This is a genomic window from Idiomarina sp. PL1-037 (assembly GCF_034422975.1).
Classification (GTDB): domain Bacteria; phylum Pseudomonadota; class Gammaproteobacteria; order Enterobacterales; family Alteromonadaceae; genus Idiomarina.
This window is the reverse complement of sequence record NZ_CP139873.1, coordinates 1950749-2007942: the sequence shown is the minus strand read 5'-3', so window position 1 is coordinate 2007942 and position 57194 is coordinate 1950749. Positions and strand designations below refer to the sequence as shown.

Genomic DNA, 57194 nt, shown 5'->3' with positions numbered 1-57194 from the left:
CGTTTGTGCGCATCTAGACCTTCAACGTCAGCCAAAGTCGTAATGGCTTCGGCTAACTGATGAAGTCCGTTCTGGCTGGCTTCCTGTACCGTATAACGACGGTAAAAGTCGACCAGCCCAAGGCTGCTGTAATTGCGGGCATAGCCGTAAGTTGGCAGCACGTGGTTGGTACCGGTGGCATAGTCACCGCCGGATTCCGGCGTGTAGTGACCGACAAAGACAGATCCAGCACGGGTCAACTGTGGCAGTAGATCACGCGCGTTGTCCGTCTGAATAGAAAGGTGCTCGGGCGCATAGGTTTCGCTAATGGCTATGGCTTCATTCATATCTGAAACCACCAGCAGACGACTTGCCTGCAAGGCCTGCTCAGCAATGTCGGCGCGACTTAGTTGAGCGCATTGTGCAATCAGCTCCTGCCGTACGTTTTCTGCAAACGTCATTGACGGCGTAAGCAAAATAACCTGAGAGTCCGGGCCGTGCTCGGCCTGCGAGAGTAAATCCGCCGCCACATAAGCCGGGTTTGCACTGTCATCAGCAATAACCAGAAGCTCTGAGGGGCCTGCCGGTAAATCCATAGCACAACCGCTGTCATTCTGGCTGACTTGTTGCTTGGCTTCGGTAACAAAGCTGTTTCCCGGACCAAAGACTTTACCTACAGCAGGCGATGACTCTATGCCGTACGCCAGCGCGCCAATTGCCTGAGCGCCGCCACACAGCAGAATATCGGTTACGTTGCAACGCTTAGCCGCGTAGAGCAGGGCGGCTGGTAATTCGCCTTGTTTATTAGGTGGGCTGACCATAACCACACGCTGACACCCGGCAATTTGCGCGGGCACACCCAGCATTAGGGCAGTAGAAGGCAGGGTGGCGCTGCCACCGGGAATATACAAACCAACCGAGTCTAAAGGTGCATAACGCAGTTCACATTGCACTCCAGGCGCGGTTTCAATGCTTAAATTCTGCGGGCGCTGCGCTTCGTGAAAGCGGTAAATGGTCTGGTACGCGGTATCTATAGCGCGCTTTACTTTGTCATCTAAACTCGCAATGGCGGCTTCTACCTGCTCATCGCTCATTCGCAGTGAGGTCGCATCCGGGTTATCGAACTGGCGGGTATAATTCAGTACCGCGCGCTCACCGTTATCACGTACGTCACTCAGAATAACTGCAACTTTCTCTCGCAGCGACTCTGCCTCAGCCCGTCCGGGGCGCGCTAAACGATGAGCTTGCTCCGCTGACGACAGGCTTTGCCATTGTTCAATGGGTATCCTTAATTCACTCATGATCACCCCATCATTTTTTCAATAGGCAATACAAGTATCGAACTGCAGCCCATAGATTTAAGGTCTTCCATGGTTTCCCAGAATAGCTTCTCGGTGCTGACCATGTGCACGGCAACTTGCTCGTCTGTGTGGCTTAGCGGCAGAATGGTCGGTGTTTCCGCGCCGGGTAATAGCTCAACCACTTGCTCTAATTTGTTCTTTGGCGCGTGCAGCATAATGTATTTGCTTTCTCGCGCCATTTGCACGCCGTCTATACGGGGCAGCAACTGATCTATCATGGCTTGCTTTTCTTTCGACAGGCTGTCAGCACGTTGTATTAACTGTGCCTGAGAACGGAATATCACGTCTTTTTCGACTAACCCATTTGCTTCCAGCGTAGCACCGGTGGAAACTAAGTCACATATCGCTTCGGCAAGGCCCGCACGGGGAGCAACTTCCACAGAACCGGTCAGCATAACCGTACGCGCATTCACGCCGTTGTCTTTCAGGTAACGCTTAAGCAACTGCGGGTAGGTGGTGGCAACTCTTAAGCCGTCTAAGTCTTGCAATGACTGGTATTGGCTTTCTCTTGGCACCGCCAGCGACAACCGGCACTGACCAAACTCAAGTCCGCGTAATGGCTGATACGCCGCGACGGAATCGGTTGCAATCCGTTCTAACCGGGCTTCTTCCAGCACGTTTTCGCCAACCAGACCTAAATCAACTACGCCGTCCATAACCAGACCCGGAATGTCATCATCACGTACGCGCAGTAAATCGATAGGATGACTCGTGCTGTGCGCAATTAAACGTGCTTCGTTAACACTAAATTTAACGCCGCAGGCATTCAGCAATGCCATAGATTCCTTACTCAGTCGTCCTGATTTCTGTATCGCAATGGTTAAACGGTCAGTCATAACAGCTCCTAAAATGAAAAACCCCCGAAGGTATATGCCTTTCGGGGGTTGTATAGTCAATCGAAAGGCTAGCGTTTATACGGCTAGCCCAAACATTAAGTTCACGGCTATGCCATACAGTTCCAATGATGATGGTGGTGGCTGTGAACAAAACGCATAATTAACACTCCAATAAAAATAGTTTTACTTCGTAAAGTTGTATAGCACTATAACAGCTGAGAAATGTAATGCAAGAGTAAACTTATTGGTTATTTAGTCGATATAGGCTTATTATTTAATCGGTGGTTGTATAGTCAAATAACAGAATTCATTCTCTGCGAGGCGAAAGACAACAACAATGGCTAACTTTGATGCAATGGTTCCGCTTATCCCCAAAGACACTCGCGTGCCTGTGGATTTCGCCCGTGAGCAGATGAAAATAAACCAGGTTGAAAAGATCCAGGAGCTTCGTGCAACTAGCGAAGAAGAAAATTCGACCATTAACGAAGATAAACAACGCGAAGACAATCAGCATCATCAACCACAACAGCAAGCGTCTCCACAAATCGAACCTGAAGAGGCTGCTGACGATGATGAAGCTCCGGTTTCAGGCCATATAGACACCTACGCCTGAGCAAACATCTATGTCATAATACGTGCCTATTTCTTCGGTGGTATAGGTTATGGCGACGGTTTTATCAGTATTTAAGCCAACAGGCGAGCTCGCACAGGCAATTACAAACTTTCAGCCACGTGCCGCTCAACAGCAAATGGCACAAGCGATTGCCGCTACCGTAAAGAAAAAAGGTGAGCTGGTCGTTGAAGCCGAAACCGGCACCGGCAAAACTTTTGCATATTTGGCTCCTGTACTACTGGGCAAAGGCAAAGCGATTGTTTCTACCGGTACCAAAAACCTGCAGGAACAGCTGTTCCACCGCGACTTACCCACATTAAGAAAAGTGCTGGCGCCGGAAAAAGTTGTCGCTTTATTAAAAGGCCGTTCAAATTATTTGTGTCTGCACCGCATGGAGCAGGCAACCCAACAGGCCGGACAATTCAGTAAAGACATTCAAAATCAGCTTATTACGGTAAAGCGCTGGGCGACATCCACACGCAGTGGTGATGTTGGCGAGCTGAACGCCTTAGCGGAAGACGCCTCGGTATTACCGCAAGTGACCAGCACTCAGGACAACTGCCTGGGGCGGGACTGTCCGGTGTACGAAGACTGCCACTTAGTTAAAGCCCGCAAAGAAGCCATGGAAGCCGATATTGTGGTGGTGAACCATCATCTGTTCTTTGCCGATATGGCGCTAAAAGACACCGGTTTTGGTGAGCTTATTCCGAGTGTCGACACCGTGGTTTTCGACGAAGCTCATCAAATTCCGGACATTGCCAGCCAGTACTTTGGCGAAACGGTTTCCAGTCGGCAACTGACAGAAATGTGCGAAGAACTGCAGCGTTTATGTATGACCGAGCTGAAGGACTTGTCGCAGGCCAGCGCAATGGCACGTACGCTATTGCAAGCTTTGAAAGACTGGCGATTATTATTTCCGCGGGATCCTATGCGCGGCAACTGGAGAGACTGGCGCAAAAAGCCCGACGTTGCCGAGGTTGCTGAACGGGTGCAGGAGCGGTTAACTCTGCTGACCGACGTGATGAAAACCGCTATAGGCCGTAATAAAGATTTTGATAATTTACATGAACGCGCTGAACAGCATCTCACTATTTGGCGCCAGTTAATGGACGTAGACCGCACCGGCTACAGTTTTTGGTTTGAAACCACGCCTCGGCACGTCAGTTTGCATCAAACACCGCTAAGCGTCGCCAAGACTTTCGGTGGCTATATTAAGCGCAACAAAATGAGCTGGGTATTTACCTCGGCTACTTTGGCAGTTAACGGTAAGTTTGACTACTTTACCAAGCGTTTAGGCATAGATGACGCCGATACCTTGTTGCTGGAAAGTCCGTTTGATTTTGCCAAGCAGGCCAAACTGTGTTTACCGCGTTATTTGCCCGAGGCAAACGATCCGAACCGACATCAAATGCTGACCGAAATTGCTGAGCAGTGTATTAAGGTGAACCGAGGCGGGACTTTTCTGCTTTTTACCAGCCACCGTATGTTGCAACAAATGGCGGCAATATTACGCGACCGGCTGGATCGCGACATTCTGGTGCAGGGTGAGTCCGGCAAAACAGAGTTACTGGAAACCTTCACCAAAAAAGGTAATGCCGTGCTGTTGGGTACTTCGTCTTTTTGGGAAGGGGTAGATGTACGGGGTGAAGCCTTGCGCTGCGTTATTATCGACAAACTGCCGTTTGCCTCGCCGGATGATCCTTTGCTGAATGCGCGTGTTGAAGATGCCCGTTTGCGTGGTGTCGACGCCTTCAGCACGATACAATTACCGCAGGCAATAATTGCGTTAAAACAGGGCGCAGGACGGTTAATTCGCGATAAAGATGACTCCGGTGTGTTAATTGTTTGCGACAGTCGCTTAGTGACGCGCCAATACGGTAAGCAGTTTTTGTCCAGCTTGCCTGCTATGTCGCGAACCCGGAATTTAAATGAAGCGCTGAGTTTTTTAGCGCAGGTTGCAGAGAAAGATGAAACCAATAATGACGAACTTATTAGCAGTTGATACGTCGACTGAAAATTGCTCAGTGGCTATTCGCTGGCAGGACAGTTTCTTTAGCGAAGCAATAGAAAGCCCGCGAGAGCACTCGCAGCGTTTACTGCCTTTTGTTGAACAAATGCTGCAGCAGGCTAAGACCGAATTAACTCAGTTGGACGGGCTGGTCGTTGGCGTAGGGCCAGGCAGTTTTACCGGCGTACGCATTGGTGTATCCATGGCGCAGGGCCTGGCTTTTAGTGCCGAGTTACCGGTATTTCCGGTCAGCAGCTTGCAGGCATTAGCCCAACAAGCTATTCGTAAACACAATGCAGAAGCTGTGGTCGCCTGTATTGATGCACGCATGGGTGAAATTTATTACGCCTTGTACCGTAATAATAATGGTCTTGCCGAACAAATAACGGAGCCTGCCGTTGCTGAACCCTCCGCAAGTTTATTTGCAGGACATAATGTTCAGGGCTTCCATACTGCGGGAACTGGCTGGGATAACTACGCTGTTACGCTGGACCCTAAGCAGGAATTAAAGCACAGCATGGATTGCCGGTTACCGCTGGCGGAAGACATGCTGACAATAGCAACTAAAGGTTGTGTTTCAGCGGTCGATGCAGAGAACCTAGAGCCTTTGTATGTTCGTAATGAAGTGACCTGGAAAAAATTGCCAGGCCGATAACTTGTAGAATGGCACTGAACTCGCCATAATAAAATCAGTCTTACTAACAGATGAGTCATCGTTGACGTGCGAATTAATCCGCAAGCGGTTCAGCCGCTAAATAGCCAGCAACAGGTGCCACAAAGGCCTGCGCCGGATGATCAGCAACGCCAGGAGCAGAACCCGGCGAAAGTTGCTGATACCCGGCAGGTAGTGCCTGATGCCCGGCAAAGTCAGCGGCGCGCAGAACGGTGGGAATCACTTAATACGTTTTACGATGAGCCACCACAACGTTCTCAAAAAGCACTTAATGCTTATCAAAACATAGCGTTAAGCGAGAAAAGAGAGCAAATTACGTCAATGTTTGGTGTTGATGTTTACGCCTGAGTGAGGTCTGTTATGAAAACGATATTTGCAGTGTTAACAACACTGGTACTGGTTGGTTGCTCTTCAGTTCCTGATGAGCTTGCCAGTGATAATGAAGAAGCTTTGGTGAGTTATAAAGTCGCCAAGCATCAGGGTAATGAGGTAGAAGGCGAGCCAGCCCGTTGGGGTGGTGTTATAGCTGACGTCCGCAACGCCGAAGATCATACCGTGCTTGAAGTTGTCAGCTTCCCGCTGAAACGCTGGGGGCGTCCTGAAGTTAGCGATAACAGCGATGGACGTTTCTTAGCTGTAATTAATGACTTTGTTGACCCCGATGTCTACCAGCAAGGCCGGGCAATTAGTTTTGTCGGTACTATTGGTCAAACCCAGCAGGGCAAAATTGACGAATACGTTTATACCTACCCTGTTATTGAAGCAACGGGGTATCACTTGTGGAAGGTTGAGAAACAGAAAAGCCATGTAGAAGTTGACTATTCACCACTGTGGTTCCGCCATAACTTCTATTCACCTTACTATCCTTACCGTTATCCGGTTCCGGTGCGTTTTCGCGTGCAGGACAACTCGGGTACTCCGGCTAAAAACGGCAACTAATCCGTCCCTTAATGGATTATCGAGAGGCTTTAGAGCAGGCTACCCCGGTCAGTTATCAGCTGGACTGGGGGACTGTTCGCGGGCTGTGCTGGGGCGACCCTAACGACATAAGAGTTGTTGCAACTCATGGTTGGTTAGACAACAGTCACAGCTTCTTACCTATAGCCCGCTACTGGTCACCTGACAAAGGTGGCCTTTTAGCGCTTGACTGGCCCGGTCATGGGCACAGTGATCACCGTCCGGTGGGAAACTATTATCATTTTATCGACTATGCTTATGACTTATGGCAGCTGATTCAGCAGCAGGGCTGGCAGAATTTAACCTTGCTGGGTCATTCTATGGGCGGGTTTGTCAGCAATGTTGTTGCGGCATTATGTCCGGAACGTATTCAGCAATTGCTATTAGTTGAAGCCTTTGGGTTACTGGTGTCTGACGGAACGAATGCACAGGAGCAATTGAAACAGGGCTTTTTAAGTCGCAAAAAACTACACACACCTCGCTGGCGAAGCTACGCAGACTTCGACTCGGCGGTGGAGGCTCGAGCCGCTCAGGCTGACTTTTCAGCCAATTTAGTCCGGTTAATGGTTGAGCGTGGCAGCGAGCGCGACGAAGATGGCCGCTGGCACTGGCGAGCCGATGCCAGAGTAAAAGCAACATCGGCCTACAGGTTACCAAGCTCGGCGGTGGATGACATACTTGAAAAACTCACCATGCCGGTGACCGTTGTACGTGGAAGCCGCGGTTACGATCAGTTAGATAGCGCGTTTAAACGGTGGCAGAATAAAGTTTCTGGCTTAAGTTGTAAGACATTGGAAGGTGGACATCACGTACATATGGAACAGCCTGAAAAAATAGCTGAACTGCTTAAATCGTACGTTTAGCAGCTGGTAACGACTAGGATTCACTGGTCGGATATGCGATGATTGCGCCACTGAAAATAACTATAAATAGTGAGAGGCGGAGCCTTTTATGGATAAAATTTGGTTGGAAAACTACCCAGCGGGAGTACCGGAAACAATTGATCCGGATCACTTTGCGTCGCTGGTTGACATACTTGAACAGTCCATTGAAAAGTACGGCGAGAAAACGGCTTTCGTGAACATGGACTCAGAAATGAGTTTTAAAGAACTGGGCCAGAAAACTCGCGACTTTGCCGCTTACTTGCACAGTACTGGTCTGAAAAAAGGCGACGCTGTTGCGGTTATGATGCCAAATTTACTGCAATATCCCGTGGCCTTGTTCGGCATTTTGCGAGCAGGCATGACTGTGGTTAACGTCAACCCACTTTATACTCCGCGCGAGTTAAAGCACCAGCTGGTAGATTCCCAGGCAAAGGCTCTGGTTATTCTGGAAAACTTTGCTCAAACTTATGAAAAAATAAAAGAAGAAGCTCCACTCGATTTAGTCATTACCACGCAAATTGGCGATCAGTTACCTTTGCTTAAGCGCTGCGTAGTGAACTTTGTGGTTAAGTATATCAAGCGTATGGTGCCTTCTCATAAGCTAAAAGGCACGGTGAGTTTTAACCAGGCACTGGCAAAAGGTACCGCGGCGGATTATAAACGTCCTGAAGTGAGCGGCGATGATATTGCTTTTTTACAGTACACAGGCGGCACAACGGGTGTGGCCAAAGGCGCTATGCTGTCGCACCGTAATATGGTTGCTAACCTGGAGCAAGTCTCCTCGGTTATTACTCCCATAATGAACGACGGCGAAGAAACCATTATTACCGCCTTGCCGCTGTATCATATCTTTGCGTTAACCGCGAACTGCCTTACCTTTATTAAGCATGGCGGCAAGAACGTTTTAATTACCAACCCGCGCGATATGCCTAATTTTGTGAAAGAGCTGAATAAGTACCCTTTCTCAATGCTTTCAGGTGTTAATACGTTATTTAATGGTCTACTAAATACCAAAGGTTTCAAAGACGTTAACTTCTCTAATTTAAAAATTGCCCTGGGTGGGGGTATGGCGGTTCAGCGAGCAGTGGCCGAAGAGTGGGAGCGGGTAACCAAGTCTCGTTTGCTGGAGGGGTACGGTTTAACCGAGTGCTCTCCTGTGGTTACTGTTAATCCATATGACATTGAGCATTATACGGGCAGTATTGGTTTACCTGTGCCAAGTACCGATATGCGCATTGTTGATCCTGAAACTCGCGAAGAAGTCGCTTTAGGTGAACCCGGCGAGCTGGAAGTGAAGGGCCCACAGGTTATGGTGGGTTACCTGAACCGTCCTGACGCGACAGCAGAATCAATTAAAGATGGTTGGTTTGCAACGGGTGATATGGCCACTGCTGATGAGCGTGGTTACTTCAAAATTGTGGACCGTAAAAAAGACATGATTTTGGTTTCGGGCTTTAATGTTTATCCAAACGAAATTGAGGACGTGTTAGCTGAGCATCCTAAGATTCTTGAGTCGGCAGCTATAGGTGTGCCACACGAGTCGTCTGGCGAAGCTGTAAAAGTATTCATTGTGGCAAAAGATAAGTCATTGACCGAACGTGAAGTTATCGATTTCTCCCGCGAAAATTTGACTGGTTACAAAGTGCCTAAACTGGTTGAGTTTCGTGACGAATTGCCTAAATCGAACGTCGGCAAAATAATTCGCCGTGAATTACGCGAAGAAGAGGACGACGCTTGACTCTACCGTTAGAATTACCCGAGTCGGTACGACAATACCGGCTCGTTACCACCACTCACGATCTCCAGGATCTCTGCCAGCAAGCGAAACAATGCGGTTGGTTTACCATCGACTCTGAGTTTGTGCGCGAACGCACTTACTATGCTCAGCTAGGCTTATTACAAATTCATGCAAATGGCATTACGGCTGTTATTGACCCGCTGGCGGATATTGATTTAGAGCCTTTATGGCAATTAATTTCCGGCGATGAAGTCGAAACGGTATTGCATGCCGGTGGCGAAGATATTGAACTGTTTTTCCAGCAAAGCAATGGTCGTCAACCCAAACAAATTTTTGATAGCCAGATAGCCGCCGGTTTTTGTGGCCTGGGTGACTCAATGGGTTACGCGCGTCTGGTCGACGCGTTGTTTGACGGCGTTGAGCTGGACAAGAGCTTGTCACGTACCAACTGGCTGAAACGGCCGTTAAGCGATGAACAGTTAGACTATGCGGCTGCCGATGCCAGTTATCTGGCGGTAATGTACCCATATCTTAAAGCTTTGTGTGAAGAAAAAGGTGTGCTGGATATTGTGTACGAAGAGTCGCAAATTCAGGTGCGTAAACGCACACAAAGCTGGCCGGATGATCTGCTCTATTTGGGCGTAGGCAATGCCTGGCAGCTGAACCCGAGGCAACTGGCGGCGCTGAAAATTCTGACGCCCTGGCGTTTACACAAAGCGCGTGAGCGCGACATTCCGCTGGGCTTTATTGCCAAAGACGGGGTCTTGCTTGAGCTAGCCCGAAGAATGCCAAAAAGCGATGACGAGCTAAGCCGAATTCCCGATTTAGCGCCTATGTCACGTAAGTATTCAGGGCGGGACATTATTCGCTGTATTCAGCAGGCTAAACAAGTGCCTGAAACGGAACTGCCGAAAACTCTTGAACGCCTGGACGATATGGACGGTTATAAACCAACCTTTAAGGCTATAAAAAAAGCGGTTACCGAACTTGCCGAAAGCCTGCAGGTTCCGGCGTCGTTAGTGGCTTCGCGTAAGCAAATTAACGACATGATTAACTTTCACTGGCAGTATTCAACGCAACAACAGCAACGTTTGCCGCAACCAGACTTACTGGTGGGTTGGCGCAAGCAGGCAATTGGGGCAGAATTACAGGCTATTGTTAGTCGGGCCTGAGCCCATATTCAGGAGAACAGCCATGCTGTGTGATGTTTATCGCAGCTCGAAGAAAACGGATACCTATTTGTACCTGCCTCACGGTGACGAATTTACCGAAGTACCTGACGTTTTGCGCGAGCAGTTTGGTCGCGCAGAAAAAGTTCTGACATTAAACCTGGCGGGCCGTGAACAGTTGGCTCGTTTAACGGTCGAAAAGTTACAGGAACATTTGCATAACGACGGCTACTACTTGCAGTTGCCGCCGAAACGAGAGGAACTTCAATTCAATGTTAACAAATAAAATAAAAGTGGCAGGGCTGGCTTTTTGTCTGGCCTCTTCATTTGCGCTCAGCGCGCCGGCTTCCGCGTATCAGGAAGCTGAGGATAAAGCAAAAAAAGAGTCCAGCGAAGAGGTTAATCAACAGTTTGCCACCTACGTTGAAGCTCTGAAAGCAGAAGCCATTGAAAGCGGCTATAAGCAGGACACTCTGGATAAAGCGTTTGCCAAAGTGAAGTATTACGAGCGGGCAGTCGAGCTGGATAAAAACCAGCCGGAATTTAAGCTAACTCTGGATACCTATCTGCCACGTGCTGTGCCGGAATGGAAAGCGGCAAAAGCGCTGGAAAAATACAACGAGCACAAAGAACTGCTTGAGAGAGTTGGTAAAGAGTACGGCGTACAGCCGCGCTTTATTGTGGCGTTGTGGGGCATTGAAACCAACTTTGGCTCGTTCACCGGTGGCTTTGATGTGGTTTCTGCATTAACCACGCTGGCTTTTGATGGGCGTCGTGAAGCATTTTTCAAGAAACAGCTTTGGGAAGCCTTAACCATTATTGAAGACGGCCACATTGAACCGGAGCAAATGAAAGGATCATGGGCTGGCGCTATGGGTCAGACTCAGTTTATGCCCAGCTCTTTCATGAGTTACGCCGTGGACTACGACAACGACGGCAAAAAAGACATTTGGGGCAGCTACCCCGACGTATTTGCGTCAGCCGCTAACTATCTAAGCTCAGTTGGCTGGAAAGACGACGTAACCTGGGGACGTCAGGTACAACTGCCTGAAGGTTTTGATGAGTCATTAGCGGGGCTGGACACCAAGAAAAAATTAGCCGAGTGGGCAGACTTAGGTGTTACGCGTTTTGACGGCTCTGAGTTGCCATCGCGTGCCGATATCGACGCCTCAATAGTGATTCCTGACGACAAAGAGGGCCGAGTTTACCTAGCTTATGCTAACTACGACGCCCTAATGCGCTGGAACCGTTCACACTACTTTGTGGCTGCCGTGGGCTATTTGTCCGACCGCATTCGTTTTCCAAGGTAATGCCTTGTCGGTATTAATGAAATGGTATGAGCAGCCGCTGCATACACTCAGTCATGCACAGTGGGAAGCCCTGTGCGACGGCTGTGGGCAGTGCTGCTTAAACCAATTGCAGGACGAAGAAGACCACCTTTATTCCACCAATGTTGCCTGTCGGTTATTAGACACCGACACCGCATGTTGCAGCGACTACGCTCACCGAAGCCAGCGCGTACCCGAATGCGTTACCTTAACTCCTGACAATCTCGACGAGGTTTACTTTATGCCCGCCAGTTGCGCGTATCGGCTACGGGCAGAAGGGCAGCCTTTGCCTGAATGGCATCCGTTAAGGCATGAGGGCAGCAAAGAGCCAATGGAAAAAGCCGGCTATCATGTAGCCGGCCATTGCGTAAGTGAAGCGAAGTTTAAGGGCGACCTGGAAGACAGAATAGTAACCTGGCCCTTGTCTTAGCGCTGGTATTAAAACGGATTATTTGTGGTAAAGCACCAGCCCGTCTTTTTTCGTGAACGACGAAATAATGTGGCAAATGGTGACAATAATGGCGATGAGCAATAAGCCCGCAAAAATCACCGTCATCCAGCCCGGCATACCTAATCCCAGCCATTGCCAGTCAATGTCACCGCATAGTCCTGGTGCCGAAAAAAGACCAGGCATCCATTCGTGCAGTGGTGCCCAGCTGGGGAAATTAGGTGCACTTTCACACACCGCAAAGAACGCGTTTTTCGAGGTTTGGAGATCCCAATGGTCGTAGGCAATTAGTAAGCCCTGATAACTACTGTAAAGCCAGCCAATTAAAGCCGCCCAGCGCGTTAACCAAAGCCCGGAGCCAAACAGGCCGACAATAGCAGACAAGCCAATACCGACAACCGCCATACGTTGATAAACACACTTTACGCAGGGCTCTAAGTTAAGAACCATCTGGAAGTAAAGTGCGGCGCCCAACAGGCCTGAACATCCTAAAAATAACAGTAACCAGGCAAAAGGTTTGTTAGGCCACTGACCCACAGACAGCATGATGATTTTCCTTAAGAAACTGTAAAAACGTAGAAACCATACCCAAATAGCGTGGTGTTGTCGATATAAAGCCAGAAGTTATCTTGTCCGACCTCACACAAGGCTGCTAGAATCCTTTTATTAGTTAGTTCACAGGCGGGAATATGATAATAAAAGCTAAAAGTCCGGCGGGTTTTGCCGAGGAGTACATCGTAAAATCTATCTGGAACGGGCATTTTGCACCCGGCACTATTCTACCCGCTGAACGAGAACTGTCTGAACTCATTGGCGTAACGCGAACCACCCTGCGTGAAGTGCTGCAGCGTCTGGCGCGCGACGGCTGGCTGACCATTCAGCACGGCAAGCCCACCAAAGTGAACAACTTTTGGGAAACCTCCGGCCTGAATATTCTGGAAACCCTGGCGCGCCTCGACGAAGACGGTATGCCGGAGCTAGTCGACCAGCTGTTGTCTGCGCGCACCAACATTAGCGCTATTTATATTCGCGCCGCCATTCGCCATAACCCCAAGCGAGTTCTGGAGCTACTGGAACCCACCAGCGAGCTGGAAGACAACAAAAAGACCTTTGCCGAGTTCGACTACCAGTTGAACCACGACTTAGCCATGGCCTCGGGCAACCCCATTTATGTGCTGGTACTGAACGGCTTTAAAGGCCTGTACTCGCGTATTGGGCAGTATTACTTTTCGTCGTCCGAAGCCCGCCAGCTGGCCCGCGACTACTATGAAAACCTAATAGCCGTAACCCGCGAAGGTGACTACAACGAGTCCGTGAACCTGGTTCGCCGCTACGGTTATGAATCCGCCGAAATTTGGCATAGCCTGCGTGGTGATATGCCGGATGATTTGGTGGGTTAATTAAGCTAGTTTCCCTGCTTTTTCGGTAGAATTAAATTTAGTTTGTTGATTAAAGCCTGATGACTCTTTTTGAGTTGTCAGGCTTTTTTATTGCTTTTAATTTTTAACCCATTTAGTGTCAATTGCATACGCAATATTCCTACGAAATAGTAATGGAAATCGAAGTAACAAGACCAAAGCAATTTGCAGATATGGCTGGTGAAGGCAACAAAAAGAAAAGGAGTATCGAATGGAGTATTTTTACTTACTAAGCTTATTAGGGCCGCTTTCATTAGTTGTTGTTCTCTTTATGCTTCGCTCATCGCGTTTAAATAATCCAAAACATGTTTTTCAAGAAACGGGAGACTCTGTACGGATTCTTCATACTCCTTTGGCCAGGATCGTGCCTTCGCTTGGGAAACTCATTAACAAACACAATGTAGCTCGTATTCAGAAAGCTGACAGAATTGTGACTGTTTTTAATCAAGGCTCAAATGCAATTGATATCACTCTGTCGAAAAAACATACCGATATGGTGTTTAACCGGGCTGGCTCGTTATTTCCAATTGCTGAGAAAGTGGTTATCAATAGCTAGTATTGGGCATACTCGGGCTGTTCAATGCTGTTGTTGAAAAAGATTAAACTTTAACCAGTATCTGCCGTTAACAAGTTACGGGCTATACTAAAACCAAGCTATAGCCGGACTTTTCAGGAGCAATATTATGTCAATTACTACAGGTAATAGCACCTCTGTAACGGGCTCTGGTAAGCAGAACAGCACTGCAAAAACTGATGATAACGGCAACAGTATGAAAGAGATGGCAGCGCAGTCTAAACAGGCAAACAATGCTGGCATTTTACGCGCTCATGAGCGGGTATCACTGAACAGTAATAATGACTCGCTCAGCTTACTGTACAAAACGGCGCTGGAAGGCATTAACGCCGAGCTGGAACCGGTAATGGGCAAAAACGCCACGCAGAAAATTTACGATTCCGGTGTTGATACTTCTCCCGAGGCCACGGCAGATCGCATTGTTTCTTTTGCGACCAATTTTTATGGCCGCTACAAAGAAATGAACCCGGGCGAATCGGAAGAAGACACTCTGAATAATTTCATGGAAGCTATTACTGGCGGTATTGAAAAAGGCTTTGATGACGCCAAAAATATTCTTACAGGCTTACAAGCGTATGAAGGCGAAGTCGAAAGTGGTGTCGACAAAACCTACGATTTAGTCATGAAAGGCCTGGACAATTTCCGCGAGAAAATACTGGAACAGGCGGCTAAGTCAGAAGAGTCTGATAACAGCGCTGAGGACTAACCTCGGCACTGTTATTGTGTTTTTCCCTGCTACTATTTATGCTGCTTTAAACGGTGTCGGCTTATTAAGTTGTTAAGCATAGAAGGTAGAGCATGCCTCCAGAGCATCACAAAGAAGTTGCACTATTTCTCAGGAAAAGGAGTGCAGATTAGGCCAGAACAAGCGCGCTCTGAGTTATTCTATACAGATAAAACATCATGTGAGGGCAACTTCGCAAAACCTAAGCAACTAGTGTTTTTTATGTTTCATAATTTGAGAGGTTTCTATCTGAAATGAAAAAAATTATAAAATCACTTTTACCGTTTTTTGTAATAGCTGGAATTATTGTTATTTTGTTTAATCTTCTGTCTGCGTAGAGCGCATTGAAATATGAGAATTAAATTTCTCATATTACCGCCCCCCATAACCTGGAAATGCCATGTTTAAGCGATTACGCAATTGGTTTGAGAACAGACGCATTAGAAAAATGGGGTTCACAGAAAGTGAGTGGGAGTCAGCGGTAGCAGACTGGCCGGTAATGGCGCGTTATCAAGGGGCGGAGCGCGATGCTCTGCGAGATATGAGCTTCCGTTTTCTGGTTCGTAAAAACTTTGCATCAGGCGGGGATTTTCAGTTCACCGATGCGATGTGTTTAAAAATAGCGACCATGGCCTGCGTACCTGTTCTGCACCTTGGGTTAGATTGGTACGATCATTTATATAGCATTATTCTTTACGAAGGGGACTTTGTTCCTAATCGTCCGTATCGTAGCGACGACGGCGTTGTTCACCCTCAAAGCCCTGGGTTAAGCGGTGAAGCATGGCTGCGTGGTCCGTTAATTCTCTCCTGGCAGTCGGTATGTCAAACAGGGCCTCATGCTCGTCATGGAAAAGCCAGTAATGTTGTTATTCATGAGTTTGCCCACAAACTCGATATGTTGCGCGATGGTGCCAACGGCGCGCCGCCTATGCATCCGGATATGAAGCCCGGCGAATGGCACGATATTTTTTCGGCGGCCTGGGAGAGGTTGCAGAGCGATTCTATCCATCATAGGCCGTTACCGCTTGATGGCTATTCGTTAACCAGCCCGGCTGAATTTTTCGCGGTATGTAGCGAAACCTTTTTTGAAGACCCTCAGAACATGAAAGAGCACATGCCCGAGGTTTACCGGTTGTTATGTCAGTTCTATCGACAGCGTCCTTGCTGACGAATATTGCTGTGCTCCAACAGCGCGGACGGCTTAATCCGTTGTAACAGCAAGTTCCATGGCAATCCGTTCGCCTTCTACTGAATCGACTTCCTGAGGCTCTCTAATACGCACCCGGTCAGCAGATATACCGCTCTTAGGATTGTTGACCAAAGCGTCGCGTACAGCCTCTGCACGTGCATTTGCGATAGCTTTGAACTCCTCATTTGTAATCGACTGCGCTGCTATAACCTTTTCAGCTAGGTGGTTGCGATAGGCCAGCGCGTCGAATGTCGCTTCATCGGATGACTCACTTTGTTTTTCAGTGAAACGATCTTTTACGGTTTCGAGTTCTGTGTCCGGGTAATGAGAGGAGAATATTGCCTCCATAGCAGCCTGATTCGACTCGCTTGTCAGGCTTGGCTCCTCTACCTCGCGTCCTTCTTCCGCCAGACGTTGTTGTAATACTTTCATCGCTTTATCTTCTTTCAGAGCAGGAGCATCGAAAGCCCGGTTGAATGGACCTGCTAGCTCCAGAGCCAGAGCCGGGCGCTCGTTGAGGGCTTCGCGGAGCTTAGCAATACGTTCACGTTGGGGAGGGAGCAAATGGGTACGACCTTCCGGAAACTCGACTTTACCCATTTCTTCTGAGTCCGCGCCTACAAGATTAGCTAAAAAGCTGAAAGGTGCGGTAACGACAGACTTAATAGCGTCTCCCACGGCCTGTTGGATAACTTTGCCAAAGTCGAACTGCGGGTTGCCAACATCTCCACTCACCGGCAGATTTAGGTCAATGACACCGTCGCTGTCCTGCAGCAATGCAATGGCGAGGTCCAGCGGTAGATCCATCGCGTCGCTGGATTCCATTTTTTCACCCAGTTTCAGGTCATGTAGCACCAGGTTATTTTGGCCATCGAGCTTCGTCTTATTAACGGTGTAGTCGAGATCAATATCCATCGTGCCGGCTGCTATTTTTCGGCCGGCAAAGTTCACGGTGTAAGGAGAGTACTCCGGGATCTGAAGATTACGGAATCTGACATTAATACTCGTCTGGCGCGTTGGATGCCAGGCGTGAACGGTGCCGTTTACCTGTGCCAGGCCATATTCTGCGACCTCGCCTTCCAGCTCCACCCGTGCCGGCTCAGACGAATTTGAACTCAAAGTAGACACTTCTCCGCTTAGCGTATGAATACTTGTAGAGAAGGGCAGCGGCAGAGAGTTATCGGCAAACTGAATGTCTCCGTCAGACAGTTCAACACCTTCTATAGTGATACCGAACGGTTTGGTTTCCTTGCTTTTACTCGTATTGTCTTTTGTGTCTGCCTGCGCATCAACGACAAGCTGTCCGAAGTTAGTGGTTTTGTCCTGGTTAATGACCACCCGGCCGGATAAACCTTTAACGACAATAGGCGCTGTTTCAATCTCTTTGTTTGCTATGTTCAAATCAAACTGTTCGGTTTTAAGGCTATCCCATCCAAGGAGAGTTTCGTCGTTAGAGGCTTCTTTGATATTCAGTGTGTTAATGTTCGCAGTGCCTTTAAAAGCAAAAGGTTGTTGTGCATTGGTACTCATTTTCCCATTCAGGGTTAGTGTTCCGTTTTCGAGCTGCATGTTCATAAACTGCTGCAAGTAAGGGGCAGCTTGCTTAAACTCCAGCTTATTAATCTCGGCATTTCCCTCCAGAGCTGGGCTCGGCAATAATTGAAAGGTTCCGTCGAAGGCGAGTTTACCGCCCTTTGTAAGCTGACCTTTCAGGCGCAGCGGGAAGCTCGCGTCATTTTGCAGGGTGAAATCCTTTACGGAAAGGCCTATGTTCTGCAGAGCCAGTGACACCTGTTTGGGCTCGGTATCATCATTAGTCGTCACGTTTTTTAAGTTGTCAGAAAAACGCAGAACGCCGTTTTCCAACTTAAAGTCTCTGATGCGTAAGGCAGGCATTTCCGCAGATTCTTCTTTCCCAGGTTCTTTTTTCTCCGATTCTGGATCAGAGCTCTCGGCGGCGAGACGGGATAGGCGCGTTTCACCTGAGGCAAAGCGTTCTTCCTGAATCATTAGCTTGTTTATTTGAATTGCTTCGATAGCCCAGGTTTGGTCAATAATGCTCGACCATTCCAGGTTGACGAACAGATTGCCCCAGCCAAATAACTGCCGATCATCTTTGTCATTTAGCGTAACGCCGTTCATTCTAAGCGTTAGTGTATACGGGTTAGTGTGCACCGACTCTATGCGCAACTCACGGCCAAAATCTTGTTTAGCGGTATTCACCGCAACGTACTGGATTATCCAGGGCAAGGCAAAAAAGCCCACTAAGGTGTAGAGAATAACCAGTACCAACAGCCAGAACCGAATGCGACGCGGAGAGGCCCATTTTTCTCGCAGATAATCACCGAATTGACTGAATGAGCTGCCGTACATAATATAGCCTCCGCTAAAGCGAACAATACTGCACAGTGTAGACGTATCAGTGCTCAACGTCACTTTCGTGTAACCCGAGGACTGTCGAGGCACCATTTCCACAGATGCCAGTTAAGTAAGCCATAGAATAAAAGCGCAGCGCCAGACCATTTGGGGACAAGAGTTGCAGTGGTTGATACGAACTTATATTTACTGGGTACCTTCGACGGTTATATGGCTGATAAGGTATGGAAAATTTACAAAGCCTAAATAAAGGATATTAATAGTGAAAAAATGGATTTTTTTGATAACTGCGATATTGTTCAGTGTGTCTGCTTTTAGCCGTGAATTCGTTCAAAATGGTTCCTCAATGGAGCCGACAATAAAAGCCGGGAAGACAGTTAAAATAGGGATTCTCTCGTCTTTTGGCTATGAACCCAGCCGCTGGGATGTGGTGGCTGTAAAAAATCCTCAGCAATTTAACCTTTTGGTTTTTAGAGTCATAGGTCTGCCCAATGAAACGATTCGGCTCGAAGAAGATGGTGTCTATATAAATGATGAGAAAGTAAAGCTACCAGAAAAGCTGATTGAGTCTGGAGTGCATTACTTGCCGGCTAGCGCCGTTATAAAGCGAAAAAAGTATTCTAATAACGTCTATACAACAGACGAAGAAGAATACTTTCTTCTTGGTGATAACACAGTTAATGCAAATGATAGCCGTTTTGAACTTGGTATTATTCATCGCAGTTTGATACTCAATAAAGTTGAGGGTGATCTTTAATAAAAACCGCTGGGCTATACGGGAGCATAAGCTGAGAGCTTTTTCGGGGGTAAGCGACTCCACTATGGTAGTTGTGGAGTCACCTTGTGCTGATAACCTGATGCAGTTAACTTCCTTGCTCCGGTATCTATATCTTTAGTCCAGCTCTTCTGTCATTTGCTTACGCATTTTGAATTTTTGCAATTTTCCGGTAACGGTCATGGGATACTCATCGACAATGCGAATGTATTTAGGCACTTTAAAATAGGCTAACTGTTCTTTTAAGTAAGCACGAATTTCTTCTTCTGTTATTTTGTGACCCTCTTTTGTTCTCAACCATAAGCAGACTTGTTCGCCAAACTTTTTGTCTGGAACTCCAAAAACCGCAGCGTCGCTAACGTCATCGTGTAAATACAGAACCTCTTCAATTTCTCTTGGATAAATATTCTCGCCACCGCGAATAATAAGGTCCTTTATACGCCCGACAATAGTGACATAACCCGACTCATCCATTTCACCGAGATCACCCGAGTGCAGCCAGCCCTCAGAGTCTATGGTGTTTCTGGTTTTTTCTTCGTCCCCCCAGTATCCTTGCATAACACAATATCCCCGGGCACAAATTTCTCCGGCTTCACCAACGGCGGCAATATCACCGTTATGGTTAATAATTTTTACTTCTGTGTGTGGCATTGCGCGACCGACAGTCTTTACTTGTTTCTCTAAGGGCGAGTCAGTATCGGTAATATGGTTTATGGGGCTACATTCGGTTTGGCCGTATCCAATTACCACCTGCTGCATATGAAAGTCACTATGAACTTTACGCATCAGCTCTTCGGGGCAGGTGCTGCCTGCCATAACACCTGTGCGAAGACTACTGAGGTCATAGCGATAAAAGTCAGGATGCTCAAGTTGAGCAATAAACATAGTGGGGACACCGTGCAGAGCGGTACACTTTTCCTGCTCTACTGTTTCAAGCGTGGTGGTTGGTTCAAATGATGGTCCGGGAAATATGGCGCAAGCCCCAGATGCGAGGCACGCCAAATTACCCAGAACCATGCCAAAGCAGTGATAAAGAGGTACCGGGATGCAAAGACGATCTTGTTCAGTTAAGTGCATGGAACGAGCCACTAGCCGACCATTATTCAGAATATTTCGGTGGCTTAGGGTTGCGCCCTTAGGATTGCCTGTAGTGCCTGAAGTAAATTGAATATTAATTGGATCGTAAGCACTTAACGAGGCTTCGATTTCGCGCATTTGTGCATAATGCTGTTCGTTGCCAAGTGCCTGTAATTGCGTAAAGGGCAAGATTCCGGGGTGACTTTTCTCTCCAATGCTAATGACTTTCTTTAACGAGGGTAATCGGTTTAGGGTTGTGTCAGAAGCATGATTTTTAAGTTCAGGAGCCAGTTCATTAAGCATTTCAATGTAATTCGAACTTTTAAACTGCTGTGCAACAACGAGGTATTTAACTTCGACGCTGTTGATAGCGAACTCTAACTCATGAGGGCGGTAAGCGGGGTTAACGCACACCATAATTGCACCTATTTTAGCTGTCGCCATTTGCACTAAAGACCACTCAATATTGTTTGGAGACCAAATGCCGACTCGCTCTCCTGGTTTTACTCCTATTGCCAGTAAGCCGGTAGCGACACGTTCAATTTCACGTAAGTATTGGCGGTAAGTCCAGCGAATACCTTGGTGTTTTACGACAATCGCCTCACGATCGGGGTATGCGTCGACAATATGAGTTAAATGAGTGCCTATCGTCAATTCGCTGAGCGGAATTTCCGTAGTTCCCTGATAGTTACTGATACTTAAAGAGGGGGTCATATTTTCTTGATGTTGTTTATTCATTGTTCACAGCCTTATTTTCAGAGCGTCACAATCAACTTTGTAGTATGTAATTAATCATATAGTGTCGACAGTTTCTATAGTTCTAATCACCATAATTGGTAAATTGAGACCAAAGTCGTAATTTTGTCGACAAAGTTAAGTGTTGGTTAATGGAAACCGAAAGAGGTTGTAGATTTAGAAAGTTGAGGAGATATGAGCAATATGTTGACGTTAAGGCGGTATTAGAGGGACGAGAGATTAATCTGTGTGGCTTTGTTGGTATTTGTTAGTTTTTATTTTTTGGTTGGTTTTATTAAAAAGGCGCCAAAAAAGAGGCGCCTTTAATCGTCATTCACAAGTTTGCTTTACGCAAAGTTCTTGTTCACGAAGTCCCAGTTTACCAGCTTCCAGAAAGCTTCTAAGTAGTTAGGACGAGAGTTACGGTAGTCGATGTAGTAGGCGTGTTCCCAAACATCAACGGTCAGCAGAGCTTCTACGCCGTCGTGAGCGACAGGAGTATCTGCGTCGTCAGTGTTCAGTAAATCGACAGAACCGTCAGATTTTTTCACAAGCCATGTCCAGCCAGAACCGAAGTTGCCGGCAGCGCTTGCGTTGAACTCTTCTTTGAATTTGTCGAAAGAACCGAATTTAGCGTTAATTGCATCAGCAATCGCGCCTGTTGGTTCGCCACCGCCGTTCGGGCTTAGGCAGTTCCAGTAGAAAGTGTGGTTCCATACCTGTGCAGCGTTGTTGAACAGGCCGCCTTTTTCAGACTTAATAATGTCTTCCAGAGACTTGCTCTCAAGATCGGTACCTTTAACGGCGTCGTTCAGTTTGCTCACGTAAGTTGCGTGATGCTTGCCATAATGGTATTCCAGAGTTTCTTCTGAAATATGTGGTGCCAGAGCGTTTTTCTCGTATGGAAGAGCCGGTAGTTCAAATGCCATAATTTTTTCTCTCCGTTCTTTATGAGTGCAAATGTGCGACCTGCACGTTAACTTGTGCAAGTTCTTTCTTGTTATACCTTACGATATATAGGGCTGACTGGATTGCTTTTCAAGGAAATCTTCCAATTTAGGACAAAACTTTATAGGCTGTGTTAAAATACCTGAGTGTTTTAATCAACCATTATATTAAGCAGAGGTGTTATGGAAACGGTTGACAGAATTAAGCAGCAAATCGAAGAAAACCCAATCCTGTTGTACATGAAAGGCTCTCCGAAGTTGCCTAGCTGTGGTTTCTCTTCACAGGCATCACAAGCCTTGATGGGCTGTGGGCAGGCGTTTGCTTACGTCGATATCCTGCAAAATCCGGATATCCGTGCAGAGCTGCCAAAATACGCAAACTGGCCAACTTTCCCGCAGCTTTGGGTTGAGGGTGAACTGGTCGGCGGTTGTGATATTATTATGGAAATGTTCCAGAACGGCGAGTTGCAAGAACTGGTTTCTGAAGTTGCAGAGCGTCATCCGGAGCCTTCAGCTGAATAAAGAGCCTTCAGCGGAATAAGTAGCCTTCAGCTGAATAGAATTTAAGCAAATAGTAGACAGTCTGTAGTGAATGTCGTGAGTGACCTTGTTTTTTCATTGAGGTACCCCCATCACTACAGGTGAAGATTTAACACACTCAACATTAAATGGAGAGAATCGATGTCTGTATTAGTAGGTCGTAAGGCACCTGATTTTACTGCAGCAGCAGTATTAGGTTCAGGTGAAATTGTTGAAAATTTCAAACTGTCAGATGCCATCAAAGGCAAAAAAGCAGTTATTTTCTTCTACCCGTTGGACTTCACTTTTGTATGTCCTTCAGAGCTAATTGCATTTGATAAACGATTAGACGAATTCAAAAAGCGTGGCGTAGAAGTCATCGGTGTATCGATTGACTCTCAGTTTACTCACAGCGCATGGCGTAATACGTCAACCGACGCTGGTGGTATTGGTCAGGTGAAATACCCGTTGGTTGCTGACGTTCGTCACAGCATTTGTAAAGCGTACGACGTTGAACACCCACAAGCTGGTGTTGCGTTCCGTGGTTCATTCTTAATTGATGAAGAAGGCATGGTTCGTCACCAGGTCGTTAACGACTTGCCATTAGGCCGTAACATCGACGAGATGCTACGTATGGTTGACGCACTGAACTTCCACGAGAAGCACGGTGAAGTTTGCCCAGCAGGCTGGGAAGAAGGTAAAGAAGGCATGAAAGAAAACGCAGAAGGCGTAGCTTCTTACTTATCTAAAAACGCTGACAAACTGTAAGCGTTTACTGAACTGAGAAAGCCGCTCGTTTGAGCGGCTTTTTTTTATGTCTGAATTTCTTGTGTACAGTTAACTTTTATCCTGACGTGATTCCGGCGGCCAGCCACCCAATTCCTTCCAGCGGTTAATCATCCAGCAATAGAGCTCTGCGGTGCGTTCGGTGTCATATAAGGCTGAGTGTGCTTGTTTGCTGTCAAATTCAATACCGGCTGCCTGGCAGGCTTTAATCAGTACAGTTTGTCCTAAAGTCATTGCTGCAAGCGACGTGGTATCAAAACTGACAAAAGGGTGAAATGGGTTACGTTTTAAATTGGCACGCTCAGCGGCGGCCATGACAAAGCCGTGATCAAAGTTTGAGTTATGCCCTACTAAAACACTACGCTGACAACCTGCGGCCTTCTGTGCTTTTCGTATAGGCTTGAAAAGCTCACGCAGAGCTTCACCTTCCTCTACGGCGCCGCGCAAGGGGCAGTGCGGATCAATGCCGTTAAAGTCGATAGCTGCCTGTTCAATGTTGGCGCCTTCGAAGGGCTTTACGTGGTAATGAACCGAATCGACCGGCTTTAGTATTCCGTCGTCATCGAAATCCAGCAAGACTGCAGCTATTTCCAGTAACGCATCGGTTTTTGCGTTAAATCCCGCTGTTTCGACATCGACGACTACCGGCATGTAGCCGCGAAAACGTTGTTTCATAAGCGAGTTAGAGCTGTCTGACATAGAATTTCCGTAGTGAATAAAACATAACGCTATTATGCCAAAGATAACGGCGTTCTGCTTGCAGAAATACTAAAGCAACCGCAATGCGTGCCGATAACAGACGTATTAGAAATAAATCAGGGGCGCTTATGAAAAACTGGCCGATGTTGACTGCTGTTTCAGCCTCGCTGCTGCTATTAAGCGGGCAGGCACAAGCAAACTCAGTCAGGCACTACAGTGCAAACCTGGATAACTCCGCCTGGCAGATCAGTGAAAAGAATCGCCTAGCCTGCGAAATGGAACATGAAATTCCTCGCTACGGTAAGGTGAGGTTTCAAAGTGAAGCGAGCAAAGATCTGAATTTGCGCATGAAAATGGAGATGCGGAAATTACCGGACAGCTATGGTGTTTCTGCTATTGAGTCGGTGCCGCCGCGCTGGCAGCCGGGTGAGTCCAGTTACCGCATTGGCAGTATGCAGCTGTACAAGCAATTTGACGGTGAGTTACGAAAGCAGCTTGCATGGACCTTGTTAAGCGAGCTGGATAAAGGGCGGTATCCTACGTTTTTTTATGATGATTGGTACAACAACCGTGATCAGGTGGCAGTGTCTTTGTCGTCGGTGAACTTTCGTCGCACTTATGATGACTTCATGAGCTGTGTAAATGCGTTATTGCCGTTTAGTTTTGACGATATTGCATACACGGTGCTGAACCATGAAGCCGACAGCGAAAAACTGACGATGGCTTCGCAACGAAAGCTTAAACAGATTAGCGACTATCTCCAGGTGGATAATGAACTGGAACTGGTTTTGGTAGATGCGTATACCGATTCGCTTGGTGCGCGCGGGCCTAACCAGGAATTAACCGAACAACGCGCGAAAGAAATTCAGCAGTTTTTTGTTGAGCGGGGCATAGACGCGGAGCGGATTAAAACGGTCGCTCACGGGGAAGATCGGCCGGTTAAATCCAATGAGAATGAGATTAATCGCCAGATTAACCGCCGCGTCATTGTACAGCTGACAAAACCGTCGTCGATTGAGCTCTAATAAGTTCAATCGCTGGTTTTTTCTTTAAACTCGCACAAATCTTCAATGACACAGGAACCACACCGTGGCTTGCGGGCTATGCAGGTGTAACGGCCATGCAGAATTAACCAGTGGTGCACATCGACTTTAAACTCGGCCGGCACCACCTTTATCAGCTTTTCTTCTACTTCTTTGACGTTTTTCCCCGGTGCCAGTTTAGTGCGGTTAGACACGCGGAATATGTGCGTGTCTACGGCAATAGTCGGCCAGCCGAAGGCGGTATTTAACACCACGTTTGCAGTTTTACGACCAACACCGGGCAGGGCTTCCAGTGCCGCTCTGTCTTCCGGGACTTCGCCGTCATATTCTTCAACCAGAATTTTGCAGGTTTTGTATGCGTTCTCGGCTTTGGAATTAAACAGGCCGATGGTTTTTATGTATTCTTTTATGCCATCTACACCTAGAGCCAGCATTGTTTTTGCGGTGGGTGCTACAGGAAAGAGTTTACGAGTGGCTTTATTAACCCCAACGTCGGTAGCCTGTGCGGATAACAATACCGCAATCAATAACTGAAAAGGTGAGTCATATTCCAGTTCCGTGGTTGGGTTTGGGTTGTTGTCCCGTAGCCGGCTTAAAATTTCGTAACGCTTGGTTTTATTCATAATAAGTCATTTGTTGTTATGTTTCTCAGGCAGTAACCCGTGCGCGGGTAACCGTTTTCTTCTCGGCGCGGGCGCTACGTACTGAATCTATTTTATTTTTCAACGCAATAATAAAGCCCATACCAATAAAGGCTCCGGGGGGCAGTATCGCCAGCAATAATGGGTAATTCACCGTGAATAGCTCAATTCGCAATTGTGCGGCCCAGTCACCTAACAAAAGTTCTGCGCCATTAAACAGCGTGCCGTTACCGATAATTTCGCGCATTGCGCCCAATACCACGAGCACTAAGGCAAAGCCTGCGCCCATTGCCAGTCCGTCGAAGGCGGCGCGTTGCCATGGGTTTTTCGAGGCGTAAGCTTCTGCACGGCCAATAATGGCGCAGTTGGTGACAATGAGCGGAATGAAGATACCCAGCGACTGGTACAGCTGAAATACGTAGGCGTTCATCAGTAATTGAATAATGGTGACAAAAGTGGCGATAACCATAACAAATACCGGAATACGAATTTCTGATGGTACAAATTCGCGTACCAGAGACACGGTAATGTTAGAGCCAACCAGAACGAACAAGGTGGCCAGCCCAAGACCCAGCGCATTGGTAACCGAAGCGGTAACCGCTAATAAAGGGCATAAGCCTAATAGCTGCACTAACGCCGGGTTGTTGTCCCATAAGCCTTGCTTGGTTAAGTGTTTGTATTCATTCATTCCTGAACCTCCTGACAGTGAGGTAAGTCGGCATTAAATAAAACGTCAGCCTGTTGTTGAAGTTCTAAAGTCGCACGTTTTACTGCCGAAACCACGGCGCGAGGCGTAATGGTGGCGCCGGTAAACTGATCAAACATGCCGCCGTCGCGTTGCACCGCCCAGCGGTCATCGTCTGCGCCGCGAACTTGCTTCTCAGCAAAGCTTTTTATCCAGTCGCTTTTTTCAACTTCAATTTTGTCGCCTAAACCGGGGGTTTCCTGATGGCGCAGAGTTCTTACGCCCAGGACTTCACCGCTGGGTTTAATGGCCACTAATAAACGAATAGCACCGGAGTAGCCGTCGGGTGCAATGATTTCCGCTGCCAGCGCGGTTGGCTCTTCATTAACCCAGGCGCGGTATAAGGGTTGCGGCTTGCTGCTGCCTAATGCAGGGTTCTCCAGTAAACGACAGGACTGATACAAGTCGTTGTCGTGCATGGTTGGTGGTATCAACTGATTCAACGTGCGCAATACCTGCCGTTGCTGCTGCATGGCAATTTTGTCTTCGGTCAGCACCTGCACACCAATAACCAGAGACGTGGCAACAACTGCGAATGCCGCCAACAATAAACCGTTTTTTTGCATACTGTTCAGCGTCATATCAGTCTCCGTGTCCGTAAACAACAGGCCGCGTGTAACGGTCTATAAGCGGTACGCACATATTGGCAAGTAACACGGCAAAGGCGACCGCATCGGGATAGCCGCCCCAACTGCGAATAACAAAAATTATGAAGCCAATAAGCAAGCCAAATATAACCCGTCCACGATTCGAGGTGGCGGCAGATACTGGGTCGGTGGCAATAAAGAAGGCACCTAACATTGTTGCTCCGCTTAAGGCGTGAACGATAGGCCCGGGCATCAGGTCGGGTGCGAAAATATGCGCGATAAACGCGGGTATGCAAAGACCACCAAGAAAGCCGAGTGGAATGTGCCAGCTGATAATGCGTTGCTGAATTAAGAGCAAACCACCGACGAAAAAGCCCAGGTTTATCCACTGCCAGCCGGCACCGGCAAAGTAACTGAATTCTGGGCGCTGATAAATTTCAGTCAGTGTATAACCCTGAGTCAGTCCGGTTTTTATACTGTCGAGAGGGGTTGCCATGGTGACGCCATCGATACCCGAGCGCAGCTGTTCAACGCTATAGCCTGCAGGCGTGTATTCAAACAATATAGTGTGCAACGTTTGCCATAAATTAAGCGAATGCTCACTAATGGCTGAAACGGGTAACCAGTTGGTCATTTGTACCGGAAACGACACCAACAGAAGCACGTATCCGGCCATAGCCGGGTTAAATAAGTTTTGTCCCATGCCGCCATAAACATGTTTGACCACGACAATGGCGAATAACGTCCCTATAACGATGATCCACCAGGGCGCTAATGAAGGAATGCTAATTGCCAGTAAAACCGCAGTGACTATGGCCGTATTGTCGCGCAAGGCTGAAAATGCCGGACGCTCCCGGGCTACGGTGCAGGCCATCTCAGCGGTAATTGCAGTCACTACGGCCAGAAGAATTTGAAACCAGATACCGGAACCAAAAAAGTAACTGTGCAGCAGTACGCCGGGAACCAGTGCATAACAAACCCAGCGCATCATCTCGCTGGTGCTGCGCTGGTTATGCCCATGGGGGGACGATGCAATTCTGAAACTCATGACTCATTTCCTTTGGCTGAGTTGCTTTCTTCCGGGCTTTCTTTAGCAGCCTGAGCGGCCTTTTTAGCTTTAGCGCGGGCAATAGCGGCTGCAACTGCCGCTGATTTACCGGTCGGTTTCTCAGTGCCTTCTTCCGCTTTATTTCCCGGTTCGTCACTGTTTTTCTGCTGCGCTTCTTGTTGCATTTCCTGCTGCATTTTTTTGCGCTCTTCGGCGGCTTTTCTGTGACGCTCTAAGCGTTCTTCTTTTTCACGCTCCAGCCGTTCCTGCCTTGCTTCGAAACGTTTACGAGCTTGTTCCGCTTTGGCTTTTTCACGGGCAATATTACGCACTTCGGCTTTGGCCTTACGGTAGTAGTGCACCAGTGGAATTTCGCTGGGGCAGACATAAGCGCAGGCACCGCATTCAATGCAGTCGAACAAGTTGTGTTTTTCCAGCGACTCGTAGTCTTTGGCTTTGGCCAACCATTGCAACTGCTGCGGCTGCAATGTTGCCGGGCAGGCGTCGGCACAGGCGCCGCATCGAATACAGGCCAGTTCAGGTCTGGGAGAGGGCAGTTCCTTCTCCGTAGGTGCCAGAACACAGTTAGTGGTTTTTATGACTGGCACTTCTGTAATGGGCAGGGTGAAGCCCATCATTGGCCCGCCCATAATAATGCGTTGCTTTTTCTCCGGGGTAAAATCTGACTCATCCAGCAAATGCTGAATTGGTGTTCCTAATAAGGCCCACACGTTTCCCCGCTGTTTAAGAGACTCACCGGTCAGCGTAACCACGCGCTCTAACAATGGCTCACCATGAATAATGGCGCGCTTGACGGCATAAGCTGTGCCGACGTTTTGCATCAATAAACCGATATCCATTGGCAACTTGCCACTGGGTACCTGATGCCCTGTGAGCAGCTCAATCAGTTGTTTTTCCCCACCCGAAGGGTATTTGGTGGGCACTATCTTAAGCTGTATTTGCGGGTTGTCGCCAATGGCTTCTGCGATGGCCTTTATGGCCTCAGGCTTATTATCTTCAATAGCAAGCAGAACCGAGTCGCAACGGGTGATGTACTGTAAAATGCTAATGCCGGCAATAATGTCATCAGCGTGCTCCTGCATTAAGCGATCGTCTGCGGCAATGTAGGGTTCGCACTCAACACCGTTTATAATAAGGTGTTTCAGAGGCTTTTGTTGTGCCAGCTTTTGAGCGGTAGGGAAACCTGCACCACCTAAACCTGCAATACCTGCTTCTTGAACCAGTTCCAGCAAGCGTGAAATTTCAACGTCACGATAATCGGGCAGTGCGTGCTTATTGCCCCAGCGGTCTTCGCCGTCCGGGTGAATGACAATAGCCTGTTCCGGCAAGCCCGATGCATGTGCGGTAGGGCGCTCTTCAATGGCGGCAATGGTGCCGGACGTTGGAGCGTGCAGAGGAAGCCCCTGGCTTAATCCGGCTTCAGTTAAACGCTGACCTTTATCAACGCGCTCGCCGACCTTAACCAAAACCTTACCGGAAGGCCCAATGTGCTGGCGCACCGGCAAAATCAGCTCTTGCGGTAACTTAAGTTTGCGAATGGGCTGGCTGCTGGCCGGCTGCTTACGCTCAGGAGGATGAACGCCGCCCGGGAAGTGGCCTATCACATTGGCGCTAAAGTCATGTTTGTTTGCCTGCAGGTCGCTCATTCCACCACCTTAACCGGAATACTGTTGGCTTTTATGTTTTCTTTCACTGTGTCCAAATCCCATTGCCAGGTTTCGGGTTTTGCTTTTACTTTCACCATGTCGATACAGTCGACCGGGCAAGGTTCAACACAAAGATCGCAGCCGGTACATTCATGTTCGATAACCGTGTGCATTTGTTTCGCTGCACCTAAAATGGCATCGACCGGGCAGGCTTGAATACACTTGGTACAACCAATGCATTCGTCTTCGCGGATAACCGCGACTTTTTTAACGTCTTCCTCACCATGAGCATCATCCAGCGGTTTAGCTTCTACGCCCATTAAATCGGCTAACTGCTTTATGGTCGCTTCGCCGCCCGGTGGGCATTTGTTAATGTCGTCGCCGTCGGCAATGGCTTGTGCATAAGGTCGGCAACCGGGATAACCGCACTGACCACATTGCGTTTGTGGCAGAATTTCATCAATTTGGTCGACAATAGGATCGCTTTCGACGCGGAACTTAACCGCGGCAAAGCCAAGAATCACTCCGAATATCAGCGCTAATATGCCCAGCGCGATAACTGCTCCGAATAAACTCATTAAGCGCTCACCAATCCGCTAAAGCCCATAAAGGCAAGAGACATAAGCCCTGCGGTTACCATCGCAATAGCTGAACCTTTAAACGCTACCGGCACGTCGGCGGCCGCTAAGCGCTCACGCAGAGCTGAGAATAAAATGAGTACCAGCGAGAAACCAATAGCTGCTCCTAAACCATAAACAATGGACTGCACAAAGTTGTGTTGTTCGTTGACGTTAAGCAAAGCCACACCCAATACAGCGCAGTTGGTGGTAATAAGTGGCAGGAAAATTCCCAATAATCGATACAGCGTCGGACTGGTTTTGTGTACCACCATTTCTGTAAATTGTACGACCACAGCAATAACCAGGATAAAACTGAGCGTTTGCAGCGACATTAGGTCGAGCGGCTCAAGAAGGTATTGATTAACCAGGTAGCTACAGACTGAGGCCAGGGTCAGCACAAAGGTAGTTGCTGCTGACATGCCTATTGCTGTGTCCAGCTTGCCGGAAACGCCCATAAAGGGGCATAAGCCCAGGAACTTCACCAGTACAAAGTTATTAACCAGCACGGTGCCTATCAGTAGCAGTAAGTAATCGGTCATTTACCTTTCCGGATACTGTGGTTATTTAAGACCGCATATTATCGGTGTTTTGGCCGCCATAAACAACAGACAGAAGGTGTGGGTTTTGGAGAAAATTTGTGCATTGTCATACTTTCTTCACGAAACTGCTTATTTAGTGTCATAAAGGCTTGGCAAGGTAACTACAACTGAAGCCAAAATGGGTTTTTAACCACATGGTACTCATCAGTTATTTGCAACGCTTTGATCGCTATTGTTATTGTTTGTTTTCTGGCTTGCGGGCTAAGGATTTGCCCGGACAAATTGCACTGCTGACGTCGCGCAGTGGTGACGGTTACGGTTATTTGGTTATTGCGCTAATGGCCTGGCTTATGGACGAATCCGGCGACGACTATTTTGCCCACCTGTTACTTGCCTTTGCACTTGAGCTACCGATTTACTGGATAATGAAAAACAGTTTTCGGCGCCAGCGCCCCAGTGAGTTAAATTTATCCTTTGCCGCTTTGGTGGTCGCCAGTGATAAATTCAGTTTTCCTTCCGGCCATACCGCAGCGGCGGTGCTGTTTTCTACAGTAACTTATCAGTATTACCCAAATCTCGGCTTAGTCTGCTTTGGCTGGGCTGCTGCCATTGGTGCCTCCCGAGTTGTGGTTGGCGTCCATTACCCCAGCGATATCGTTGCTGGCGCTTCGCTGGCTATTATCGTATCGGAGTTCGTTATATGAAAATTCTTTATGGTATACAGGGAACCGGGAACGGCCATCTGAGCCGCTGTCACACCATGGCTAAGTCTCTTGCAAAATATAATATTGATATTGATTACCTGATATCGGGGCGTGATGTTGCGAATCTATTCGATATGGAGGTTTTCGGCGATTATCAGTGGCAGCAGGGTTTGTCTTTTGTCACTGAAAAAGGGCGGTTACGAAGACGTAAGACGTTGCTGAACAATGACTGGAGTCAGTTTTGGAACGATGTAAAAAAGTTACCGGTAAAAAATTACGACTTAGTGATCACCGATTATGAGCCCGTAACCGCCTGGGCGGCTAAGAAAGCCGGAGTGCGCTGTATTGGCTTGGGTCGTCAGTATGCGTTTCAGGAGCCTGAATTGTTCCGGCGCTTGTCCTGGTGGCAGAAAAAGCTGATATCGTCATTTGCGCCCTGTTCAGAGCCTGTCGGTATGCACTGGCTTTCAACCGGAAATGCGATACCCCCCGTGGTCAGGCATGAAGAAAATAACTGTGGTGGCTTAATGCAACGTGTGGTTGTGTATTTACCCTTTGAAGATCCTCGGCATGTGATTGAGCAATTGCAGCCTTTAGATAATTACGAGTTTTCTTTTTTTCACCCTTTGGCTAAGCGCGAGTCTTTAGGTCATATTGAGTGTTATCCACCTTCGAGAGCGGAGTTTGCCGCTCACTTCAATAAGGCGTCGGCTATTTTGTCTAATGCCGGGTTTGAAACCAGTTGTGAGGCTCTGAGCCAGGGCAAAGCGCTTGCAGTAAAACCTTTAACCGGTCAGTTTGAGCAAAAATGGAATGCGCAGATATTGCAGGAGCAGGGGTTGGCGCATGTCCTTAAGCGAATCGACAGTGTATCAATTGATAGCTGGTTAACCCAACGTAATCCGCAACGGCTATATTGGCCTAATGTTGCAGATGAACTAGCGCAGTGGATATCTAAGGGCGCTCAGCAGCCTGTTGCAGAACTGAGTGAAGGGTTGTGGTCCAGAAACGAAAAAACCGCCGTATAGGCGGTTCTCTCTAAATGTGGCTCCCCAGGTTGGATTCGAACCAACGACACATGGATTAACAGTCCACCGCTCTAACCAACTGAGCTACTGGGGAATTGAAAAAGTTGGATGTTGCTTGGCTCCCCAGGTTGGATTCGAACCAACGACACATGGATTAACAGTCCACCGCTCTAACCAACTGAGCTACTGGGGAACAACATTCAACGGCTGCGAATATTAAAGCTCATACGCAGGGGTGTCAACTATTCTACGAAGGTTTTTAAAGGAAAAAGGTCTGGTTGTCGAAAAAGTCAGCAAAATAGCGTTTTTAATCATATCAGCGCTAAAACAGGCGCCAATCGTTATTGATGACAATGTCAAGTGAGTGAAAAATATTTGGCTATAACATAAGTTCTATGTCTATAGCCGATCTCATTATCCACAGATATCTGAATGTCCCAGTAGATAACGGCTACATGATCTTATCCACGGAATCTGTGGATAACCTTGTGTCTAACTCTGTTAAGTTGTAAGAGTGGTGCGGGTTTTGAGGCATTTTCAGGTCTGGTTAAAAAATAACGCAGTAATTTAATTACTATAAAATACAATATGTTACGTTATTTTGATGAATAAACACTCATGTTGATGATTCCGTCACCAACCAATGCCTGAAGAATCAGCAACTTGTGTATTTCTTAGTGAATTTGACTAAAAAACGCGCCAAAAAATCTTTCTGAAAATAGGTTGATCGGGCTTGACTTTAATTAAATTGATCAGGATCTAATTGACTTTATTTGAGATGGGCTTTTAGTAATTTGTAATAAAACCATAAAAATAGAAAAGGGCAATATTGGCGTGATTTAAGCTGGAATGACTGTTCAATTAATAGGGTTTTGGCGCTCATTCAGGAAAATGGCGCCAAAACGTGTATTTTATAAACTTTCTGAGAAGTCTTTAATTCTCTTAACCGCTTCTTTTAATACATCCATGCTGGTCGCAAAGGACAGACGGCAATACCCATCGGTACCGAAAGCCGAGCCTGGCACTAAGGCTACGTTTGCTTCGGTGAGCAGTTTTTCGCAAAGTTCAACGTCACTGCTGACCTTAGCTTTAGCCATTAGTTCGTCAACCTGTGCGAACGCGTAGAAGGTGCCGTCACCGGGCACACAGTTAACGCCGTCGATGCTATTTAAGGCGTCTACCAGGTAGTCGTGACGCTCTTTAAATGCACTTACCATGGTATCAATGCAGCTCTGGTCACCATTTAATGCTGCCGCCGCCGCATACTGACTGATGCTGGTTGGGTTTGAAGTGCTTTGTGACTGCATTTTTTTCATGGCTGCAATAATAGGTTTAGGTCCGGCAGCATAACCGATGCGCCAGCCTGTCATTGCATAAGCTTTGGATACTCCGGTCAGAATAACGGTGCGATCTTTAAGATCCGGAGCCACCATAGGGAAGTTAGCAAAGGCGGAGTCACTCCAGAGGATATGTTCATACATATCGTCAGTGGCGATAAGTACTTTTGGATAGTCACGTAATACTTCAGCCAGAGCTTTCAGTTCGTCAGCCGTGTAGGCAGTTCCCGCTGGGTTAGACGGACTATTAATAAACATTAACCGGGTTTTATCGGTCAAGGCTTCGCGCAGTTGTTCTGGTGTGATCTTAAAGCGTTGATCAATGCCAGCTTTAACAATAACGGGCTTTGCACCAACCAGTTTGGTCATATCCGGATAAGAAACCCAATAAGGCGCGGGAATAATGACTTCATCACCCGGGTTTAACCAGGCACTGAGCAAATTAAAAATGCTGTGTTTGCCGCCGGCAGAGACAATAATTTCTTTGCGCTCGTAGCTTAGGTTATTGTCGCGTTCCAGCTTTTTAATGACCGCATCTTTTAGCTCGTCGATGCCATCGACCGCAGTGTATTTTGTTTTACCATCGCGAATCGCCTGAATAGCTGCTTCTTTAATAAAATCCGGTGTATCAAAATCTGGCTCGCCGACGCCCAGACCAATAACATCTTTGCCTTGTTGGCGTAATTCATTGGCTTTTTGAGTAACCGCCAGAGTCGGCGATGGTTGAATCGCATTGATACGATCAGAGAGTTGATAATCCACGTTCAGATCCTGTTTTTCGCAAGGGGTGAAATGCCCATTACTATACGGATAGCAATGGCTAAAGTCTATTCTCCGTAGCCACAAAGCGCAGTCTCATGTACACTATTCGGCTATCGAACTGAGGAGGGATTGAATGGCAGCTGCCGACGCATCAAGAAGTCTTATCAGCGCGCCGGTAGGACAAAAACTCTGGGAAATGACCTGGCCGGTTATTTTCGGTGTGGCCACTCTAATTAGTTTCAATGTTGTCGATACCTTCTTTATCAGTATGCTCGGAACAGACCCTCTTGCGGCTGTCAGCTTTACCTTTCCCGTTACTTTCACCGTTATAAGCCTGGCCATAGGTTTAGGTATAGGCACTTCTGCCGTCATTGCCCGTAAATACGGCTCAGACAGGCCGGAAGAGGCTCATTTTGACGGTTTTTCTGCGCTCTCCGTATCCGCCATATTAGTTGCTGCGTTGGCACTCTTTGGCTATCTGCTGATGGACCCGGTTTTCAGTTTATTGCAGGCACAGGAACGGCTAATGCCGTTGATACGGGAGTATATGACGCTCTGGTATCTGGGCTGCGTGATGTTGGTTACGCCTATGGTTGGGAATGCGGTTCTGCGAGCCGCCGGTGACACACGAACACCATCGCTTATTATGGCTTCCGGCGGCTTAGCTAACGCGATTTTTGATCCTATTTTAATTTTTGGGCTGGGGCCTATTCCTGCCATGGGGATCCAGGGCGCAGCACTGGCGAGTGTCATCTCTTGGTTCAGCGGTGTTTTTTTAGTCTTCTGGTTGTTGCGCCGGAATAAACTGGTGTCTTCAAAACCGCCGGGCGGCAGATTGTTTATTGATGCCTGGATAAAGTCCGCCAGAGGTATTTTAAAAATAGGTATGCCGGCAGCCAGCGCCAATATGCTGACACCATTAGCTATGTCAGTGATGACTGCTATTGTCGCATCTTATGGTGCACCGGCCGTAGCAGCGTTCGGTGTCGGTTCCCGACTGGAGTCACTGGCCAGCGTCATTATACTGGCGTTGTCTATGTCACTGCCGCCATTAATTAGTCAGAATTACGGTGCAGATCGTATTGATCGGGTGAAAGAAGCCTACCGGACAGCGTTAAAAGCGGTGTTGGCCATTCAGGCGGTCATTTATTTACTGATGCTGGTAACCGCACACTGGATAGCTCAGGTATTTGCTGAAGAGCAAGCGGTTGCCGACATTGTTAAGCTCTTTATTTATATCATGCCTTTGGGTTACGGGTTGCAGGGTATTATTATACTGACCAATTCCAGCTTTAATGCTGTGCACCGGCCAATGAACGCGTTGTGGTTAAGTATCATTCGCTTATTTGTTTTATTCGTACCGCTCTCTTATTTGGGGAGTGTACTCGCTGATTTAACTGGTTTATTCATTGGCGGTGTGGTCGCTAATCTGTTTACCGCTGTTATTGCGTATTGGTGGTTTTCACGCGAGTTGAGGAGAGAACGTGGCTAAAAAATTTGAACTGGTTTCTAAATACAAGCCGGCGGGTGACCAGCCCAAAGCCATTGAGTCGCTGCTCGATAATCTGGACGCCGGTTTGGCGCATCAGGTGCTTTTGGGCGTAACAGGTTCAGGTAAAACCTTTACCATGGCGAACGTAATTGAACGCTCGCAGCGTCCTACGTTAATACTGGCACACAATAAAACCCTGGCGGCTCAGCTTTATGGTGAGATGAAAGAGTATTTCCCCAATAACGCGGTAGAATATTTTGTCTCTTACTATGACTACTATCAGCCCGAAGCTTACGTGCCGACAACCGATACGTTCATTGAGAAAGACGCCTCAATTAACGACCACATAGAGCAAATGCGTTTGTCAGCTACCAAGGCTCTGATGGAACGCCGTGACGTGGTTCTGGTTGCCTCGGTATCGGCTATTTACGGTCTGGGTGACCCTGAGTCTTACATGAAAATGATGCTGCATTTACGTCGTGGTGACATTATCGATCAACGTGATGTTCTGCGGCGTTTGGCTCAGTTGCAGTATAAGCGAAACGACGCAGCGTTCGAGCGCGGTACTTATCGGGTGCGTGGCGATGTGATTGATATATTTCCGGCCGAGTCAGAAGAAATAGCGGTGCGCCTGGAGCTGTTTGACAGCGAAGTAGATCGCATTAGCTTTTTCGAGCCTTTAACCGGACAGGTTACGGAAAAAGACGTTGCGCGCGCCACAATTTATCCGAAAACGCATTATGTCACGCCGCGAGAAGTGCTGGTCAAAGCCATTGAAAAGATAAAAGATGAGCTGAAAGATCGTCGCGATATTCTGCTTAAGCAAAATAAACTCATAGAAGAGCAGCGGATTAATCAACGGACTCAGTTTGATATTGAAATGATGCTGGAGCTTGGTTATTGCTCGGGCATTGAAAACTACTCACGTTATTTATCCGGTCGTGCACCGGGCGAGCCGCCGCCAACCTTAATGGACTATTTACCTGATGAGGCACTGCTGATTATTGATGAGTCGCACGTTACTGTCTCGCAGGTTGGTGCTATGTATAAAGGTGACCGATCGCGTAAAGAAAACCTGGTGGAATACGGTTTCCGTTTACCGTCAGCGCTGGATAACCGGCCGCTTAAATTTGATGAGTTTGAGGCTATAGCGCCACAAACCCTATATGTGTCAGCGACACCCGGCAAGTATGAATTAGAGCGCAGTGGTAATGAAGTGGTTGAGCAGGTTGTCAGGCCGACAGGGTTGATTGACCCGCAGATAGAAGTGCGTCCGGTTGCCACCCAGGTGGATGATTTAATGTCTGAAATACGCTTGCGGACAGAGGTCGGCGAGCGGGTTTTAGCGACAACGTTGACCAAAAAGATGTCGGAAGATTTAGCCGATTATCTGGATGAACATGGCATAAAAGTGCGTTACTTGCACTCGGACATTGACACCGTTGAACGTATGGAAATTATCCGTGACTTGCGTCTGGGTAAGTTTGATGTGTTGGTGGGTATTAACTTGCTGCGGGAAGGTCTGGATATGCCGGAAGTATCGCTGGTCGCGATATTAGATGCCGATAAAGAAGGCTTCCTGCGTTCCGATCGCTCGTTAATTCAGACGATTGGTCGTGCCGCACGTAATGTTAACGGCCGGGCTATTTTATACGCTGACCGTATTACCGGCTCAATGCAACGCGCGATGGATGAAACTGACCGTCGCCGCGAGAAGCAAATTGCTTACAACAAAGAGCACGGTATTACCCCACAAGGGCTGAATAAAGACATCACTGACGTAATGGACTTGGGACAGGGCTCAGCCAAAGCACGTCAGAGTAAGGCTGAAAAAGCGCTGGCTGAAGTGGCCTCCGGTTACGATGCCCGCACGGTAGTGGTTAAAGACGCGAAAGCCGTTATGAAAGAAATCGATGCCAAAGAGAAAGAGATGTATAAAGCGGCGCAGAACCTTGAGTTTGAACAAGCGGGTAAACTGCGCGATGAAGTTGCTGAACTGCGCGAACAGCTTAAACGAGCGGTTTAAAAGTAAATACCCTGCAACGAACAGGGTTATCGCTTTTATCAATTAGCTGCAATAATCCTAATCGGCAATAATTAGTAAAAGTCGAAGTGGGAGATTGTTATGAAAGACGCAGTAAAAACAGCATCATTTGGTATCATGCATTTTACCATCGCCTTTGGCGTAGTCTGGTTAATGACAGGCGACGTGGTGCTTGGTGGTGCCATTGCTCTGATTGAACCTTTAGTGAATACAGTAGGTTACTATTTCCATGAAAAAATCTGGCAGCGAGGCGACAAGCGCCGGGCAGCGATTGGTAGAGAGAGCACGATACCTGGATAAAGAGGGCCGGGCGAGTATCCCGCTCTCGCTCCTGCTGGTACTTCTATTTGAAATGCGTGGTTATGTCGCCGCCATCATATCTCTGACCTTTTCTGAAGACCGAACTCGATTATTGAAACTCTTCTACACCAGTTCAGAGCAATTTGGCCTGATGCTGCTGATAGGGCTGCCTGCTTTAATTGTTTTGCTGGCAACCACCTTTGTCGGCGAAGACAAACCTAACTGGGCAAATAGATTAATGCGTTTTGCGCAACCTCTGTTATTACTTTCTTTGGTTTTTGATGCGATACTTATTTCCTGGTTATTCATTGAACAGCATGGTGCTTTTTCATTTGGACGAGCCGCAATTGTTTTTAGTTGGTTTATTTGTGCTTGGTATTTAATAAAGTCCAGACATTGGCGCTTTTATCGACAGCATCTGATTAATATAGAATAACCATAGTAAAGGTAGTTGATTTTTAAGGTTTAACGTTCTCTCTCAGCCCGATTTTATTTCGAAGCTCGTCAAATATCTGGCTGACTTTGGGGCTGGCTACTCCAGCGTTACTCGGTTGGCCTATTACCTCATTGATAAGATAAAACTGAACAGCGACTGTCTTAACTTGTCTGGCCGGTTAAGTAATACCACTTACCGTCTTCGAAAATAAAATCAGATTTTTCTTCCATAAAAGCAATATCATCCCCGTTACGATAAAATGCGCGGAAATGCACCTGTCCTTTATTCTGATCTACGCTGGAGGAAATAACTTGCAGTTTAAGCCAGTTTGGTGAGTCGCTTAAATCGAGAAATGCGGGGCGGTAGCTGCTATGCCATGTCGCTTCTAAGTAGCCTGCTAAGCGTCCGACAAAGGCACTGTACCGTGAACGCATTAAGGCTTCAGGTGATGACGCAAGCGATTCTCCATTATGATATGGATAGCAACAATTTTGATAGGTTTTATCGAAGCCGCAAGGGCAGGGTTCAGATAGTTTCATAGCGCGAACTTTACCAGCACGCGCGCTGATTTCAACTGCAATTTTTAATCTATTTTGCCAGAATGATTTTTGCCCAGACCACCACTTATTGTCAGCTGCAGGGCATCGGCAGGTTTCATAGTCAGTGACTCAATACAATCCGCCGGCACAATGACCATATAGCCGCCGACGTTATAACTCATGGGCAAAAATACCGCCACCTGGTCGCCTTCCATCAATTCCGACAGGCGGTCACCCTTAATACCGCTTTTCTTGGTGACAATACCAATAAGCCGCAGTTTGCTGCCAGGCAGTGTGACTAATACAACAGATTCTTCAGCGAAGTTTTTGCCTGACATCATTTCAAAGATATCGTTAATGGTACCGTAAAGACTGCGCAGCAGTGGTAGCCGGTTGATGAGCTTTCCGGGAAGTTGCCAGAGAGAATCAATGAAATTCCAGCGGGAGCTAAAACCAATAAGCAGGGCTATACCTAAAAAGCTGATAAAGGCGAGCCCCGGAAAATATGAAGATTTCCCCAGTAAGGTTATCCATATTGGTTTAAGCCAGGTTTCGATGGTAACTAACAGCCATTGCAGTAACGCAAAGGTCACAACAATGGGCAGTAAAATGGCTAACCCTTTAAACAGATACTGCAAAGTTCGTTTCATTATCTAAAAAGCCTTTTGGCACAGAGTTAGCCGCATTGTGAAACGAATAAATCAATCGGACAAGTAATATTCTATGGTGGATACAACCCGCACATTTTTCAGGTGAGGATTGTGTCGGTCGCGAGCACTGATACTAAACTGCCCCTGACGCGCCTGTTTGATTTTTCCCAGTTGAGAGTTTGAGTCTGTAGCGAATTTTTCTGCGACTTCCCGGGCTTTTTTTGTGGCCTCTTCTATCATTTCAGGCTTTACTTCATTCAGCCGGGTAAACAAGTATTCCGGTTGCGCCTGATAATCGTCGCTGCTGAGGACAATACCTTCCTTACCCAAGTCAGCAAGGTCACCCATAACGCGGCGAACCTGCTCAACCTTATTGGAGTAGACCGTAATGGCCTGTGTGGCGGTATAACGAAATTCTGCCGGTTGAGATGAACCGTAACGTTGGGCCGATTTATCGGTAATCGAAGGCGCTGACGAGGATATTTCGTCCTGCTCAATGCCTTTTTCCCGTAAGAAGGCGATGACCTTTTTATTGGAGGTCTCCATGGTTTCATAAATTTCTGATAAGTCGTTGCTGGCTGCGGTAAATTGAATAGGCCAGATAATTGTGTCGGCGAGGTACTCGCGTTCAGACAACCCCTTGACGGTCACGCTACGCTCCATCGATTTATGCTCAAGCACGGCATTTGAGCCGATGATGCCAATAACTATAAAGCTAATGATTAGCGAGATGCCTAATATCAGAGTATTTTTGGTTGAGCTCATCAAAATCCCCAGAGTTGTTTGAAAAAATGGCTTGCGATATCGCGTTGTCGTATAACTATGCACTTTTCTACTTATAGGTGACAGGCGGTAATTGATCCAGTGAAAATTTGACCCCGCTGCCGTTAAGCAGCAGGGTGGAAGGACAGTTTAGCGAATTAAAATGAATAACGGACCGTAGCGCTTAGGCTATCAACATCCAGATCCTGAGCTTCTCTATGGGTTTCATAGCCAAGACCGACAGAGACGTTTTTCGTAACGTGATAGAAAGCGGAAAGGTTAAAGCGAATAAGTTCTTCGTCAAACGCTACATAATCGAGTTTCGCGTCAACTTCAACGCTCGGAGTCAGCATAGAACGAAGTCCAATACCGACACCCCAGGTTTTGTCAGAAATCGATCCTGGCAGGCCTGGAACTGAGGAGTCTCTCTCAACACGCTCAAAAGACGCCGTCGCGTATAAATCTGTCGTTTCCGTTAAGTGTTTGTACGAGCCAATACCTGCGGACAGAAAGTCGATATCTAAATCGAAACCTGAGTCATCATTGGAGACAGAGTCGAAATCTGAAAATACGAAAAGGTTATCTAAAACGACCAGATCCGGGTTAATAGCGGCCGAACCGCCGACTCTAAATCCGTCAAAAGAAAGATCACCAGCTCCATCAACGCCAACATCGGTATCAAGATAAGACGCATCAACTTTATTCCAGTTAGGGGTCTCAGCTAGAACAGCGCCAGGTAAGGTCAGCATTGCCAATGCAATTACAGTTTTTCTCATAAATCGCTCCTTGGTTGAGAAAAGCGGGCAATATACCTTTAATAGCTAAGTGCTTCAATTTGTTTATATTTAACCTATCTGAAGATTGACCGACGTCTAATCGCCGACGCTGTAGGACAGGATTCGTGACAAATGACTGTAAGGCAGTTGGGTTTGTTCGTGCCAGCGGTTGAATGCGCTCTGGGCTTGTTTCAGTCCCTTTTGACTGGTGGGGGAAGCGTCTATTAGCTTGTAGTTGGTCAACGCGGTGACAACGTCATTAGAAAGAATAAAACCATCCCAGCCAAGCTCGCGCAAAACATACTGTGGGGTAACGCCGCCTAAGCGTGAACCGTTCTTTTTAAGATAATGCAGCAACTCCGCTTGCTGGCTCGGTGGCCATTGAGCCAGAAACTGACCAAAACAGCCGTACTCTTCAGATACTTCCACAATCATGCGTGCGTTAGCGGGCACGGTATTTATCTTTTGCTGGTTGCGGACAATACGTTCATCTTTGGATAGTTCTTCTAAGACTTCTGGTGGCACTTGTTGCCAGTAGAGAGGTACAAAGCCTTTAAAGGCATCTTCAAAGCCCGGCCACTTCGCTTCAATAATACGCCAGACAAAACCGGCGCGGAAAATACAACGGGTGATGGTTGATAAAATGACCCGGTCATCCAGCTGTTTCAGCTCGCTTACAGGCGTTATTTTGGGCATGCGTGCGAGCACAGCGCTTTCGCCGCCTTTACGCTGGCAGGCTCTGTCAAAGAAACGGGAAAAGTCGGTTGTTATATCGGTCATTGTCTTCCTGCTTTTTAATCTAGCATCCAGTCTGCAATGGCGCGGCAATGAAGTTCGGTGGTATCGAAAAGTGGCAGGGCAGAATGTTCCTGCTGAACCAGTAAACCAATTTCAGTGCAGCCTAAAATAACGCTTTGTGCCCCTTGCGCTGCCAGGTCTTCAATAATTCTTAGGTATTGTTTGCGCGCATTATCAGTAAACTGGCCATGACACAGTTCTTTAAAAATAATGCTGTCGACTGTATTACCGTCACTTTCCCCGGGTATCAGCACCTTAATGTTTTGCTGCTCAAGACGATCTTTATAAAAAGGTTGCTGCATGGTGAAACGTGTACCCAGTAACCCGGCCTGGTTGACGTTGTTTTGTTTAAGATGGTCCGCAACAGCGTCGACAATGTGCAGTAAGGGCAGTTTAACGGCATCTTCCACTTGTGGAGCCACTTTATGCATTGTATTTGTCGCTATAACAATGCATTCGGCACCCGCGGACTCAAGTTGTCTGGCCTTACCGATAAGAGCCCGCGCCGCTGCGTCCCAGTCGCCCTGACTTTGCATTTTTTCAATAGGCGCAAAGTCAACGCTGGCAAGCAGGAGCTCTGCGCTGTGCAGACCACCAAGTCGTTCATTCACTAGCTGGTTCAAACGCTTATAATAAGTACTGGTTGATTCCCAGCTCATACCACCAATAACGCCGACTGTTTTCATGAAGGATCTCCGCAATAGGCTTTTAAATACAGCCTACCGCAGTTCTCCTATTAAGTTAATTCCAGGGTTAACTTTACCTCACGCGTTTGAATACTGTTCGTTTAGTCAAATGAACGAGACTTAAGGATCTCCGGTTTTAAGAAAGGTTTCTCACCGGTGTTGTCATGGTCACCCAAGACTTTTCCGTTTATCTCTTGTCCGTATAAAGACCATTGATAAAAATTCTTATATTTTTCTCTGGTCTCTTGTATATCGCCTGTGTAACGAGGGTCCTGTGGACGTTCGTGTGCGTTGATGAAATACGCGACATTCCAGGCTTCTTTATGACTTAAGCGGCCAGGTTGGCCTAATGGCATATTGTTCTGAATAAATGACGCTGCGGTAAATACTCGAGTCATACCTGCGCCCCAGTTATATGAACCGTCGCCCCATAAAGATGGGAAAACAACATCACCGTCGACTGTTTTGCCTTGGCCATTTTGGCCGTGACAGACCGCACAGTTTTCCTCATAGACTTTTTTACCTGCATCGAAGCTAATATCCTCAGGCATTTGCTTTCCTAAGTGGTTAAAACCTCGTCCGGCAATATTGCTATCGTATACTTTTGCGCCTTTAGCCATGTACTGATGATAGGCAACCATCGCCAGCATGTCGTCACTGCCATACTCAGGCGGCTTACCATTCATAGAAAAGGAAAAGCAGCCGGCGATACGTTCTTCCAGCGAGTTAACATGTTGGTTTTTACCGCGAAAGTCAGGCAGCGTGGTTGCTGCAGGCCAAACCGGACCCGCCCAGGGCTTACGACCTTCCCCCATGTGACACGACTTACAGTCCATATCATTAAATACATACTTACCGCGATATTGCTGTGTATTCATGAACATGTCGCGACCTTTTAGAATAACTTTCCGAAGTTCTCTATGAAGGTTTGGGTCGTTCTCAATATCGCTTAGTGTCGGTGCTTTATGAACATATTTCCCTTCGTCGAAATCAGGTAATTTTACCTCGCCCGGTGACTGTGACTGCGCGATAGCAAGGCCGGCAATAGAAATTCCAATTAAAGATAAAGTTACTTTTAGTGAAGTATCCATAGTTGAACTCCTATTCTGCAGCTGGTATTGAAGCAAGATAAGCTGAAACCGCTTCGATTTGTTCATCGTTTAGCCGCTTCGCCACAGCTTCCATAAGCTGAACTTTATCCGTTTTACGGTCGCCGTTTTTCCAGCCATTAATTTGTTGCTTGATGTAGCTGGCATGCTGACCCGCTATGCCCGGAAAGTTTTCATCAACGCCTTGGTTATTAGGACCATGGCAACTGCTGCACGGGGGGATGTATTCATCCCAGTTGCCAATATTGACCAAACTCTCGCCTTGCTCCAAAAGCTCGGCATTAGCATTACTTGCGGTGCTCGCTGGTTTATCCAGACTCGCGTAATAAGCTGCGATATCCTGCAGTTGTTGGTCATCGAAGTTGTCTATATTCATGGACATGACCGCATTTTTTCGATCACCCGTCTGGTAAGCTCTTAACTGTCGGTATAGGTATTGCTCATTCATTCCGGCAATGTATGGGAATGCACCGGCTGCATTACCTTCGCCATTAGGCCCGTGACATGCCATGCAGGGAGCACCGCTACCATCACCTTTTGTTGATAATTGCTGACCTGATTCAGGATTTCCTTGAGCTGAGGCGTCAAAAGAGGCTCCAAAAAGTAGAGCCGCTATTCCACAAATTATTGCTAATCCTTGTTTCTTAATCATAGTAATACCCTATATTTAATGACGATTATAATAGTCATTATAGTAGTAGATAATTTATTATAGCCATATTAATTGTGAGGTTATTGAAGAAGGGTTAACTATGAGACTTTCGAAGCTTGCGATTGCATTACTTTCGGGAGGTTTTTGGATTGCTTCTGCACAAGCGGAAACGAGACTTTCGAGCCAGCTGTTCATTAATGCAAGTAATATTCAACAGCAAAACCTGGACTTAGAGGCAGAAGGCTGGGAACTGGATTTAAAACGTTTTTATTTCGACGTTAACCATAAGTTCAATGAAAAATGGAGCGCACTAGTGACGACTGACGTTCAGTGGCGCCGCCAAAGCGATCCGACCGACGTTTGGTTCCGCCATGCTTATATTCAACGTACGCTACCTGACGGACAGCTTCTGCAAATAGGTGTAGCACCATTGCCCTGGATTGATTATATTGCCCGCAAAGTGGGTTACCGCTATGTCGACCCAAGCCTGACGCCAATGAATCAGTTTGCGGGACCTACAGATTTGGGTGTTCATTATCAGGCAAACGGGAAGAGCTTCAGCTATGCGGTCTCAGTGGTGAGCGGTGGCGGCTTTAAAAAGCCGCGCATTGGTGATTCCGCCGATGCAGAAGCTTATGCGGCGTGGCATATCACACCAGCGTTAGATATTGCGCTGGGGGCTTACCGCGGTACACGAACTCAGGATAAGGACGATGCGCCTAAAATAAATACAGCAGAAAGGTTCAATGCATCGATAAATTATCAAGTAAAAGACATTCGACTAGGCGTTGAATACGTACATAACAATAACTGGGGACAGGTGGCTACACTTGTCGAAGACGCCAAAAGTGGCTGGGGAAGTTGGGCTAGTTATCGGTATCAGCCTCAGTATTCTGTTTTCGTCCGATACGATAGGACGAACCCCAGCCGTCAGCTTAATCCTGCTTACGAGAAAAATTACCTTCAAATAGGATGGGACTGGAAAGTTGCGCCTTACGTTACCGTCGCTTTAGTTGCTAAACAGGTTGAAGAAAGTAGTAAGGAATTTGAGCGTGACTCCTATGAATTTGGTTTGTGGAGTATGTGGAACTTTTAAATACCTGCCTTAAGTTAGAGCAAACCTTTTGTTTTAAAATAAAATTATAGATTTTCTTACTCCTGCCTAAAAGGTGTTGATTAAAAATTAAACTTATTTTAATTGAGCGTTCAATTAGTTAAGTTTGATTTTAATTGAACGATCAATTAACCTTAACGCCGTTGTCACATTAGACTCATATATTAAGGAACTTCACTACAACAAAAGAAATGGGAACTTTTATGAAAACTTATGTGCCTATGAAGCAAAGTTTAATTGCACTCTCTGTACTATCAGCATTATCTGCTACCTCTCTGCCAGCAATGGCGCAGGACAACCAAAATCAGAAAGCAGAAGAAAAAGAACAGATGGAAGCCATTGTCGTTACAGGCCGCAGTGTCTCATACGCCAATAACGCAGCTTCTGCTGAAATGAAAAAGCAACAAACTCCAATGACCAGCGCTCTGGCAATGGTTGATAACCTGCCTGGTGTGTTGGTTAACGAAGGTGACCCCTTTGGCTCTGATGAATGGTCAACCAGTATTTCGATTCGCGGTTTTCAATTAGATTTGGAATCTCAGCAAATTGGCATGACTGTAGACGGTATCTCTAATGGTAATTCAAATTACGGCGGTGGTACCAAAGCCAGCCGTTATATTGATACTGAAAACTTGCGCGGTACTGAAGTTTCTCAAGGAACGTCAGACATCAGTTCACGTTCAAATGAGGCTCTGGGCGGCACTCTGAACTTTACAACCATTCGCCCAGCCTATGAAGAACAGTTTACTGTCAGTACAACCATTGGTGAACATAACGCACAAAAACTTTATGCGCGTTACGATACCGGCGAAATTGCAAAAGACACTTTTGCCTGGTTCTCTTTGTCGAGCCAACAAAACGATGACTATATGGACGGCTCTGCGACTAATACCCGTGATCACGCAGAAGGAAAAATTATTAGTCGTCTGGGTGATGTCGACTTAACTGGTTATTTCAGTTATGACGATGCGCAAGAATATACCTACCAGCGGGTTTATGGGCTAGAGCAGTATGAACAGAACTCTAATTGGGATGGCTTAACTGAGAACTGGACTGGTATCCCTCATCAGGATCAAGTATGGCGTCAAGGCTGGGTCACTGAGCGTGAGAATCTATTTGGTTACTTGAAAGCTGATTTTATGCTGGGTCAAGTCGATGTCAGTACCAATGTTTATTACCATGAGAATGAAGGAACAGGGAAATGGCTGCCGCCTTATGTAGTTGATGTTACTGAGGACGGAACAGGAAACCCGCATTCTGAGCTTGATGCTTCCACGACTGCTTACGCTGGTTCGCAAAATGGTAAGATTCATTTCGTTAATAGAAACGGCGAGTCTTTGTCGCCTAAACCAGGCTGTGAAAGTTCTTTGAGCTTCCCTTATAGCAATGATGATCCAGCGCTTGATCCGGGGTGCTATGAGCAAGGAGCAATGGCGGTTAGTTCACAACGTCACTCACACTACGAGAAGCAGCGTTATGGTGTGAATGCAGACTTTGTTTGGGATACCACAATTGCCGGTATGGCGAACACATTGCGAGGTGGTTTCTGGTACGAAGACTATCAGCGTGATGAATACCGTGATTTTCATAAAACGATTGATGCCTCTGTTAGCGCCAGAATCGAAAGCAACCCATATTGGGTGCAGTACAGCCGGGAATTTCCAGTAGAAACTTTAATGTACTATATTGAAGACGAACTGGATGCAGGCTTTGCCAAGTTCCGCCTTGGTGCTAAAAAATTCGATGTTGAAGTATCAAAAGAAGATCAGTTTAATCCAGAAAATAACCTCGAGGTGTCTTCTGACTCAGACGCACTGCTATCAGCTGGTTTTGTAGCACCTTTGCCCGTTAGAGGTTTAGAACTTTTCGGTGGGTATGCAGAGAACTTCGCAGCTATTAAGGATTCTGTCTTAGAAGAACCGGACCGCGATGTTAGCTCAATTGAACCAGAAACCGCCGATAATATTGATTTAGGTTTGCGCTATTCAACTCCCGGCTTTAACGCCAGTTTAACCTACTATGATATTACTTTTGAAAACCGTATTACCTTTATTAGTGTTGAAGACGCTGATGGTATCGATTATTTAGAAGAAGCAGCTGGAAGCTATGTTAATACGGGTGGCGTTGAGTCAAGCGGTATTGAAGCTTCACTGGATTACAACATCAGTAATAACTGGGGCGTTTACGTGTCTTACACAAAAAATGACTCTACTTATGAAGATGAAGAGTTCCGCGGTAACACCGTACTGGGAAGTGCTCAGGACATGGCAGTTGTTAGTTTTGATTACACGAAAGAAGACTTCTATGCCGGCCTTAGCACCAAGTATGTTGGTGAGCGCTATTTAGACCAGGCAAATACTCAGGAGACTGATTCTTATGTCGTGAGTGATTTCTACATTGGTAAGACACTTTACTCCGATAATGACGGCGCAATTGACAGTTTAGAGCTTAGTTTTACTATCAATAATGTCTTTGATGAAGAGTATCTTGGTACTATCGCTCCGGGAGCGGGCTGGATTGGCGCGCCACGTACCGCAGCACTTAATGCCAAATTGATATTTTAAGAAACCCGGAAGGTCACATGCGGTAATTACCGCATGTGACCTTTTTATTTTAGGGCGAGAATAGGTCTTAATAAATAATGTATAAATTAATTGCACTATCTGGATTGCTACTTAGTAGCTCAGTTTTTGCTGAGGTACCCAGTCGAATTTTATTCGGCTCATGTTCGCATCAAGACAAAGAAATGCCCATATTTAAGAGTATTATTCAGGATCAACCGGAAGTTTTTGTTTTTCTTGGTGATAACGTATACGGCGATACTGAAGATATGTCTGAACTCAAGCAGAAATATAAAAAGCTGGGCGCGAATTCTGGTTTTAAAAACTTGAAAGAACAGGCTGAGTTGATTGCTATTTGGGACGATCATGATTACGGCGCTAACGACGCGGGAAAAAACTATCCTGAAAAAGAAGCGTCCCGCCAAATCATGCTGGACTTTTGGGAAGAACCTGAAAATTCACCCAGGCGGACTCGTGAACACGGCATATATACTTCTTATACCTATGGTGAAGGAGAAGAAAGTATTCACGTTATTTTGCCTGACTTGCGCTGGAACCGAGACGACATCGCTCATGTAACCCGGTCTGAATATTCAAATGAGCGCGCTCCCAAAAATATGGGGCCATACATTCCCGATGACACTAACAGTGCGACTATGATCGGCGAAAAACAATGGGAGTGGCTAGAAAAAGAACTGCAAAAGCCAGGCAGAATAAAAGTGATTGGCTCAAGCCTTCAGCTTCTGGCAGACTTTACGGGTTGGGAGTCTTGGGCTAACTTCCCGGCAGATCGTCAACGCTTGTTTGATTTGATAAAAAAACACGAAGTAAACGGTGTTATTTTAATTAGCGGAGACACACACTGGGGTGAGGTCAGTTATTACGATGAAAATTTAGATTACCCTTTATGGGAAGTAACCTCCTCCGGTCTAACCCAGGAATGGAAAAACGTCAGCCCGAATAAGCACCGAGTTGGTCAGCCAATAAGTACCGTAAACTATGGCGCGCTAGATGTGGACTGGGAGAAACAAGACCCCGTCATAACATTAGGGCTCTACGACGAAACGGGCGATGTAGTCAATGAACATCGTTTTAGGCTCTCAACGTTGGAACCTTACGACTAAACTTAAACTATGTGAGAAAGCTATGCCGAAAGTAGGAATGGAATCGATGCGTCGTCAACAACTTATCGATGCCACAATCAATGTCGTTGCTGATGTTGGTTTAAAAGGAGCGACAATTAATTTAATAGCACGTCGCGCTGGAATGTCGTCAGGTATTATCAGTCATTATTTTGGTGGTAAGCAGGCATTAATAGAAGCTTCGGTTCGGTATTTGCTTTCTCAGTTAAAAATGGAGAATTCGCCGGATAATCCTTATGACCGGCTGATGAAAATAGTGGATTTAAACTTTTCCGATGTACAACAGGCTGATCCCAGCACAAAAACATGGCTAAGTTTTTGGGGACAGTCAATGCATGATACGGATCTCTATCGGCTACAGGAGCTGAACAAGCGTCGGCTCGTTAGTAATTTACGTTATAGCTATAAACAATTACTGGATACTGAAAGCGCAAAGGAAGCCGCCGAAGTTACAGCCGCATTAATTGATGGATTCTGGTTGCGCTGTGCCTTGAGCAGGGCCAACTCGGAAAAGTTCAGATTGGCAAAGAAGTACTGTAAAAAATATATTAATGGCGTGCTTGAACAGCATGGCGTTAATTGAAATAAGCCTAAATTATTAAGGAGCTACCATTGTCTTCAACATTACTTAAAAACTTCATTCATGGCCGCTATGTCGACGACAGTGGCAATAACTGCTTCGATGTAATTAATCCGGCTACAGGAAAGGCTATTTATGCGGTTGAATCTGCTGGTGAGTCTCTGCTTGAAGATACACTTTCAAGCGCCCAAAAAGGTTTTGAAGTTTGGTCCAAAACGCCTGCTATTGAGCGCGCCCGCGTGTTGCAGCGAGCGGCTGCTATTTTGCGAGAGCGCAATGACGAACTGGCAGAACTCGAGGTTTTGGACACAGGTAAACCATGGCAGGAAGCTGTAGAAGTAGACGTTCAGACAGGCTCTGACGCGATTGAATATTTTGGGAACTTGTGTCCGTCCATGATGGGTGAACAGCAAAGTGTCGGCAACGACTTTTTTTACACTCGGCATGAACCATTGGGCGTCTGTTTTGGTATCGGCGCCTGGAACTACCCGTTACAGATAGCCTGCTGGAAAGCTGCGGCAGCTCTTGCTGCAGGTAACAGTATGATTTTCAAGCCTTCCGAGGAAACTCCACGTGGCGCAGCTATGCTGGCGGAAATCTTTATCGAGGCTGGTGTACCGGAGGGCGTATTCAATGTTGTGCATGGCGACGGTGTGGTTGGCAATTACCTGGTTCAGCACCCCGCAATTGCAAAAGTATCATTAACTGGGGAAGTCGGTACTGGCAAGAAAGTGATGGCTGCTGCAGCGGGCACACTGAAAAGTGTCACTATGGAGCTGGGCGGCAAGTCTCCTCTTATTGTTTTTGATGATGCTGATATTGATGAAGCCGTTACAGGTGCCATGATGGGAAACTTCTATACTCAGGGAGAAGTTTGTACCAACGGAACACGAGTATTCGTCCATAAAAACTGCTATGAAACTTTCATGGAACGCCTGCTAGAGCGCACGAAAAATAATATCGTGGTCGGTGACCCGATGGATCCGAACACGAATGTTGGTGCTCTTATTTCCGAAAGCCACTTGCATAAAGTGATGTCATATATTGACTCTGGCAAAGAAGAAGGCGCCACTTTGGCATTTGGCGGAGAGCGCCAGACACCCAAAGGTTGTGAAGGTGGGTATTTTGTTGAGCCGACAATATTTACAGGCTGTACAGACGATATGCGCATCGCGAAAGAAGAAATTTTTGGCCCGGTAATGTCCGTAATGACATTTGAAACTGAAGAAGAAGTAATTCAGCGAGCTAATAATACAGACTATGGCCTGGCGGCAGGAATTTTCTCTCAAAATCTACGTCGCGCTCACCGTGTTATAGCGCAATTGGAAGCCGGTATTTGCTGGATAAATGCCTACGCCAATTCCCCGGTAGAGATGCCTGTGGGTGGTTATAAGCAGTCTGGTATTGGCCGTGAAAACGGTGTTGAAGCACTTAAATCCTATACTCAGACTAAGTCTATTTATGTTGGTATGGATAAACTTGAAGGTCCTTTCTAATGGCAGCGAATGAAACCTTTGATTATATCATTGTGGGCGCTGGATCGGCGGGATGCGTACTGGCAAACCGTCTAACAGAAGACTCTGAAGTTTCAGTTCTATTGCTTGAAACCGGGGGCTCGGATAAAAGTATTTTTATTCAAATGCCGACAGCGCTCTCTATTCCAATGAATACAAAAAAGTACGCCTGGCAATTTCACACAGAGCCAGAACCATTCTTAAATAATCGTGAGATGCACTGTCCGCGCGGCAAGGTGCTGGGTGGATCTTCTTCGATAAACGGTATGGTATATGTTAGAGGGCACGCCCGCGATTTTGATGAGTGGCAAGATCTCGGCGCTGAGGGCTGGGACTACCAACATTGCCTACCTTATTTTAAGAAAGCTGAAGACTGGGCTTTTAACGCTGATGATTATCGCTCCAAAGGTGGACCTTTAGCGGTCAATAACGGCAATAATATGCACAACCCTCTTTATGGAGCTTTTGTGGAAGCCGGAATAGATGCTGGTTACATGGAAACCAGCGATTATAACGGTTTTCAGCAAGAAGGCTTTGGTGCAATGCACATGACCGTGAAAAAAGGTGTCAGGTGGTCGACCGCTAATGCGTATTTAAAGCCAGCAATGCAACGATCAAATCTGACAGTAAAAACTGGCGTCCAGGTCAGTAAAGTTTTGCTAGAGGACAAACGGGCTATTGGTGTTGAGCTCTATGAAAAAAATGATCCTATACGTTTTTTCGCCGGTAAAGAGGTACTTTTAAGTGCCGGTTCCATTGGTTCTCCGCATATTTTGCAGCTTTCAGGTATTGGCAATCGTGAAACTTTATCGGCGGCAGGAATTGAAACACGCCACCACTTGCCCGGAGTTGGCGAAAACTTACAGGATCATCTGGAGTTTTATTTTCAGTACGAGTGCAAGAAACCCCTGACTCTGAATAGTAAATTAGGTCCCTTGAGCAAGTTAGCTATTGGCGTGCGCTGGCTTCTATTTAAAACTGGGCTGGGTGCAACCAATCACTTTGAATCCTGCGGTTTTATCCGTTCAAAAGAAGGGGTTGAGTGGCCTGATCTCCAGTATCATTTTCTACCGGCCGCAATTCGTTACGATGGAAAATCTGCATTTGATGGTCACGGTTTCCAGCTTCATATTGGTCATAACAAACCCAAAAGTAGAGGCTGGGTCAAAGTGAAAAGCTCTGATCCTTTCACTCCACCCAGAATACAGTTTAACTATTTGCAGCATCAAGAGGACATAGAAGCTTTTCGAGCTTGTGTGCGCTTGTCGAGGGAAATTATCGCGCAGCCCGCAATGGATGAATACCGGGGTGAAGAAATTCAGCCGGGCAGAAGCGTCGCAACTGACGAGCAAATAGACCATTTTGTCCGTGATGCAGTTGAGAGCGCCTACCATCCGTGTGGAACCTGTCGCATGGGAAGCGCTGACGATAATATGGCCGTTATTGATCCTCAAATGCGTGTCCGTGGACTTGATAAACTGAGAGTGATTGATTCATCCGTATTCCCCACTATTCCAAACGGTAACTTAAATGCGCCTACTATCATGGTTGCGGAGCGAGCAGCCGATTTAATAAAGCAAAAGGAAATGCCTGCAGCGGACGTTGATGTCTACATCGCAGCCGATTGGAAGCAAAGCCAGAGACAAGGCGAAGGCAAACGGAGAACTTCATGTTAACCTTAGTCAGTGTCGGAATGCTGTTTTTTATGGCGATGGTCGTTTATATTTTAGTGCGCTGGGGGCGCCTTAAACTGAATGGGCGTTACCCCGTTTCAACACTGACCTTCATTGCTATTTTATTCACGTCGGGGCTTGATGTTGGATTAATCATGTTTCCGCTGACTGAGTTTCCTTCCTACGCAGACACTGCCAAAAACACGGAGTATGCCTTTGCCAATCCATTAGCGATAGAGTTTGGATTTTGGGGGTTTCTGATATGGGCGATTTACTTTGTTACGTGTTTCTACTTTTGTGCGATTGAACCTAAAGTTAAGTTTTTTGAAATTACTTGGGTAAAGTGGATTAATAATATTGTTATTATTGGCACCTGCGCTTTTACAGCGCACTTACTATTTGCCAATTTAAGCTGGTATTTACCCAGTATTTCCGTCGGTGAAGGCTTTCCCTGGTCATACGCCCTGATTGTTGGTGGAACAATTTTATTCGCCGTTTATTCCAGTACCGAAATTAAGTTTGTGAAAATTCTCAGCTTGTCTTCGGGAGGACTCTTTTTCGCGCTTATTATAGGGCTTGGCAGTGTTGCGCTTATGTCCGATAAAGTTACGGCCCCTGATTACTTTAATACGCTGCCGTTACTGACGGATTACTTCGAGCACCTGCATCGCTTCGTACTGCCAATTAATGATTATCATGCATTTTATCTATTCTGGTGGTTTGCATGGAGTATTATGATTGGCCAGTTCACTTCACGGTTTGTTGGTAATATGCGTACGGTTTCGCTATTTGCCGCAATGTTAATCTGGCCTTCGTTATCTATTGGGCTATGGTTCAGTGTTTTATATTTATTTCATCTGAAAGGCCTGGATACGTCGGGACTGATAAACCTAGTGATGGTTTTTGTCGGGATAGTGTTTGTAATCAATTCCCTGGACTCACTCATCAGGCTTTACTCTGACAACCTGAACTTAACCGTTAAACGCTTTGGTAAACAAAAGTATCTGGCCCTACATGCTTTTTTAATGATGTCGCTGACCGTTTTGTTCAGTGTTCAGTTCATTAAAATTCAATGGGTTGGTGCTCTGGTTATAGTCATTGGTTTATGTTGCTTTACCTACATTGCGCTTGGTAAGCAACAGCACCCATTGCCTAAAACAAAAGCTCTGGTGCGGTTGCCAACCAAAAAGAAGTAGTTAAATTTCAGGTTACATTAAGACCCCAGTTCTCGTAAGCAGCTTTAGCCAGTTCTTCACGAAATTTGGGGTCTGCAATTTCAATTAGCTCCCGAGCACGCTCGCACATACTCTTTGCACGTAAGTTGGCAACGCCATGCTCGGTTACAATGTAATGAACATGAGCTCGGGTTGTCACCACGCCAGAACCCGGTGTCAGGAGAGAACTAATTCTGGAAACGCTTCCGCCACAAGCCGTTGACGGTAGCGCAATAACTGAGCGCCCCCCTTCGGACAAGCTGGCTCCACGGACGAAATCCATTTGTCCTCCAACGCCGGAATAAATGCGTGTGCCAATTGAGTCGGCGCAAACCTGACCGCTTAAATCCACCTGCAGTGCACTATTAATAGACATAACCTGTTTGTTCTGACGAATAACCGAGGTGTCGTTGGTGTATTCAACATCGAGGAAAAACACTTCCGGGTTGTCATCCACAAAGTCATATAACGCTTGTGAGCCCATAGCAAAGGTAGTGACAATGCGGCCACGATGCTTACGCTTACGGCTGTTATTAATAACGCCGCGCTCAACCAGAGGCAGCACACCATCCGAGAACATTTCAGTATGAATACCTAAATCTTTATGGTGATGAAGACAAGCCAGAGTCGCATCGGGTATCGCTCCAATGCCCATCTGCAAACAGTCACCGTCGTTAATGAGTCCGGCAACTTGCTCACCAATTTTTTGGGTAACCGGGTTCTGTTCCGGTTGTTTATGTTCAGGGAGCGGGGCGGCTTCTTCAAAATAACGATCAAAGCGTTTAAGTGGAACAAGCGCATCGCCATGAGTGCGCGGCATATTGGGGTTTATCCAGGCTATAACCTTCTTTGCAACTTGCAGGGCGGCTCGGGTTGCTTCTACCGAAATGCCTAAACTGCAGTTACCGTGTTTATCTGGCGGCGAAACCTGAATAATGGCTGCGTCAAGCGGTTGTTCGCCTGAACGAAATAGCTTTGGAATTTCAGACAGAAAAATGGGAACGTAGTCGGCCAGCCCTTGATTAACAGCCTGGCGGGTTGATGCTCCGACAAAAAAAGCTCGTTGCCTAAGGTGCCCGCGTAATTCAGGGTCACCCAACGATTCGCTGTATTCTGTATGCAATTGCAATAGTGTTAAGTTTACACGCTGTTTGGCTATTTCCTTTAAACCCTCTAATAATTTGTAGGGAGTTGCCGCCATCGACTGACACCAAATAACATCTCCATCGTTTAGAACTGATAACGCTTGTATTGCCGAATTAACTTTCATTACTGCATCCTGTTTTTATCTTGGTGCGATTATAACTGTTTCTGAAATAAGGGTATTTACCTAGTAAGTGATACCTCTTACTTTGACATAGCGTGTCACTTCACTAAAGTTGTTAACAAAATAGATCATTGCAGAATATTTGCTCAATGACTACTATTTCGCCAGTTTCTAAATATGGGTTCACGTTATGTCAATTCGCAATAAACTTCTCGCTGTCGGGGCGGTAACAACGGCTGCTTTTATCATATTACTAATGCTGATGATGTTCTTTCAGTCTCAGGTTAGTCAGCTGCACCGTGCCAGTGAATTGCGGGAATCTGTACATAACGGTTTATTACAAGTGCGTCGTGCCGAAAAAGATTTCCTGCTTCGAATGGATGAAAGTGATGCCGATAAGCTAAAGCAAGAAATTCGCATAACAACGGACAGGCTGGAGCAGCTCAACGAATTAGTCGCTGAGGAAGGTTCGACTCAACTTATTAACGAACTTAGTGGGTTGGTGTCACAGTACGAGAAAAAATTTAGTCATTTGGTTAGAGCCTTTCAGCAACGAGGGCTGGATGAAAACAGTGGAGCCTATGGCGCCCTGAGAACGGCAACGCATGAGCTGGAAGAAGCTATTGATGCTGCCGGGCGAACCGAATTGCTGGTAACTCTGCTGCAGATACGCCGTAGCGAAAAAGACTTTATGCTGCGTTTTGACGACAAGTATTTGGGACGAGTTAACAATTTACTTGATGAGCTGAAAGCTGAACTATCGGCATCGCCGAATCTGGCTTCCAAAGTTGACGCTTATCGTCGTGACTTTGGCCGTTACGCCAGTTTGTCGAAAGAAATTGGTTTGGACGAAGAGTCCGGTATTAAAGGTGAAGTGCGAACGATAGCCAGTAATATGGAAAGTTCGTTAGCTGAGTTGGATGAGAACCTTAACTCCTCTCTTCAGTCACGTCAGGCAACTATGAAGTGGGTTCCTATTGTGGTCTTTGCAGCAATTGCATTTATCGTCGTTGCTATGCTGTTCTGGGTTATTCGCTCAATTAATCAGCCGTTGACTCAGTTACGCGAAGACATGAAAAAAGTGCAAGGTAGCAATGACTTAACTCTGGTATCAGAAAAGTTCCGTAGTGACGAGCTGGGTGATTTAGTCGATAGCTTTAATGAGCTTTTGAGATACTTCCGTAACGTTATTAAGCAGATTAATGAGTCAGTAGAGACGGTTAATGGGTTAACTGAGCAAGTGTCAGATACCGTCACTCACACTTCGCAAAATCTTGATACGCAATCGCATGAAGTTGACCAGGTTGCAGCCGCTATTAATGAAATGGGCAGTACGGCGCATACTATTGCC

General features: G+C 46.8%; 57 protein-coding genes and 2 tRNA genes (2 of these 59 running past the window's edge). 33 read left to right on the top strand and 26 right to left on the bottom strand.

Going from position 1 to position 57194, the window contains the following annotated elements:
* Both hisD and hisG read right to left on the bottom strand, forming a co-directional pair.
* On the bottom strand, positions 1 to 1280 hold the 5' portion of the coding sequence (gene hisD / locus U0358_RS09400; protein WP_322406107.1) for a histidinol dehydrogenase. Its footprint begins 49 nt before the window's first position; the window shows 1280 of its 1329 coding nt (coding positions 1–1280); it begins with the start codon at positions 1278 to 1280; its stop codon lies beyond the left edge, outside the window.
* A 2-nt stretch (positions 1281 to 1282) separates the two neighbouring features.
* Positions 1283 to 2176, bottom strand: a complete 894-nt coding sequence (gene hisG / locus U0358_RS09395; protein ID WP_322406106.1) for an ATP phosphoribosyltransferase — start codon at positions 2174 to 2176, stop codon at positions 1283 to 1285.
* A 337-nt stretch (positions 2177 to 2513) separates the two neighbouring features.
* On the opposite strand from hisG, the gene U0358_RS09390 reads away from it, so the two are divergent.
* The 11 genes from U0358_RS09390 (at position 2514) to U0358_RS09340 (ending at position 11976) form a co-directional block, all read left to right on the top strand.
* Positions 2514 to 2789 carry a hypothetical protein gene (locus tag U0358_RS09390; RefSeq protein WP_322406105.1) on the top strand — a complete coding sequence of 92 codons (276 nt, stop codon included), beginning with the start codon at positions 2514 to 2516 and terminating at the stop codon, positions 2787 to 2789.
* 49 nt (positions 2790 to 2838) lie between these two features.
* A complete protein-coding gene (locus U0358_RS09385; protein ID WP_322406104.1) occupies positions 2839 to 4791 on the top strand; it encodes a DNA repair helicase YoaA in 1953 nt (650 codons plus the stop codon).
* Positions 4769 to 5452 carry a tRNA (adenosine(37)-N6)-threonylcarbamoyltransferase complex dimerization subunit type 1 TsaB gene (gene tsaB, locus U0358_RS09380; RefSeq protein ID WP_322406103.1) on the top strand — a complete coding sequence of 228 codons (684 nt, stop codon included), beginning with the start codon at positions 4769 to 4771 and terminating at the stop codon, positions 5450 to 5452. The genes U0358_RS09385 and tsaB overlap by 23 nt, the downstream gene beginning before the upstream one ends.
* Positions 5453 to 5518: 66 nt before the next feature.
* Positions 5519 to 5818, top strand: a complete 300-nt coding sequence (locus tag U0358_RS09375; protein ID WP_322406102.1) for a hypothetical protein — start codon at positions 5519 to 5521, stop codon at positions 5816 to 5818.
* A gap of 12 nt (positions 5819 to 5830) precedes the next feature.
* A complete protein-coding gene (locus tag U0358_RS09370; RefSeq protein ID WP_322406101.1) occupies positions 5831 to 6409 on the top strand; it encodes a Slp family lipoprotein in 579 nt (192 codons plus the stop codon).
* A gap of 11 nt (positions 6410 to 6420) precedes the next feature.
* The gene (locus U0358_RS09365; protein ID WP_322406100.1) at positions 6421 to 7290 is read left to right on the top strand and encodes an alpha/beta fold hydrolase; all 870 of its coding nucleotides are present in this window, start codon (positions 6421 to 6423) and stop codon (positions 7288 to 7290) included.
* An 88-nt stretch (positions 7291 to 7378) separates the two neighbouring features.
* On the top strand, positions 7379 to 9049 hold the full coding sequence (gene fadD / locus U0358_RS09360; protein WP_322406099.1) for a long-chain-fatty-acid--CoA ligase FadD: 1671 nt from the start codon (positions 7379 to 7381) through the stop codon (positions 9047 to 9049).
* Complete coding sequence (gene rnd / locus U0358_RS09355) at positions 9046 to 10221, top strand: ribonuclease D (protein ID WP_322406098.1); 1176 nt, start codon at positions 9046 to 9048, stop codon at positions 10219 to 10221. The genes fadD and rnd overlap by 4 nt, the downstream gene beginning before the upstream one ends.
* A gap of 22 nt (positions 10222 to 10243) precedes the next feature.
* Positions 10244 to 10504, top strand: a complete 261-nt coding sequence (locus U0358_RS09350; protein WP_114981984.1) for a YcgL domain-containing protein — start codon at positions 10244 to 10246, stop codon at positions 10502 to 10504.
* On the top strand, positions 10491 to 11528 hold the full coding sequence (locus tag U0358_RS09345; protein ID WP_322406097.1) for a lytic murein transglycosylase: 1038 nt from the start codon (positions 10491 to 10493) through the stop codon (positions 11526 to 11528). Before U0358_RS09350 ends, U0358_RS09345 begins: the two co-directional genes overlap by 14 nt.
* A 4-nt stretch (positions 11529 to 11532) precedes the next feature.
* A complete protein-coding gene (locus tag U0358_RS09340) occupies positions 11533 to 11976 on the top strand; it encodes a YcgN family cysteine cluster protein (protein ID WP_411161941.1) in 444 nt (147 codons plus the stop codon).
* Between the two features lie 18 nt (positions 11977 to 11994).
* Here U0358_RS09340 and dsbB read toward each other — a convergent pair whose 3' ends face one another.
* Positions 11995 to 12540, bottom strand: coding sequence for a disulfide bond formation protein DsbB (dsbB, locus tag U0358_RS09335; RefSeq protein WP_322406096.1), 546 nt, complete (start codon positions 12538 to 12540; stop codon positions 11995 to 11997).
* Between the two features lie 143 nt (positions 12541 to 12683).
* Between dsbB and fadR the strand changes: the two genes are divergently transcribed.
* From fadR to U0358_RS09315, 4 genes are all read left to right on the top strand, one after another.
* A complete protein-coding gene (fadR, locus tag U0358_RS09330) occupies positions 12684 to 13394 on the top strand; it encodes a fatty acid metabolism transcriptional regulator FadR (RefSeq protein WP_011235053.1) in 711 nt (236 codons plus the stop codon).
* Positions 13395 to 13623: 229 nt separating this feature from the next.
* Positions 13624 to 13968, top strand: a complete 345-nt coding sequence (locus tag U0358_RS09325) for a hypothetical protein (protein WP_322406095.1) — start codon at positions 13624 to 13626, stop codon at positions 13966 to 13968.
* A 127-nt stretch (positions 13969 to 14095) separates the two neighbouring features.
* A complete protein-coding gene (locus U0358_RS09320; RefSeq protein ID WP_317498691.1) occupies positions 14096 to 14692 on the top strand; it encodes a DUF5610 domain-containing protein in 597 nt (198 codons plus the stop codon).
* Positions 14693 to 15110: 418 nt separating this feature from the next.
* Positions 15111 to 15878: a M90 family metallopeptidase gene (locus U0358_RS09315; protein WP_317498690.1), complete on the top strand. Its 768-nt coding sequence runs from the start codon at positions 15111 to 15113 to the stop codon at positions 15876 to 15878.
* A gap of 33 nt (positions 15879 to 15911) precedes the next feature.
* Here the strand turns inward: U0358_RS09315 and U0358_RS09310 are convergent, their stop codons facing one another.
* The gene (locus tag U0358_RS09310) at positions 15912 to 18272 is read right to left on the bottom strand and encodes a DUF748 domain-containing protein (RefSeq protein WP_322406094.1); all 2361 of its coding nucleotides are present in this window, start codon (positions 18270 to 18272) and stop codon (positions 15912 to 15914) included.
* 265 nt (positions 18273 to 18537) lie between these two features.
* On the opposite strand from U0358_RS09310, the gene lepB reads away from it, so the two are divergent.
* Positions 18538 to 19032, top strand: coding sequence for a signal peptidase I (gene lepB / locus U0358_RS09305; protein WP_322406093.1), 495 nt, complete (start codon positions 18538 to 18540; stop codon positions 19030 to 19032).
* A 135-nt stretch (positions 19033 to 19167) separates the two neighbouring features.
* Here the strand turns inward: lepB and U0358_RS09300 are convergent, their stop codons facing one another.
* On the bottom strand, positions 19168 to 20865 hold the full coding sequence (locus U0358_RS09300; RefSeq protein ID WP_322406092.1) for an AMP-binding protein: 1698 nt from the start codon (positions 20863 to 20865) through the stop codon (positions 19168 to 19170).
* A 344-nt stretch (positions 20866 to 21209) separates the two neighbouring features.
* A complete protein-coding gene (locus U0358_RS09295) occupies positions 21210 to 21791 on the bottom strand; it encodes a superoxide dismutase (RefSeq protein ID WP_322406091.1) in 582 nt (193 codons plus the stop codon).
* A gap of 201 nt (positions 21792 to 21992) precedes the next feature.
* On the opposite strand from U0358_RS09295, the gene U0358_RS09290 reads away from it, so the two are divergent.
* Positions 21993 to 22331: a Grx4 family monothiol glutaredoxin gene (locus tag U0358_RS09290; RefSeq protein ID WP_011235037.1), complete on the top strand. Its 339-nt coding sequence runs from the start codon at positions 21993 to 21995 to the stop codon at positions 22329 to 22331.
* Between the two features lie 159 nt (positions 22332 to 22490).
* Positions 22491 to 23096 carry a peroxiredoxin gene (locus U0358_RS09285; protein WP_322406090.1) on the top strand — a complete coding sequence of 202 codons (606 nt, stop codon included), beginning with the start codon at positions 22491 to 22493 and terminating at the stop codon, positions 23094 to 23096.
* A 69-nt stretch (positions 23097 to 23165) separates the two neighbouring features.
* Here the strand turns inward: U0358_RS09285 and rnt are convergent, their stop codons facing one another.
* A complete protein-coding gene (gene rnt / locus U0358_RS09280) occupies positions 23166 to 23813 on the bottom strand; it encodes a ribonuclease T (RefSeq protein WP_317498822.1) in 648 nt (215 codons plus the stop codon).
* A 128-nt stretch (positions 23814 to 23941) separates the two neighbouring features.
* Between rnt and U0358_RS09275 the strand changes: the two genes are divergently transcribed.
* On the top strand, positions 23942 to 24838 hold the full coding sequence (locus tag U0358_RS09275; RefSeq protein WP_317498823.1) for an OmpA family protein: 897 nt from the start codon (positions 23942 to 23944) through the stop codon (positions 24836 to 24838).
* Between the two features lie 5 nt (positions 24839 to 24843).
* On the opposite strand, the gene nth is transcribed toward U0358_RS09275, so the two are convergent.
* Genes nth through rsxA form a run of 7 tightly spaced genes read right to left on the bottom strand, consistent with a single transcriptional unit; the run spans position 24844 to position 30703 of the window.
* Complete coding sequence (gene nth / locus U0358_RS09270) at positions 24844 to 25479, bottom strand: endonuclease III (RefSeq protein ID WP_322406089.1); 636 nt, start codon at positions 25477 to 25479, stop codon at positions 24844 to 24846.
* A gap of 25 nt (positions 25480 to 25504) precedes the next feature.
* Positions 25505 to 26185, bottom strand: a complete 681-nt coding sequence (locus tag U0358_RS09265; protein WP_317498825.1) for an electron transport complex subunit E — start codon at positions 26183 to 26185, stop codon at positions 25505 to 25507.
* Entirely contained in the window at positions 26182 to 26823 is a 642-nt protein-coding gene (gene rsxG / locus U0358_RS09260) for an electron transport complex subunit RsxG (protein WP_322406088.1), read from the bottom strand. Before rsxG ends, U0358_RS09265 begins: the two co-directional genes overlap by 4 nt.
* Position 26824: 1 nt before the next feature.
* Positions 26825 to 27877, bottom strand: coding sequence for an electron transport complex subunit RsxD (rsxD, locus tag U0358_RS09255; RefSeq protein WP_322406087.1), 1053 nt, complete (start codon positions 27875 to 27877; stop codon positions 26825 to 26827).
* A complete protein-coding gene (gene rsxC / locus U0358_RS09250; RefSeq protein WP_322406086.1) occupies positions 27874 to 29544 on the bottom strand; it encodes an electron transport complex subunit RsxC in 1671 nt (556 codons plus the stop codon). The genes rsxD and rsxC overlap by 4 nt, the downstream gene beginning before the upstream one ends.
* Complete coding sequence (gene rsxB, locus U0358_RS09245; protein ID WP_034821885.1) at positions 29541 to 30122, bottom strand: electron transport complex subunit RsxB; 582 nt, start codon at positions 30120 to 30122, stop codon at positions 29541 to 29543. Before rsxB ends, rsxC begins: the two co-directional genes overlap by 4 nt.
* Positions 30122 to 30703, bottom strand: coding sequence for an electron transport complex subunit RsxA (gene rsxA / locus U0358_RS09240; RefSeq protein ID WP_322406085.1), 582 nt, complete (start codon positions 30701 to 30703; stop codon positions 30122 to 30124). The genes rsxB and rsxA overlap by 1 nt, the downstream gene beginning before the upstream one ends.
* A gap of 194 nt (positions 30704 to 30897) precedes the next feature.
* On the opposite strand from rsxA, the gene U0358_RS09235 reads away from it, so the two are divergent.
* A complete protein-coding gene (locus U0358_RS09235) occupies positions 30898 to 31407 on the top strand; it encodes a phosphatase PAP2 family protein (protein WP_317498829.1) in 510 nt (169 codons plus the stop codon).
* The gene (locus U0358_RS09230) at positions 31404 to 32435 is read left to right on the top strand and encodes an MJ1255/VC2487 family glycosyltransferase (RefSeq protein ID WP_322406084.1); all 1032 of its coding nucleotides are present in this window, start codon (positions 31404 to 31406) and stop codon (positions 32433 to 32435) included. Before U0358_RS09235 ends, U0358_RS09230 begins: the two co-directional genes overlap by 4 nt.
* Positions 32436 to 32452: 17 nt before the next feature.
* Here U0358_RS09230 and U0358_RS09225 read toward each other — a convergent pair.
* The 3 genes from U0358_RS09225 to U0358_RS09215 form a co-directional block, all read right to left on the bottom strand.
* Positions 32453 to 32529 (bottom strand) — tRNA-Asn (locus U0358_RS09225).
* A gap of 22 nt (positions 32530 to 32551) precedes the next feature.
* A tRNA-Asn gene (locus U0358_RS09220) sits at positions 32552 to 32628 on the bottom strand.
* Between the two features lie 718 nt (positions 32629 to 33346).
* A complete protein-coding gene (locus tag U0358_RS09215; RefSeq protein ID WP_322406083.1) occupies positions 33347 to 34534 on the bottom strand; it encodes a pyridoxal phosphate-dependent aminotransferase in 1188 nt (395 codons plus the stop codon).
* Positions 34535 to 34667: 133 nt separating this feature from the next.
* Between U0358_RS09215 and U0358_RS09210 the strand changes: the two genes are divergently transcribed.
* From U0358_RS09210 to U0358_RS09195, 4 genes are all read left to right on the top strand, one after another.
* On the top strand, positions 34668 to 36026 hold the full coding sequence (locus U0358_RS09210; protein ID WP_322406082.1) for an MATE family efflux transporter: 1359 nt from the start codon (positions 34668 to 34670) through the stop codon (positions 36024 to 36026).
* Complete coding sequence (uvrB, locus tag U0358_RS09205) at positions 36019 to 38052, top strand: excinuclease ABC subunit UvrB (protein WP_322406081.1); 2034 nt, start codon at positions 36019 to 36021, stop codon at positions 38050 to 38052. The genes U0358_RS09210 and uvrB overlap by 8 nt, the downstream gene beginning before the upstream one ends.
* A gap of 99 nt (positions 38053 to 38151) precedes the next feature.
* Complete coding sequence (locus U0358_RS09200) at positions 38152 to 38370, top strand: DUF2061 domain-containing protein (protein ID WP_317498793.1); 219 nt, start codon at positions 38152 to 38154, stop codon at positions 38368 to 38370.
* Positions 38300 to 38806: a DUF2919 family protein gene (locus U0358_RS09195; protein WP_322406080.1), complete on the top strand. Its 507-nt coding sequence runs from the start codon at positions 38300 to 38302 to the stop codon at positions 38804 to 38806. Before U0358_RS09200 ends, U0358_RS09195 begins: the two co-directional genes overlap by 71 nt.
* Before the next feature lie 161 nt (positions 38807 to 38967).
* Here U0358_RS09195 and U0358_RS09190 read toward each other — a convergent pair whose 3' ends face one another.
* The 8 genes from U0358_RS09190 to U0358_RS09155 all read right to left on the bottom strand — a co-directional run bounded on the left by U0358_RS09190 (position 38968) and on the right by U0358_RS09155 (position 44778).
* Positions 38968 to 39345 (bottom strand): YchJ family protein, encoded by a 378-nt coding sequence (locus U0358_RS09190; protein WP_322406079.1) that lies wholly within the window; start codon positions 39343 to 39345, stop codon positions 38968 to 38970.
* A 44-nt stretch (positions 39346 to 39389) separates the two neighbouring features.
* Positions 39390 to 39995 (bottom strand): DUF502 domain-containing protein, encoded by a 606-nt coding sequence (locus U0358_RS09185; RefSeq protein ID WP_317498796.1) that lies wholly within the window; start codon positions 39993 to 39995, stop codon positions 39390 to 39392.
* A gap of 51 nt (positions 39996 to 40046) precedes the next feature.
* Complete coding sequence (locus tag U0358_RS09180; protein ID WP_317498797.1) at positions 40047 to 40760, bottom strand: SIMPL domain-containing protein; 714 nt, start codon at positions 40758 to 40760, stop codon at positions 40047 to 40049.
* Between the two features lie 155 nt (positions 40761 to 40915).
* Positions 40916 to 41533, bottom strand: coding sequence for an outer membrane beta-barrel protein (locus U0358_RS09175; RefSeq protein WP_322406078.1), 618 nt, complete (start codon positions 41531 to 41533; stop codon positions 40916 to 40918).
* A 96-nt stretch (positions 41534 to 41629) separates the two neighbouring features.
* Positions 41630 to 42313, bottom strand: coding sequence for a DNA-3-methyladenine glycosylase I (locus U0358_RS09170; protein ID WP_322406077.1), 684 nt, complete (start codon positions 42311 to 42313; stop codon positions 41630 to 41632).
* Positions 42314 to 42327: 14 nt separating this feature from the next.
* Complete coding sequence (locus tag U0358_RS09165) at positions 42328 to 43017, bottom strand: aspartate/glutamate racemase family protein (RefSeq protein WP_322406076.1); 690 nt, start codon at positions 43015 to 43017, stop codon at positions 42328 to 42330.
* 101 nt (positions 43018 to 43118) lie between these two features.
* Positions 43119 to 44108 carry a c-type cytochrome gene (locus U0358_RS09160; RefSeq protein ID WP_322406075.1) on the bottom strand — a complete coding sequence of 330 codons (990 nt, stop codon included), beginning with the start codon at positions 44106 to 44108 and terminating at the stop codon, positions 43119 to 43121.
* Positions 44109 to 44118: 10 nt separating this feature from the next.
* On the bottom strand, positions 44119 to 44778 hold the full coding sequence (locus tag U0358_RS09155) for a c-type cytochrome (RefSeq protein ID WP_322406074.1): 660 nt from the start codon (positions 44776 to 44778) through the stop codon (positions 44119 to 44121).
* 100 nt (positions 44779 to 44878) lie between these two features.
* Here U0358_RS09155 and U0358_RS09150 point away from each other — a divergent pair, with 100 nt between their 5' ends.
* From U0358_RS09150 to U0358_RS09120, 7 genes are all read left to right on the top strand, one after another.
* The gene (locus U0358_RS09150; RefSeq protein ID WP_322406073.1) at positions 44879 to 45874 is read left to right on the top strand and encodes a hypothetical protein; all 996 of its coding nucleotides are present in this window, start codon (positions 44879 to 44881) and stop codon (positions 45872 to 45874) included.
* Between the two features lie 221 nt (positions 45875 to 46095).
* Positions 46096 to 48456: a TonB-dependent receptor domain-containing protein gene (locus tag U0358_RS09145; RefSeq protein WP_322406072.1), complete on the top strand. Its 2361-nt coding sequence runs from the start codon at positions 46096 to 46098 to the stop codon at positions 48454 to 48456.
* A gap of 77 nt (positions 48457 to 48533) precedes the next feature.
* A complete protein-coding gene (locus U0358_RS09140) occupies positions 48534 to 49577 on the top strand; it encodes an alkaline phosphatase D family protein (RefSeq protein ID WP_317498802.1) in 1044 nt (347 codons plus the stop codon).
* Between the two features lie 22 nt (positions 49578 to 49599).
* Positions 49600 to 50178: a transcriptional regulator BetI gene (gene betI / locus U0358_RS09135; RefSeq protein WP_317498803.1), complete on the top strand. Its 579-nt coding sequence runs from the start codon at positions 49600 to 49602 to the stop codon at positions 50176 to 50178.
* Positions 50179 to 50207: 29 nt separating this feature from the next.
* Positions 50208 to 51671: a betaine-aldehyde dehydrogenase gene (gene betB / locus U0358_RS09130; protein ID WP_416182987.1), complete on the top strand. Its 1464-nt coding sequence runs from the start codon at positions 50208 to 50210 to the stop codon at positions 51669 to 51671.
* Complete coding sequence (betA, locus tag U0358_RS09125) at positions 51671 to 53365, top strand: choline dehydrogenase (RefSeq protein WP_322406071.1); 1695 nt, start codon at positions 51671 to 51673, stop codon at positions 53363 to 53365. Before betB ends, betA begins: the two co-directional genes overlap by 1 nt.
* Positions 53359 to 54558 (top strand): BCCT family transporter, encoded by a 1200-nt coding sequence (locus U0358_RS09120; protein WP_317498805.1) that lies wholly within the window; start codon positions 53359 to 53361, stop codon positions 54556 to 54558. The genes betA and U0358_RS09120 overlap by 7 nt, the downstream gene beginning before the upstream one ends.
* A gap of 7 nt (positions 54559 to 54565) precedes the next feature.
* Here U0358_RS09120 and U0358_RS09115 read toward each other — a convergent pair whose 3' ends face one another.
* Complete coding sequence (locus U0358_RS09115; protein WP_322406070.1) at positions 54566 to 55846, bottom strand: acetyl-CoA hydrolase/transferase family protein; 1281 nt, start codon at positions 55844 to 55846, stop codon at positions 54566 to 54568.
* Between the two features lie 187 nt (positions 55847 to 56033).
* On the opposite strand from U0358_RS09115, the gene U0358_RS09110 reads away from it, so the two are divergent.
* Positions 56034 to 57194, top strand: the 5' portion of a protein-coding gene (locus tag U0358_RS09110) for a methyl-accepting chemotaxis protein (RefSeq protein ID WP_322406069.1). The gene runs 678 nt beyond the window's last position; 1161 of the gene's 1839 nt are visible here — the first part of the coding sequence; the start codon lies at positions 56034 to 56036; its stop codon lies off the right edge, out of view.

Bases quoted from the DNA above. Each gene is read 5' to 3' on its own strand.
- U0358_RS09120 (WP_317498805.1), top strand. From the start codon at position 53,359: ATGTTAACCTTAGTCAGTGTCGGAATGCTGTTTTTTATGGCGATGGTC.
- U0358_RS09345 (WP_322406097.1), top strand. From the start codon at position 10,491: ATGTTAACAAATAAAATAAAAGTGGCAGGGCTGGCTTTTTGTCTGGCC.
- U0358_RS09145 (WP_322406072.1), top strand. From the start codon at position 46,096: ATGAAAACTTATGTGCCTATGAAGCAAAGTTTAATTGCACTCTCTGTA.
- U0358_RS09315 (WP_317498690.1), top strand. From the start codon at position 15,111: ATGTTTAAGCGATTACGCAATTGGTTTGAGAACAGACGCATTAGAAAA.
- U0358_RS09115 (WP_322406070.1), bottom strand. From the start codon at position 55,846: ATGAAAGTTAATTCGGCAATACAAGCGTTATCAGTTCTAAACGATGGA.
- U0358_RS09175 (WP_322406078.1), bottom strand. From the start codon at position 41,533: ATGAGAAAAACTGTAATTGCATTGGCAATGCTGACCTTACCTGGCGCT.
- U0358_RS09290 (WP_011235037.1), top strand. From the start codon at position 21,993: ATGGAAACGGTTGACAGAATTAAGCAGCAAATCGAAGAAAACCCAATC.
- rsxG (WP_322406088.1), bottom strand. From the start codon at position 26,823: ATGACGCTGAACAGTATGCAAAAAAACGGTTTATTGTTGGCGGCATTC.
- U0358_RS09285 (WP_322406090.1), top strand. From the start codon at position 22,491: ATGTCTGTATTAGTAGGTCGTAAGGCACCTGATTTTACTGCAGCAGCA.
- U0358_RS09190 (WP_322406079.1), bottom strand. From the start codon at position 39,345: ATGAAACTATCTGAACCCTGCCCTTGCGGCTTCGATAAAACCTATCAA.
- U0358_RS09325 (WP_322406095.1), top strand. From the start codon at position 13,624: ATGGAGTATTTTTACTTACTAAGCTTATTAGGGCCGCTTTCATTAGTT.
- U0358_RS09265 (WP_317498825.1), bottom strand. From the start codon at position 26,185: ATGAATGAATACAAACACTTAACCAAGCAAGGCTTATGGGACAACAAC.
- tsaB (WP_322406103.1), top strand. From the start codon at position 4,769: ATGACGAACTTATTAGCAGTTGATACGTCGACTGAAAATTGCTCAGTG.
- U0358_RS09165 (WP_322406076.1), bottom strand. From the start codon at position 43,017: ATGAAAACAGTCGGCGTTATTGGTGGTATGAGCTGGGAATCAACCAGT.
- U0358_RS09235 (WP_317498829.1), top strand. From the start codon at position 30,898: ATGGTACTCATCAGTTATTTGCAACGCTTTGATCGCTATTGTTATTGT.
- U0358_RS09155 (WP_322406074.1), bottom strand. From the start codon at position 44,778: ATGATTAAGAAACAAGGATTAGCAATAATTTGTGGAATAGCGGCTCTA.
- rsxB (WP_034821885.1), bottom strand. From the start codon at position 30,122: ATGAGTTTATTCGGAGCAGTTATCGCGCTGGGCATATTAGCGCTGATA.
- U0358_RS09385 (WP_322406104.1), top strand. From the start codon at position 2,839: ATGGCGACGGTTTTATCAGTATTTAAGCCAACAGGCGAGCTCGCACAG.
- rsxC (WP_322406086.1), bottom strand. From the start codon at position 29,544: ATGAGCGACCTGCAGGCAAACAAACATGACTTTAGCGCCAATGTGATA.
- nth (WP_322406089.1), bottom strand. From the start codon at position 25,479: ATGAATAAAACCAAGCGTTACGAAATTTTAAGCCGGCTACGGGACAAC.
- U0358_RS09185 (WP_317498796.1), bottom strand. From the start codon at position 39,995: ATGAAACGAACTTTGCAGTATCTGTTTAAAGGGTTAGCCATTTTACTG.
- U0358_RS09390 (WP_322406105.1), top strand. From the start codon at position 2,514: ATGGCTAACTTTGATGCAATGGTTCCGCTTATCCCCAAAGACACTCGC.
- rsxD (WP_322406087.1), bottom strand. From the start codon at position 27,877: ATGAGTTTCAGAATTGCATCGTCCCCCCATGGGCATAACCAGCGCAGC.
- fadD (WP_322406099.1), top strand. From the start codon at position 7,379: ATGGATAAAATTTGGTTGGAAAACTACCCAGCGGGAGTACCGGAAACA.
- U0358_RS09170 (WP_322406077.1), bottom strand. From the start codon at position 42,313: ATGACCGATATAACAACCGACTTTTCCCGTTTCTTTGACAGAGCCTGC.
- hisG (WP_322406106.1), bottom strand. From the start codon at position 2,176: ATGACTGACCGTTTAACCATTGCGATACAGAAATCAGGACGACTGAGT.
- U0358_RS09370 (WP_322406101.1), top strand. From the start codon at position 5,831: ATGAAAACGATATTTGCAGTGTTAACAACACTGGTACTGGTTGGTTGC.
- U0358_RS09310 (WP_322406094.1), bottom strand. From the start codon at position 18,272: ATGTACGGCAGCTCATTCAGTCAATTCGGTGATTATCTGCGAGAAAAA.
- U0358_RS09275 (WP_317498823.1), top strand. From the start codon at position 23,942: ATGAAAAACTGGCCGATGTTGACTGCTGTTTCAGCCTCGCTGCTGCTA.
- U0358_RS09180 (WP_317498797.1), bottom strand. From the start codon at position 40,760: ATGAGCTCAACCAAAAATACTCTGATATTAGGCATCTCGCTAATCATT.
- U0358_RS09300 (WP_322406092.1), bottom strand. From the start codon at position 20,865: ATGAATAAACAACATCAAGAAAATATGACCCCCTCTTTAAGTATCAGT.
- U0358_RS09350 (WP_114981984.1), top strand. From the start codon at position 10,244: ATGCTGTGTGATGTTTATCGCAGCTCGAAGAAAACGGATACCTATTTG.
- betA (WP_322406071.1), top strand. From the start codon at position 51,671: ATGGCAGCGAATGAAACCTTTGATTATATCATTGTGGGCGCTGGATCG.
- rsxA (WP_322406085.1), bottom strand. From the start codon at position 30,703: ATGACCGATTACTTACTGCTACTGATAGGCACCGTGCTGGTTAATAAC.
- rnt (WP_317498822.1), bottom strand. From the start codon at position 23,813: ATGTCAGACAGCTCTAACTCGCTTATGAAACAACGTTTTCGCGGCTAC.
- U0358_RS09365 (WP_322406100.1), top strand. From the start codon at position 6,421: ATGGATTATCGAGAGGCTTTAGAGCAGGCTACCCCGGTCAGTTATCAG.
- dsbB (WP_322406096.1), bottom strand. From the start codon at position 12,540: ATGCTGTCTGTGGGTCAGTGGCCTAACAAACCTTTTGCCTGGTTACTG.
- U0358_RS09210 (WP_322406082.1), top strand. From the start codon at position 34,668: ATGGCAGCTGCCGACGCATCAAGAAGTCTTATCAGCGCGCCGGTAGGA.
- U0358_RS09160 (WP_322406075.1), bottom strand. From the start codon at position 44,108: ATGGATACTTCACTAAAAGTAACTTTATCTTTAATTGGAATTTCTATT.
- U0358_RS09150 (WP_322406073.1), top strand. From the start codon at position 44,879: ATGAGACTTTCGAAGCTTGCGATTGCATTACTTTCGGGAGGTTTTTGG.
- U0358_RS09230 (WP_322406084.1), top strand. From the start codon at position 31,404: ATGAAAATTCTTTATGGTATACAGGGAACCGGGAACGGCCATCTGAGC.
- fadR (WP_011235053.1), top strand. From the start codon at position 12,684: ATGATAATAAAAGCTAAAAGTCCGGCGGGTTTTGCCGAGGAGTACATC.
- betI (WP_317498803.1), top strand. From the start codon at position 49,600: ATGCCGAAAGTAGGAATGGAATCGATGCGTCGTCAACAACTTATCGAT.
- U0358_RS09195 (WP_322406080.1), top strand. From the start codon at position 38,300: ATGAAAAAATCTGGCAGCGAGGCGACAAGCGCCGGGCAGCGATTGGTA.
- U0358_RS09200 (WP_317498793.1), top strand. From the start codon at position 38,152: ATGAAAGACGCAGTAAAAACAGCATCATTTGGTATCATGCATTTTACC.
- U0358_RS09140 (WP_317498802.1), top strand. From the start codon at position 48,534: ATGTATAAATTAATTGCACTATCTGGATTGCTACTTAGTAGCTCAGTT.
- U0358_RS09320 (WP_317498691.1), top strand. From the start codon at position 14,096: ATGTCAATTACTACAGGTAATAGCACCTCTGTAACGGGCTCTGGTAAG.
- U0358_RS09295 (WP_322406091.1), bottom strand. From the start codon at position 21,791: ATGGCATTTGAACTACCGGCTCTTCCATACGAGAAAAACGCTCTGGCA.